Here is a 48833-nt window from a genome sequence, read left to right as displayed (position 1 = left end):
AATAACGGATATACACCCAACCCCTGCGGGCTACTTCAAATTCCCACTCAAAAACTGCTGCAACCGCTCGCTCTTCGGATTACCCAGCACATCCTCCGGCGCACCCTGTTCCTCCACCAACCCCTTGTGCAAAAACAGCACCTGGCTCGACACCTTGCGCGCAAAGCTCATCTCATGGGTCACCATGATCATCGTCCGGCCTTCCTCAGCCAAACCCTGGATCACCTTCAACACCTCACCCACCAACTCCGGGTCCAGCGCCGAAGTCGGCTCGTCAAACAGCATCACCTCCGGCTCCATCGCCAGCGCCCGGGCAATCGCCACCCGCTGTTGCTGGCCACCCGACAAAAACGCCGGATATTGACCGGCCACCCGCGCCGGCAACCCAACCTTGTCCAGATACCGGCGAGCGCGATCCTCGGCGTCCTTCTTGCTGCAACCCAGCACCCGGCGCGGCGCCATGGTGATGTTCTCCAGCACACTCATGTGGCTCCACAGGTTGAAATGCTGAAACACCATCGCCAACCGCGTACGCAGGCGCTGCAACTCAGCATCATCCGCCACGCGCATCCCATGGCGGTCACTGACCATGCGAATCTGCTGCCCATCCAGCGTCATGGCGCCGTCATTCGGTTGTTCAAGAAAATTGATACACCGCAAAAAGGTACTCTTGCCCGAGCCACTGGCGCCGATCAAGCTGATCACATCACCGGTCCTGGCCTTGAGCGAGACACCTTTGAGCACCTCATTGTCGCCATAGCTTTTATGCAGGCCTTCAACGGTCAATTTGTACATGGGGCGTGCATCCTCAAGGCGAAAGTAGGTAGCCGCTGCGATAGGCTTCAGTGCCTGCGACATGGGCAATGACCATCCCGGCAGTGGCCATGCGCCGCAGCGAACGAGCGTAAAGCAGCCCGGCATTGCGGCAATGCACTGGCGTTACGCGGTCGGAAATGGGGTCGATGATTTCGGCGATCAGTTGCCCGGCGTCCACGTATTCCCCAGGCAGCGCGCTGAATACCAGCAAGCCGCCCACGGGTGTGGCCACCGGCTCGACGCCCGCCAGCGGTGTGGCGGGGTAGGGCAATTCCGGTAGCGGTGCCGGCTCGCCGCTGATTGCGCCGAAGTGAATCAGGTAATCGATGATCGCCTGGCAGTCGAGGCTGGCCAGGCCGTGGTTGACGTCGCCCTGGCCGCGCAACTCGACGGTCACCGAAAAGCTGCCCATCGGAATCGGGAAGCGCTCGCCAAACCGTTGTTGCAATTGCCACCACACCAGCGTGAAACACTCATCGAACGACTGCCCACCGGAATCGGTAGCCAACAGGCTGGCTTCCGAACCGATATAGCGCGCCAGCGGCTCCACCTGCGGCCACGCCTCGGGGGTGGTGTACAGGTGTGCAACGGCTTCGAAGTCGCAGTGCAGGTCCAGCACCATGTCGGCATCACACGCCAGGCGTTGCAGCACCAGGCGTTGGGATTCCAGTTGTGTGACGGGCGTTTGCGCCGCCAGGGCCATGGTCAGCGCATCGCGGATCAGTTCGACGTTGTGCGCAGGATCATCTCCCAGCAGGCCTTCGACTTGATTGCCAACCTCGTCGGACAGGTCGACAAACAGGCGGTTGAAGTTCTGCCCGCTTTCCAGCTCGTAGCGGCCCAGGGGGATGTCCATCAACACCTGTTCCAGGCCGGTCGGGTTGGCGATCGGCACCAGCACGATCTCGCTGCGCAGGCGGCCGGCCGCAGCCAGCTCCGCCAGGCGCGCCTTCAAGTGCCAGGCCACCAGCATGCCCGGCAATTCGTCGGCGTGCAGTGACGACTGGATGTAGACCTTGCCTTCGGCCTGCTCCGGCCCGAAGTGGAAACTGTGGATTTGTCGCTCCGTGCCCGGCACCGGCGCCACAAGTGGATGAATCTGATGACGCATGAAGGCTCCTTAGTGGCTGGGGCCGAGAAAGGCCAGCCAGCGACGCTCCGCCAGACGAAACAGACCGACCAGGGCAAAGGTCACGGTCAGGTAGATCAGCGCAGCGATACCGAATGATTGAAAGGTCATGTAGGTGGCCGAGTTGGCGTCCCGGGCGACTTTCAGGATATCCGGGATGGTCGCGGTGAAGGCCACCGTCGTCGAGTGCAGCATCAGGATCACTTCATTACTGTAGTACGGCAGCGAGCGGCGCAGGGCCGACGGCATGATCACGTAGGCATACAGCTTCCAGCCGCTGAGGCCGTAGGCTTTCGCCGCTTCGACTTCGCCGTGGGCCATGCTGCGGATCGCCCCGGCAAAAATCTCCGTGGTGTAGGCGCAGGTGTTGAGGGCGAAGGCGAGAATCGTGCAGTTCATCGCATCACGAAAGAACGCGTCCAGCACCGGCTGCGCGCGAACCGCCGCGATGCTGTAGATCCCGGTGTAGCAAATCAGCAACTGGATATACAGCGGCGTGCCGCGAAACAGGTAGGTGTAGAACTGCACCGGCCAGCGCACCCAGCGATTGCGCGACACCCGCGCAATGGACAGCGGGATCGATACCAGGAAGCCGATGAAGATCGACGCGCTGAGCAGCCACATCGTCATGGCCAGCCCGGTGATGTGCTGGCCGTCGCTATAAAGGAAGGGGCGCCAGTATTGCTGGATAAGTTCGATCATCGCACTGCCTCCCGGGAGCCTGCGGAGTAGCGCCGTTCGAGGCGGCGCAGGACGAAGTTGGACGCGCTGGTGATCAACAGGTAGATAAACGCGGCGATCACCAGGAAATAGAACAGCTGATAAGTACTCTTGCCGGCATCCTGCGCGGCCTTGACCAGGTCGGCCAGGCCGATGATCGACACCAGGGCGGTGGCCTTGAGCATCACGCACCAGTTGTTGTTAATGCCCGGCAGGGCGAAGCGCATCATCTGCGGGAAGGTCACGAAGCGAAACCGCTGGCCACGCGTGAGCCCGTAGGCCGTGGCGGCCTCCAACTGGCCACGGGGCACGGCGAGGATCGCGCCGCGAAAGGTCTCGGTGAAATACGCACCGTAGATAAAGCCCAGGGTGATGACCCCGGCGCTGAATGGGTCGATCTCGATGTAGTCCCATTCCATAAAGTCGGTAAAGCTGGTCAGCCAGATTTGCAGGCTGTAGAAAATCAGCAGCATCAGCACCAGGTCGGGCACGCCGCGAATCAGGGTGGTGTAGATCTGCGCGGGAATCCGCAGGAACGGCAGGCTGGACAGTTTGGCAGTAGCCCCGAGCAGGCCCAGCAACACGCTGACGGCCAGGGAGAACACCGACAACTTGACGGTCATCCAGGTGCCTTGCAGCAACAGCGGGCCGAAACCCTTCAAGCTGAAGGCACTGAGCCCCAGGGTTTGCAAAAGATCTTCGAACATAAATCAGGACCTATGGCGATAAAAAAGCGCCCCTCCAGAGGAAGGGCGCCCCAGGCATTATTTGCCGCTGTACAGGTTCAGATCGCCAAAGTGTTTCTTCTGGATGGTGGCGTAGGTGCCATCATCGTGTAACGCTTTGATACCTTTATCCAACAAGGCCTTGAGGTCTTTGTTACCTTTTTTGATACCGACCGCAGTTTTGGACGGCAGCAGTGGATCGTCGATGGCCTTGCTGACTTCGTAGTCAGCACCGGCTGGCGACTTCAAAAAGCCCAGTTCGGCTTGCAGCATGTCCTGCACGGAAGCGTCCAGGCGGCCGGAAGTCAGGTCGGCGTACACCTGGTCCTGGTTGGCGTAGGCCTTGGTGGTGACACCGGCCTTGTCCAGTACGGCCTTGGCGTAGGCTTCCTGGATGGTGCCTTGCTCGTAGCCAACGCTTTTGCCCTTGAGGGACTCAGGCGTGGAGTAGTTCGCGCCCTTTTTGAACACCAGGGAAGTTGGGCCGGAGAACAGCTCGTTGGAGAAGTCGATCGCCTTTTCACGGGCTTCGGTCACGGTCATCGAGGAAATCACGCCGTCAAACTTGTTGGCGTTGAGGCCTGGAATCATGCCGTCGAAATCACTTTCGACCCACTTGCACTTGACCTTCAGCTCGGCACAGATGGCATTGCCCAGGTCGATATCGAAGCCCACCAGGCTGCCGTCAGCGGCTTTAGACTCAAACGGCGCGTAGGACGGATCGACACCAAAACGCAATTCCTTGTATTCCTTGGCCAGCGCGGAACCGGCGGCCATGCACAGAGCCAGTGCAGAAAGGGTCAGCAATGCTTTTTTCATTATGTAATCCCTGGAAACCAAGATAAGCGCTTGTGGCGCGGTTAGGACTGTTACTGAACGGTGTCAGACCGGACTCAAGTAGCAATTTCTGCACCATAGTTCCGAATGGTCGTTTTAAAAGGTGAGATTAAGGAGTTGTGCCAGTAGGAAATGCCCGAAAATGGGCATTGATAAATCTATGCATTATTTTGGGGCGTGCGAGGTTTTCAAATGTGGGAGCGGGCTTGCTCGCGAAGGCGGTGGATCAGTCGGTACATGTATTGACTGACACACCGCATTCGCGAGCAAGCCCGCTCCCACATTGATCGGTGGCGTTCGTGAGAGACGTGTCAGGCCAGTAAATCCTGCAGGGTCGCCAGGTTGTCGGCTTCCTCGACGGCCTTGTCCTGGCGCCAGCGCAACATCCTCGGGAAACGCACCGCAATTCCGCTCTTGTGCCGCTTGGACAGGGCAATCCCTTCAAAACCCAGTTCAAACACCATGCTCGGCGTGACGCTGCTCACCGGGCCGAATTTCTCCACGGTGGTCTTGCGTACGATGGCGTCGACCTTGCGCATTTCTTCATCGGTCAGCCCCGAATACGCCTTGGCGAACGGCACCAACGTACGCTCAGTACCGGGCGGGCCGTCCCACACCGCAAAGGTGTAGTCGCTGTACAGGCTGGCGCGCCGGCCATGGCCGCGCTGGGCATAGATCAGCACGGCATCGACACTGAACGGGTCGACTTTCCACTTCCACCACACGCCCATGTCCTTGGTCCGGCCCACGCCGTAGAGCCCGTCCCGGGCCTTGAGCATCATGCCTTCCACGCCCAGGCTGCGAGACGCCTCACGCTGCTCTGCCAAGTCTTGCCAGCTATCGCCGATCAGCAATGGCGACGTGCGCAATGTTGGCTGGTCGCAGTCGCTGACCACCAGCTCCAGTTGCGCCCGGCGTTCGGCCTGGGTGTGGTTGCGCCAGTCTTCGCCGTGGTGTTCCAGCAGGTCATAAGCCAGCACGGCGACCGGCGCGTCTTCGAGGATTTTCTTGCCCAGGGTCTTGCGGCCAATGCGCTGTTGCAGCAGGGCGAAGGGTTGCACCGAGTCCTTCCACACCACGATTTCGCCGTCGATCACCGTGCCATCGGGCAGGCTGTTTTCCAGGTCATGAAGCTCCGGAAAGCGCTCGGTGACCAGTTCTTCGCCCCGAGACCAGACCCACAAGCGGCCTTCGCGCTTGACCAGTTGTGCGCGGATACCGTCCCACTTCCATTCCACTTGCCAGTCAGCAGGGGAGCCGAGCAAGGCATCGAACTGTTCCACCGGCTGGGCCAGGCCATGGGCCAGGAAAAACGGATAAGGCTGCCCGCCACGCTGGGCGTGTTCGTCGGACGATTCGGCGGCAATCAGCTTCAAATAGCCTTCGGCCGTCGGACGGTTCGACAGGTCGGTGTAGCCCACCAGCCGCTGGGCCACGCGTTTGCTGTCCAGCCCGGCCATGGCGGCCAGGGCGCGGGTGACCAGCAACTTCGACACACCGACCCGGAAGCTGCCGGTGATCAGCTTGATGCAGAGCATCAGGCTCGGCTGATCCAGCTGTGCCCACAACGCGGGCAGGCGTTCTGCCAGTTCTTCTGGCTGCAGGCCACGCAAGGGCAGGAGTTTTTCTTCCAGCCACACGGCCAGACCATCGTCCGAGGTGTGGGGCGATTCCGGTAACAGCAGGGAAATGGTTTCCGCCAGGTCGCCTACCGACTGATAACTTTCTTCGAACAGCCACGGCTCAATGCTCGCGGCTTCGGTGGCCATGTCCCGCAGCAACCGGGTGGGCACCAGTTGTCGGGGCCGGCCGCCGGATAAAAAGTACACCGCCCATGCCGCATCTTCCGCGGGCGCCTGTAGGAAATAAGCCTGCAAGGCGGCGAGCTTGGCGTTGCTGGAGGTGGTGGCGTCGAGGTTGGCGTACAGCTCGGCGAAGGCTTTCATGACGTGGCCTCCTCTTCGTCATCGCCGTATTCGGTGGTGAATCCCTGGGCATCCAGGCCCTTTTCCCGCAGGTGCCTGACCAATACGCCCACAGAACCGTGGGTGACCATTACCCGCTCGGCACCGGTTTGCTCGATGGCCCATAACAGTCCGGGCCAATCGGCGTGGTCCGAGAGCACAAAGCCGCGATCCACGCCGCGCCGTCGCCGGGTGCCGCGCAGGCGCATCCAGCCGCTGGCGAAGGCGTCACTGTAGTCGCCGAAGCGGCGCATCCAAGTGCTGCCACCGGCGGAGGGCGGGGCGATGATCAGGCCCTGGCGCAACAAAGGGTCGGTCTTTTTGAAGTCGCCGGCGTAGAGGGTTTCAGGGATATAGATGCCAGCTTCGCGGTACACCCGGTTCAAGGGTTCGACCGCGCCATGGCTGAGGATCGGGCCGATGCTGGCGTCGATGCCGTGGAGAATCCGCTGGGCTTTGCCGAAGGAATAACAGAACAACACGCTGGCCTTGCCGGCGGCGATATTGGCCTGCCACCAGTCGTTGATCCCGGCAAAAATCTGCGCCTGGGGCTGCCAGCGGTAGATCGGCAGGCCGAAGGTCGATTCGGTGATAAACGTATGGCAGCGCACCGGTTCGAACGGCGCGCAGGTGCCGTCGGGCTCGACTTTATAGTCGCCGGAGGCGACCCAGACTTCACCCTGGTATTCCAGGCGCACCTGGGCGGAGCCGAGGACATGGCCGGCGGGGTGGAAACTCAAGGTGACGCCGTGGTGGCGCAGGCTTTCGCCGTAGGCCAGGGTTTGCAGGTTGATGTCCTGGCCGAGGCGCGAGCGCAGGATACCTTCGCCGGGGGCGGCGGCCAGGTAGTGTTGGTTGCCGGTGCGGGCGTGGTCGCCGTGGGCGTGGGTGATGACCGAACGTTCCACCGGGCGCCAGGGGTCGATGTAGAAATCCCCGGCGGGGCAGTAGAGGCCTTCGGGCCGGGCGATAACAAGGTCCATGGGCGTGCCGTGGAGGTGGGCTTGTTAATTATGAGGCGAGGGCGGGTGGAGAAGTTCTATCGGAATGCATGCAATCAAATGTGGGAGCGGGCTTGCTGTGGTGAGGGGGCTTGTCCCCCGTCGGGTTCACCACAGATTGATGGGGCTGCTTCGCAGCCCAACGCGGGGCAAGCCCGCTCACCACAGCAAGCCCGCTCCCACATTTTGATCCGGTTGAGTCTGGGAAACCGGGTTACTTGCCCGGCACCAGCGTCAACCGCGTCTTCCCGTACACCCCGTCAAAGTTCTGTGGCTGCATCGGGAAGCTCAGGTATTGCGCCTTCAGCCACGGGTCGATGCCATTGGCATAGTTCGGGCTGGCCGGGTTGCCGGATTGGCCGATGCCGCTTTGGCCCATCATCGGTTCCGCCAGGCCGAAGTCGACAATCATCCGCAGCGCCGGCACCTGGGTCGTGTCGAAACTCTGGCCCCAGCTATACGGTGCGCTGTTCAGCGTGTTGTGATCGCCGCCCGCGGCCAGTGGGCCGCGAATGGCCTGGCCGCTGGTGTTCTTCCAGGTGTAGCTGTGCAGTTTGCCCCACTGCCAGGCCTTGTGATCGGCGCCCAGCGCGCTGTCGCCTGCGGTGATCGCGGCGGCCAGGCTGCGGGCGAGGATCGCCGGCTTGTCGGTTTTCTGCCCGGTGCGGGCGTCATTCCAGAACGGGCTGTCTTCGCGCCCCAGCAGGTGGTCGGCCACCGCCGAGTACGACAGGTTGGCGTTACCGATGAAGGCTTTCCAGGTGGCGCTGTTTTCCGGACCGAGTTCGTCGAGGAAAATCTGCTTGGCGCTTTCCTGCAGGAACAACTCATAAATCGCCGCGTCGGCGGAGGTGGATGCCAGCCGACCGTCGAAGGCCATCAGGCGGCCCAGTGCTTCCCGCGCCTTGGCCTGGTCTGCCACCGGCAATCCATCGATCGCCTGTTTCAGCGGCTGGGCCATGCCCGGCGCCTGGAACATGCTCTTGAGCTTGGCGGCAAACGTGGTGGTCTGGTCGTACTGCATGGCAATCATGCTGCGGCTGTCATGCTTGCCGCTGCCGGCCAGTTGCGCGATACGTTCGGCGCGTTCCGGCGCGGCCCACGAGTTGGACAGTTGCATGCCGTAGCCACGGGGAATGGTGCGCTGGTTGGCCGTGCCGATCCAACCCTGGGCCGGGTCCTGATCGTAGGGGTGCAGCATCGCGTCGGCGTAGCCATCCCAGTCGAAACGCCCGTCCCAGCCCGGCGATGGCACCAGGCCTTCGCCTTCACGGCGGTTGGGGAACCGCCCGGTCACTTGCCAGCCAATGCTGCTGGCGTCGGCGAAGACCATGTTCAAGGCAATTGCGCGAATTTCCCGGGTGGCGTCAGACGCTTTACCGGCGGTTTGCGCACGGGACAGGTCGAAGAACGCGTCCAGGCTCTTGTCGTCCTTGAAATCGGCGGTTTGCAACGCCAGGCCGTAGCCGCTGGTCAGCGACTGGGCACTGTTGAGCAGCGGCCCGTGGCGGGTTTCGTACACCGCTTCGCGAATCGGCCGCTGGCCCTTGGCGAAGTAGGTTTCGTTGCGCACGATGGCGGGCAGCCATTTGCCGTTGTTCTCGTAGTACAGCGCGTTGCCCTGGCGCTTGACCTTCTCCAGGAATACGTCCTGGGTGTCACCCGAGACCTGGCTCATGCTCCAGGCCACCTTGCCGTTGAAGCCGGAAAGCAGGGTTGGCAAACCGGCGATGGACACACCGGCGGCCTGGTATTTCGGCGAGCGGATCTGCACGTAGTTCCACAGCGACGGAGCCTGCATCGAGGTCGACAGGTCATTGGCCAGCAGGCTCTTGTTGCTGCGGCTGCGCTGCGGGCCGATCGCCCAGTTGCTGGAGCTGGACGTGCCCAGGGTGTTGAGGGTGCCGAGGTGTTCGCTGAGGCTGGTCAGCGCAGCGAGGCCCGGGATCTGGCCCAGGTTGATGCCCTTGAGCTTGTCGGACTCGGCCACTGGCAGCGGTTCATCCGGGTAGCTCGGGGTCAGCCAGGCGAGTTTGTCGGCACCGACTTTTTGCGCGAGCACCAATGACGACAGCTCTTCCTGCAAGTTGGTCGACTCGCTGAAATTCAGCAGGCAGAACAGCAGCGCCGAATCTTCCGGCTTCCAGTATTCAGGCTTGTAGCCAGTCTGGGCCAGGTCTGGCGGCAGCTTGTCGCGGTAGCGGAACAGGTAGGCGTTGACCCCGCGTGCATACACTTCAAAGAAGCGCTTGAGGCGCGGCGACGAGGCGTTATACAGCTCGCCGGCGCTTTTGCGCAGGTTGACCGCCCGCATGAAACGGTCGACATCCAGCACATCCGGCCCGGACATTTCCGCCAGGCGGCCCTGGGCCAGCAGGCGCAGGGTGACCATCTGGGTGATGCGGTCGCTGGCGTGCACGTAGCCCAGGGTGAACAGCGCATCGTGGAAGGTGCTGCTTTCAATCAGCGGGATGCCCTGGCTGTTGCGGCGCACCGAAACGTTCTGCGCCAGGCCCTTGATCGGCTGTACGCCGGAAACCGGAGGCAGGGTGTCTTGGGTGCTCTGTAACTGGCAACCGGCCAGGCCCAAGGCACTGGCAATTGCCGCGGCAACGCCGAACCGGGGAAGAAAATGTGAGAGGGCTGGCGAGGCCATGGCAAAGCTCCTGCGGGGGGTAGCGTCAGTAAAGGCGCTACGTTAGTGAGCGCGGCGAAACGACGCAAGCGGGAGGCGATGCTTATTTCAGGATTTGCGTAAGGTTTCCAGTCGGGCACAAATCAGTGTGGGAGCGGGCTTGCTCGCGAAGGCGGTGTATCAGCTAAAAGAGTTGTGGCTGATCCACCGCATTCGCGAGCAAGCCCGCTCCCACATTTTGATCCCGTTGACCTTCAGGATTTTGGCGGATTGACCTTCTGCACCAGCTCATAGGCACGCACCGTCGCCGGGCGTTGCTTGATGTGGTTGAACCAGCGTTCTACATGTGGGAAGTCTTCCAGCTTCTGGCTCTGCCACTTGTGGGAAACGATCCACGGGTAGATCGCCATGTCGGCAATGCTGTATTCCTCGCCGGCCACGAACTTGCGGTCGGCCAGGCGCCGGTCCAGCACGCCATACAGGCGGGCGGTCTCATCCACATAGCGTTTGATCGCGTAGGGAATCTTTTCCGGGGCGAACTGGCTGAAGTGGTGATTCTGGCCGGCCATCGGGCCCAGGCCACCCATTTGCCAGAACAGCCATTGCAGCGCTTCCTGACGACCACGCAGGTCCTGGGGAATGAACTTGCCGGTTTTTTCCGCGAGGTACAGCAGGATCGCACCGGATTCGAACAGGGAAATCGGCGCGCCGCCGTCGGTCGGGTTCTGATCGACGATGGCCGGGATGCGGTTATTGGGGGCGATCTTCAGGAAGTCGGGCTTGAACTGATCGCCCTGGCCGATGTTGATCGGGTGTACCTCGTAAGGCAGGCCGGCTTCTTCCAGGAACAACGACACTTTGTGACCGTTGGGGGTGGTCCAGTAATACAGGTCGATCATGAAGCTCTCCAAGGGTGGTGACGCTTGAGCGAATGCCTGTTGGTATAGGTGATGTTAGGGTGACGAAAATTCAATGAAACATTTGGGTCTATCGATATGGAAATTCGTGCGGGCGCAGCGTTGATTCTGATTGACCAGCAAAAAGGCATTCACCATCCCAGGCTGGGACGGCGCAATAATCCGCACGCCGAGGCGCGCATGCTGGCGTTGCTGGCGCATTGGCGGCGCGAAGGCTGGCCGGTGATTCATGTGCAGCATCTGTCCCATTCACCGGAATCGGTGTTCTGGCCGCAGCAGTCGGGGGTGGAGTTTCAGGATGCATTTATTCCGCAGGCGGGTGAGCAGTTGATCCAGAAACGGGTGTCGGACGCATTTTGTGGGACGGGGCTGGAAGCGAGGTTGCGTGAGGCCGGGCTTCGGCAAGTGGTGCTGGTGGGCGTGGCCACCCATAACTCGGTGGAGGCCACGGCCCGCAGTGCCGGCAACCTGGGGTTTGAGACGTGGGTTATCGAAGATGCCTGCTACACCTTCGACAAGGCGGACTTTTTCGGGCAGATGCATTCGGCGCAGGCGGTACATGCCATGTCGTTGGGCAACCTGCACGGCGAGTACGCCACCGTCATCTCTTCAGAAACCCTCCTCCCGTAGGGAGGTCAGGTTACGGCGCCGTCCACCAACACCTGCAACGTTTGTTGTGAGCATCGCTCGATGCGTACCCGCACACCATAGACTTCGGCAAACAGCGCCGTATCCAGCACGTCATCCGCCGCGCCACTGGCGTACAGCCGGCCTTGGCGCAGCACCGCGATATGGTCGGCATAGCGCGCCGCGAGGTTGATGTCGTGCAGCACCACCACGGCGATCAGGTTGTGTTCCCGCACCAGGTCGCGCACGCAATCCATGACCTTCAACTGGTAGTTCAAGTCCAGCGCACTGGTGGGTTCATCCAGCAGCATCACCTGTGGCCGGCGCGCAATCAGTTGCGCCAGGCTGACCAGTTGCCGCTGGCCGCCGGATAACGTGCTCAATAGCTGATCCGCCAGATGAGCGATGCCAATCCTTTGCAACGCATCAAAGGCCTCGCGCATGCACGCGTCGCTTGAAAGCGCAATGCCCTCGACGTTCGCCACCCGCAGCGCCGCGATCACGCTTTCCATCACACTCAGGCTCAAGCCCGGCGGAAGGTTTTGCGGCATATAGGTCACACGCCGGGCGCGGTCACCGACGGACATTTTCGTCAGGTCCAGGTCACCCAATCTGACAACGCCCTGCATCTTTTCCAGCCCCGCCACCGCCCGCAGCAACGTCGACTTGCCCGCACCGTTCGGCCCGATCAACGCGGTCAGGCTGCCGTGGGCCAGGGTTGGCAAACTCAGGTCATGCACAATCTGGCGCCGGCCATAGCTGACCTGGGCGTTCTGAATCGACAGCCCGCTGCTCATAACTGCCTCCCGCGCTTGAACACCAGCAACACGAAAATCGGCACGCCCACCAGCGCGGTGACGATACCCACGGGTACGATCACCCCGGGCATGATCAGCTTGCTGGCGATGGATGACAGCGACAACAGTAACGCGCCGACAAGCGCGCTGGCCGGCAGCAGGAAGCGCTGGTCTTCACCCACCAGAATCCGCGCGATGTGCGGACCCACCAGGCCGATAAATCCGATGGTTCCCACAAACGCCACGGCGGTGGCCGACAGCAGGCTGATACGCAACAACGAGAAAAACCGCAGGCGCTTCACATCGACACCGAAGCTTTGCGCGCGGTCTTCGCCCATGCGCAACAGGGTCAGGCGTGGCGCGGCCGCGAAGGAAAAGGGCATGACCACGGCGACCACCAACGCGAGGATGCCGAGCTTGTCCCAGTTGGCCCGGGTCACGCTGCCCAGGGTCCAGAACACCAGTTGTTGCAGCACATCTTCGGTGGCGACCAGTTGCAACAGGGCGACCACCGCGTTGCAACTGAACACCAGGGCAATCCCGAACAGCACCAGGCTTTCCACCCCGGCACCGCGCAGGCGCGACATGGCTTGCAGCAAAAAGACCGAGGCGGCGGCAAACACAAAGGCCGAAATGGAAATCGCCGTATTGGCCGACACCCACAGCGTCGTCACCGGAAACACAATCACCAGGGACGCGCCCAACGCCGCCGCCGAGGAAACCCCCAGGGTGAATGGACTGGCGAGCGGGTTGTTAAGGATCGCCTGCATCTCGGCGCCCGCCAGCGACAGCGCGCAACCGACCAACACCGCCATCAAGGCGTAGGGCAGGCGCACGTTCCAGATGATCACCTGGTCGGTGGCGCTCAGGTGGGCCGGGTGCAGCAAGCCATCGAGCAGGGCGCCAAGGCCCATGCCCGACGGGCCGCTGGCCAGGTCCACGAGGATCGCGCACATCAGCGCGCCACCCAGCAGGGCCAGCAGCCAGAAGCGGCGGGCCAGCAGGCGGCGATAGCCTTGGCTGGCGGTGGCGAGGTCGAGGGTTTGAGTGGTCATTGGATTCGCAGCCTTGAAAACGACGAAAATCCCTGCCGGTACACGGTCAGTGTGGGAGCTGGCTTGCCTGCGATGGCGATGGTGAATCCAACACCGCTATCGCAGGCAAGCCAGCTCCCACAGGAACCGTGTCCAGGCAGGGAATGGGTTGTGAGCCTTAGTTACTTGGCCTTGCCATCAATCCAGTAAGCACCCTGCAGCGGCATGCCGAGGAACTGTTGGTTCATCGCTTCCATGGTCGCCTTGGGATCCAGCTTGGCGAACAATTCCGGATGCACCCACTTGGCCAGCGCTTCAATCGCCAGCAGGTTGTACGGCGAGTTGTAGAAGTCATGCCACAGACCGTGGGAATTGCCCTCACGAATCGCCCGAAGGTTCACAAACTCAGGGCGGGCCAGCACGGCGTCAAACGCGGCACGCGCGTCTTCGTTGCTCACGCCAGCACCCAGAATCAACCCGGGCTTGTGATTGCCGGTGGCCACATACACATCCGGGTCAGCTTTCAGCGCGTACTCGACACTGATATCTCCCAGCGCCCCCGGCACCACGTCGGCGGCGATGTTACGCCCGCCCACCAGCTTGATCACTTCACCCATGCCGCTCTTGCCAGTGGTGTGCCCCGGTGCCTGCCAGGCGCCGGCCAGCAATTCCAGGAACACGCTCGGGCGCGGCCCGGCCGGCAAGGTGGCGACGGCGTCGGTGATCACCTTGATGTGCTGGTCATAAAAGTCGAGGAACGCCTTGGCCTGGGTTTCCCGGCCCAGGGCCTGGCCCAGGGCGGTCATGCTGGCGTGGGTGCCTTGCACCGGGTTGATGCGGAAGTCGACGAACAACACTGCAATGCCCGCCTTGGCCAACACGTCCGCCACCGGGCTGTGTTCAGTCGGGCCATGGCCGGAAATGCTGAACACCGCCAGGTCCGGTTTCAGCGAAAGAATTTCCTCGGCGCTGACGCTTTGCTCCGACGCCTGGCCAATCAGCGGAATGTCTTTTACCGTCGGAAATTTCGCCACGTAGGCGTTATAGGTGTGGGCGTCCAACAGTTTCAAATCATTCTGCCAGCCGACAATCCGTTGGAATGGCGCGTCCTTGTCCAGCAAGGCAAAGGCCGAAATCAGCCGGCCTTCGCCGAGCACCACGCGTTGCACGTGGTCTGGCACCTCGACCTTGCGGCCCAGCACGTCGGTGACTTCATGGGCGGCGGCGGTTTCGGCGTGGCCGAGGATCAGCACGGCAAACAGCGCGCCCAGCTTGAGGAAGTTGCGGGGTTTCAGCATGGCGAGAACTCCAGGTGAAGGCGGCGCATCAGACATCGCTCCAGCGCCGCAAAAGGTTGTGATAGGCGCCGCTCAGTTGCAGCAATGCGTGGTCGTCGGCGTGTTGCGCGGTGAGGCGTTGAATCGCCACGTCCATGTCCAGCAGCAGTTGGCGCTGGCTGTCTTCTCGCACCAGGCTTTCGATCCAGAAGAAACTGGCGATGCGCTCGCCGCGGGTGACCGGGTTGATCTTGTGCAAACTGCTGCCGGGATAAATCAGCAGGTGCCCGGCGGTCAGCTTCACCGAGTGCTCGCCGAAGGTGTCGCGGATCACCAGTTCGCCGCCGTCGTAGCTGGCCGGATCAGCCAGGAACAAGGTGGCGGAGATGTCGGTGCGCACCCGTTCGCGCACGCCCTTGAGGCCGCGAATCGCATTGTCGATATGCCAGTCGAAGGCCTCGCCGCCGCTGTAGCGGTTGAACAGCGGCGGGTAGATTTTCTTCGGCAGGGCGGCGGACATGAACAGCGCGTTGTCCGACAGCCGAGACAGAATCTGCTCACCCAGGCGAATCGCTACCGGCGCGTCTTCCGACAGCTGCCGGTTGTTTTTCGCCCTGGCCGAGCGTTGCCCGACGGTGACCTTGCCGTCGACCCACGGTTGATCGAGCAGGGTGGCGACGGCCACCGCGACTTCTTCGGCACTCAACAGGCCGGGGATTTCGATCAGCACGGCTTAAAACTCATAGTCGACACTGGCGGTGAGCGTGCGCCCGGCGCCCGGAATGCCGTAGAGCTGGAAGCCGTCCAGGGACGCGCCGATCTGGCTGTAGTAGAACTTGTTAAACACGTTGTTCAGGTTGAGGTTGACCGTGGTTTGCCTGGTCACTTTGTATTGCGCAGCCACGTTGTTGAGCCAGTAGCCGGGGGCCTTTTCGTGGTCACGGGTGTAGATCGCGTACACGCCGGACGGGCCGGTGGCGTAGCTGCTGTTGTTGTTCAGGCCGCCGACGTATTTGTTGTCGCTGTAGCGGCGGCGTCCTACGTATTGCGCGCCGTAACTCAGGCTCAGGTCGTCGGTGACGGCGTAGGTGGTCCACAGGTTGGCGGTCAGGTCGGGAACGTTCTTGGCTTCCTCGCCTTTGTTGGCCCCTTTGGTCTGGGTGCTTTTCAGCGCGGAGAACCCGCTGTACACCGTCCAGCGCGGGCTGATATTGCCTTGCAGGCCCAGTTCCACACCGTCTACGCGCTTGGCGGGGAGGGCGCGTACCGGAGCGCTTTCGCCGTCCTGGTATTCCCAGGAGTTGTCCAGTTCGGTGCGGAAGATCGCGGCGGTGACGTTCAGCAGGTCGTGGGCAATGTCCCACTTGGTGCCGATCTCGTAGGTCTTCGACTTGGCCGGGGTGTAGTTGCTGGTGCTCGCGGCGCCGTAGATCTGGTTGTTGGTCGACGCACCCAGGGCTGACGGTTGTGCCGCTTCGCTGTAGGACACGTAGATGCTGCCGTTAGGCAACGGCTTGTACACCGCGCCGACCCGGCCGCTCACGGCACCGTCGGTGCTGTCGATGGACGCTTGGCCACGCTGGGTGGTTTTGGCCTGCCAGTTGTCGTAGCGCAGGGAGCCGAGCACTTGCCACTGTTCATTCAGGGTGATGGTGTCACCCAGGTAGATGCCGGCGTTGTCGATCACTGAGCGTGGCTGGCCTTCACCCTTGGTCACTTCGTTGCTGGCGAAGCTGTGGTTCGGGTCGTTCATGTCGAAGAACAGATCGCCGGCCGGCACTTCGGCGTTGCGTTTCAGGCCGCCGTAGGTCTCGTGATAGAACTCGAGCCCGCTGACCACCGCGTGTTCCAGCCCGCCGGTATTGAGCTTGAAGGCGAAGTCGGTCTGGTTGTCGAGGATGGTATAGCGCGTCGACTGGCCGAAGTCGCTCCCTCGCAAAATACCGTAGGCGGTGTTACCGCTGTTGGCGTATCCCGGGTAGGCATTTACCGTGCTGCCGGGCACTTGGCTGATCGGTCCTACGCCGGTGTAGCCCAAGGTCGCACAGCGCGTGCCGGTGCAGGTTTTTTGGCCATTGCCGTTGGCGGCGAAGAAGCGCGCGGGCGAGAGCACCGCGAAGTTGTCGGTACGCTCCCACTTGGTCTGGTTCTTCAGGGTCGCTTCGTTCCAGTCGAAATCATGCTCGAAGCGGGTGGTCAGCGAAGTGGTTTTGGTCTGCTGGGTGTACAGGTGCGAGTCGCCATACCAGTTGGAGCGCTTGACTCCCGGCATGCGGTCGCCGTCGGTGCCGCGCTGGATCGGCACACCGCCGTCCGGCGTGTTGTCGTCCTTCTGGTAGAAGGTGTCGATAAACAGGCGGGTGTCGGTGCCCAGGCCGAAGCCGAGGGAGGTCGCGATGCCCCAGCGGTCGTAGTCCACGTCGTCACGCTCGGCCACCTGGTTGTAGTGCTTCATCAGGTTGATGCGCAGGGCGGTGGTGTCATTCAGTTGTTGGTTGAAATCGCCGGTGAGGCGGCGGTAGCTGTCGGTGCCGATGCCGGCCGAGAGTTTGTTGGCATCCCCCAGATGCGCCTCTTTACTCACCAGGTTGACGCTGCCGCCTACCGCGGAAACGCCGGATTCGATCGAGCCGGTGCCCTTGAACACTTCTGCCTGTTGCAGGTTGAAGGTGTCGGTGCGGGTCGATTGGCCGGCATCGCGCACACCGTCGACGGTCAGGCTCTGCTCCGAGGAAAACCCGCGAATCGAAAACAGGTCGCCCCAGCCCAGGTTGCCTTCGCCGGACATGAAGGTGATGCCCGGCACGTTGCGCAACACTTCCTGCAAGGTCTGCGCGTTTTGCTCCTTGAGCACTTGCTGCGGGACGATGGTTACGCTTTGCGGGGCATCAAGCAGCGGCTGGCTGATTTTTGCCGAGGTCACCCGGTCGACTTTAAAGGCGGAAGTGGCTTCACCGTCGATCTTGATTTCCGGCAGGCTCAGCACTGAATCATTCGACGCCGCCACCGGCGCATCGGCCCAGGCGGTGGGAGAAACGCTGCCGGCGGCAAGCAGGCCGAACATCGGCGCAAGGGTAGATTGCAGCGACAGGGCGCGAGGGGTAGGCAATGGCATTCGGAGTGACCTAGGCTAAATTACAATTAATCTCATTTAGATTCGGTAGTCTAAAGACCGATATCGGCCGCCATGCCGTGGCTTTGTAATGTGGATGCGTGATTACCGCTTCCCACAACATTCCATTACATTTGCGCGTACTCCTGGCTGAAGTTTCGGCTATCTCCTGCCTTTTGAGTTTCGGACGAATTGCCCCATGGCCAAGCAAGACCACCTGCTGATCGTTGATGACGACCCGCAAATCCGCCAATTGCTGTGCGACTACCTGAGTGACGCCGGCTTCCAGGTGTCCACCGCCGGCGACGGCAAGGAAATGCGCCGCCGCCTGGCGCTGAATGTCATCGACCTGATCGTCCTCGACCTGATGTTGCCCGGCGAAGACGGCCTGAGTTTGTGCCGCGAATTGCGCGTCAGCTCCAACACGCCGGTGATCATGCTCACCGCCAAGGGCACGCTGATCGACCGGATCGTCGGCCTGGAAATCGGCGCCGACGATTACCTGCCCAAGCCGTTCGACCCGCGGGAGTTGCTGGTGCGGATCAAGGTGGTGCTGCGCCGGGTGCAGAGTTTTCCGGACCGGGCGCGGCTCGATGAAGCTCCGAGCATCAGCTTTGCCGGCTGGCAGCTGGACACCCGGGCCCGCCAATTGCTTTCGCCGGAAGGCGTGGTGGTCAGCCTCGGCAACTCCGATTACCGGGTGTTGCGTCTGTTGTTGCAGCATCCCAACCGGCCGCTGAGCCGCGACTTTTTGCTCAACCACGTGTTCGACAAAGACAGCACGCCGTTCGACCGCTCGATTGATGTGTGCGTCAGCCGACTGCGCTCGCAGTTGCCGGCCGGGTTGATCAAGACCGTGCGCAACGAGGGTTACATGCTCACCGCCGACGACGTGGCGCTGCAATCGTGAAACTGCTGCCGCGTTCGCTGTTCGGCCGGCTGGTGCTGATCCTGGTCAGCGGCATGCTCGCGGCCCAGGCCCTGACCAGCAGCATCTGGTACGACATGCGCCACGGCCAGGTGCTGGAAATCCCCAGCCGGCTGATCGCCACGCGGCTGGCGGACGTGGTGCGGCTGGTACACAGCGATCCGGCGCAGGCGGATGTGCTGATCAAGCTGCTCGATACGCCGCGCTTTCGCCTGACCCTGAGTGACCAGGCCAGTGATGTGACAAGCAGCATCAGCGACAGCGACCAGGCCACCGAGCGCTTGCTGAATAAAGTGCTCTCGGAGAAAACCGGCTACACCCAGAACCTGCATCTGTTGAGCCTCAAGTTGCTGGATGCCGAGGGCCAGCATGCCGGGCTGTCGACTCTGCTCAGCTCCAGGCCTGTGGTGGGGCAATTCCTGATTGACCTGCGTTTGCCGGACGGGCGCTGGCTGCAAGTGCAGGCCACCGAGGAACAAGGCTGGACCAGTACTTCCCCGATGGACTTGCTGTTCGATTACGTGATGCGCATTTATCTGCTGCGGGTATTGGTGCTGGTGATCATTGCCCTGGTGGCGGTGCGCCTGGCCATTCGCCCGCTCAACGCCCTGGCCAAGGCTGCCGAAGCCTTGGGCCGGGACATCCAGCGGCCACCGCTGGCCCTCGATGGGCCCACCGAAGTGCGCCGCGCCGCCCAGGCGTTCAATGCCATGCAGCAGCGGCTGATCGCCAATATCGCCGAGCGCACACGTTTCCTGGCGGCGATTTCCCACGACCTGCGCTCGCCCATTACGCGCCTGCGGTTACGTACAGAAATGCTCGACGACAACCGCACCAAGGAACGTTTTCGCAGCGACCTGGAAGAAATGGAGCACATGGTTTCCAGCACCCTGGACTTCGTCAGCAGCGGCGAAATCAACGAGAAGCGCCAGAACATCGACATCAACGCCTTGCTGCAAAGCTTGCAGGCGGACCTGCAGGACGTGGGCGAGACGGTGACGATAGAAGGGCGGGCCAAACAGCCATTGCCGGGGTATGCCCGCAGTCTCAAGCGTTGCGTGCAGAACCTGCTGGAGAACGCGGTGCGTTATGGCTCCGAGGTGGTGGTGCGGGTAGAGGACAAGGCGGACAGCTTGAAGATTGTCATCAGCGACCGTGGGCCGGGGATTCCCCAGGAACAACTGGAACAGGTGATGGAGCCGTTTTACCGGGTGGAAGGCTCACGCAATGTGGAAACCGGTGGTTACGGGCTGGGGCTGAGTATCGCGCATACGATCGCCAGTGCCCATGACGGGCGGTTGAGCTTGAGCAATCGGGAGGGTGGGGGGTTGGAGGTGGTGGTGTTGTTTCAACGCAAATCGCAGCCTTGAAATGCAGACTAAATGTGGGAGCGGGCTTGCTCGCGAAAGCGGTGTATCAGTAACAGAGAGGTTGACTGACACTGCGCTTTCGCGAGCAAGCCCGCTCCCACATTTGGATGTGCAGTGTTTCGAGAATCGGGTTTCTTAACTCAAGCCCCGTGGCACTTCTTGAATTTCTTCTCGCTGCCGCACGGGCAAGGATCGTTACGACCCACGTCCTTCAGCGTATTGCGCACCGGCTCCTGGTGAGCGTGGCCGCAGTTCGGGCCGTGGACATGGCCGTGGTCGTGATCATGATGATCGTGATCGTGGTTGCAGTCGGGACCATGGACATGGGGTTGCTGAGTCATCGATGTCGCTCCGGAATAAAATCGCCGGGGATTATCTCGCCATTGCGCAACACCTGCACGTCGTTCCCGATAAATAAACCGGTTTTCAACTCGCCTTCAAGACGATAGGGCACGGGATCGCGCGGATTTTTCAGCATGTCGACCACATCGCGGATCTGCGGCCACAGGTTGGTGCGCACCGATACCCGGAAAAAAGCGTGGCTGTGGGGTGGCACGGTCAGCCATTCGTTGGACTCGCCTTCGGTCAGCACCATCGTGCCGAGGCTGACCTTGTAAACCAGGCCGCGTACGGTCAGGTCGTTGTCGTCACGGTTATCCACGCGGAAATACAGCTTGAACTTCTGCTCCAGCAACTTGACCCGCACGGGGTCGACCTTGACCAGACGCACCTCGGGGGCGGGCGTATCGTCGGCGAACCACGACGCGCAGCCGGAGAGCCCCAGCATCAATGCCAGCAGAAGGCTGTAAGTCCTGAATACCCGCGCCTGAGAAACCATGCCGTTACTCCGTGTGAAGAGTCAGCATAGCAAGCGAGAGCCTGTCGGGTATCAATGAATGTCAGAGGTAGCCGGAACAGCACTTCTTGAATTTCTGCCCGCTGCCACACACGCAGGCGTCATTACGCCCGGCCTTCACGTCCACTGTCGGGTCGATAAAGTACCAGTGCTCATTGTTCTGTACGAAAGATGAGCGCTCGCGGTGGCTGTGTTCGCCGGTGCTGTCATGCCAGCGAGCGGTAAAGGTCACGAAGGCGTGTTCCGGCTGGCCGCCGAACACCTCGGAGCTTTCCACTGAAAGGCCCAGCCAGGTGCTTTGGGCGCTCCAGGCGCCGATGGCGGTGGTGTCCAGCCCGGCTTGCTGCGCAGGCAGGGTGGTTGCCACCAGGTAGTCCACCAGGCCCAGCACATAGGCGCTGTAGCGCGAACGCATCAGCGCTTCGGCGCAGGGGGCCGGGTGGCCGGCGTGATAATGACCGCAGCAGGCATCCAGCAGGTTGCCACTGCCGCAGGGGCAAATGGATGTACTCATTGGGTTACCACCAATACTTTCCAAAGTTTTGCGGGTTGGCCCAGAAGCGGGCGTTCAGCCAATCCGGCACCTGTTTATAGTCAAGCAGATCATAGGTAAACAGCGTCAAAACCTGATCGTCGCGCTGGAAACGCTCGCTGGCTTGCAGGGCCAGGGAGAAGAAATCGGTGTCTTTCCAGTGGCAGGCCTCCAGGTCCACCAGCACCGCAATGCGACTGGCATTGAGGTTGCGGATGCCCCCCAGCAGGGTCAGGCCCGCAGGTTTTGACAGGTGTTCCAGGCAACCGACCGCCAGTGCCAGGTCAAAACGCTGGGCCGCGAGGTCGGTGGGCAAGGGGCCGGGCTCGGCGAAGGACACCACGGTATCCGGGTGTGCTTCCTTAAAGGCATCCAGCGCCGGGAACTGGCTGGCGCCCAATAACAGCAGGCGTTTGGGCGCGTGAAGATCAAGCAGCGCAGCGAGCGCTTGCTGGGGTGTACGGGAAGAAATACCGGCAGTCATCGAAGATCCTCACATCAGGACCGTAGAGACTAGCCTGCCTGAGCGTGCGGGCCTAGAGCGGGCGGCGAGAATAAACCGCTCGGCCCAATGAATACTGGGGTGTGACACGCTGGCGCAGATGAAAAGAGCCGTCTTTACTCCACTCGTCGGCCCCCGCCGATCCCCTCAGGAGAAAGTCAGATGAGCATCATGCGGACAGCTCTACCCTTGGTTCTGCTAACCGGAGTATTGACAGGTTGCGCAGGCTTGCAAAAAACCGACTGGCCCACCTGTGCCGCCGTCGGCGGTGTGACAGGTGCTGCCATTGGTGCGACCCAAAGCTCGTCCTATGCAGGCTACGGCGCACTGCTGATTGGCGGCATGGCTGGCGCCTATTGCTGGGTGCATGGCGACGGTGACGAGGACGGCGATGGCGTACCGGACAGCCGCGACAAGTGCCCTGGCACGCCAAAAGGCGTGCAGGTCGACGCCAATGGCTGCCCTCCGGTGCCGGTAGCGGTGGTTCAAGAGGAAGTGGTGGTGGTCAAGGAAGAAACCATCGTGATTCGTGACGTGCACTTCGAGTTCGACTCCGCGAAGCTCACGGCTGCCGACAAAACCAAGCTCGACGTGATTGCCACCCGCCTGAAAAAAGAGGCCCCGAGTGCGCAGCTGCGCGTCAGCGGGCATACCGACAGTGTCGGTAAAGATGCCTACAACCAGAAACTCTCTGAACGACGCGCTCATTCGGTGACCGACTACCTGGTCAGTTCCGGCATCCCGCGCAGCAGTTTTGTCTCCGTGACCGGCGCCGGCGAAAGCCACCCCGTAGCCGATAACAAAACCGCTGATGGCCGCGCGCTGAACCGCCGCGTGGAAATTCAGATCAACCGCTGACCCCGCCTCAAGGCCCCTGCGGAATCCCCAGGGGCCCCTTCATCAATTTTTTAATCCTTCACTGGCACAACGCCTGTAGAAGTCGTTACTGTGCGCCCAAAGAATAATGTGCAAGGGGAGCGTGCGGGATGAAGGTGTTTTGGGGGCTGGGTAAATTCTTGACGTTGCTGTTCTGGGTCGTGGTGGTGGTCAACCTGATCACACCGCTGATCAACCCGTTCCACCTGTTGGTCAACCTGGCCGGCAGCCTGTTGTTGCTGACCCATGTTCTGGAACTGCTGTTGTTCAACGGCAGTGTGAAAACCCGTGCCCATCCCTGGCGTGACCGCTTGCAGATCCTGCTGGTGGGTATGTTCCATGTGCAGAGCTTTTCGACGCCGACACCGGCTAATGATGTAAACAAGGAGGCCAATCATGCGTAAGGTTTTTCTGTTGGCCCTGCTGGTCAGCCCCATTGCCCTGGCCCAGAGCGTCAGCGTCGAGACCAACTCGTTGATGCGCCTGCCCAACAGCAGTGGTGTGTTGCAACTGGAGCGACTGGACGTGGCGGATTACGGCACCTTGCTGATTCCCGCCAATATCACCCAGGTGACGGTGGATGAACTGCACCTGGGCCGCGACGCGCGAATCGCCATCGTGCCCGGTAGCACCACGTTGCAACTGCAGGTGCGTCAGGCGCAGCTGGAGCAGGGCAGCCAGATCACCTCACGCGGCGCTCCCGGTACCCATGAGCGCCCGGCCAAGGCGGGGCGTGACCTGGTGTTGCGGATTAACTCGCTGACGGCCGATGAGCTGTCGGTGGATGCCCGCGGTGGCGCGGGTGCCCAGGGTTATGCCGGGCTGGATGGTGCCAACGGCGAAGACCCTGGCTGCACCTGGGGTTCGGCCGGGCGCGGCGCCAATGGCGACAACGGCGGCGACGGGCTGCCGGGCGCGGCGGGCGCGCAGGTCCGTGTGGAATTGCCGCAGGACTTCCCGGGCGAGAAAATCAAGGTCTGGGTGGACGGCGGAGCCGGTGGTTTGGCGGGCACGGCGGGCAAGCCGGGTAAAGGCGGGCAGTCCAAGGGGTGCCTGGTGTACCGCGCGGATGGCGGCGAAAAGGGCCGGGCCGGGTTGGAAGGGCAGCCGGGGCCAGCGGGGCCTGCGGGTGCTGTGACCATTCAGAGGCTCTGAGGCGACTGGCCTGACGCTTTCGCGAGCAAGCCCGCTCCCACATTTGAAACGCATTCCAAATGTGGGAGCGGGCTTGCTCGCGAAAGCGGTCTACTAGGCGCTTCAGAACATCGGCCGTGCCGAAGCAATCGCCACCAGCACCAACCCCACTATCAAGTTGATCCCCACCAATTTACGAATCTGCCCCAAGGCCGCAGCCCCGGCCGACCAATCCTCAGCCGCCACCGCCACGCGCAGCTCCGGCAACTTCAGCGCCTGAATCCGGATAAACAGCGCCGTCATCACCACATACAACCCCATCATGACCTGTACATAACGCGGCGCGGTCTCAAACCCGCTGAAGCGCAGTTGCAGCAGGCCGACACCGCTGATCGGCAACACCAGCACCGCCACCCAGACCCACACGAAAAAACGTTGAAACACATTTACCCAGAGTTTCAGCCGGGCCGGCCCGTCCAGCGCGGCCATGGCGGCGGGGCGCAGGATCATCCAGGCGAAAAACATACCGCCGACCCAGATCAGGGCGGCCAGTACATGCAGGGTGTAAGCGAAGCTAAAGACGGTCATTGGGGTACTCCGTTCTGCGCGGGATTAATTAGCGGGGTATGATAGCGGCCGATCCGAACCACTGAAAATTTATCCAGCGTTTTTTGCGCCCGACTATCCATGATCAGCACTGAACTCAAAACCACGATCCAGGGCGCCTACTCGCGTTTTCTCGAAGCCAAGAGCTTGAAACCGCGGTACGGCCAGCGCCTGATGATCGCCGAAGTCGCCAAGGTCCTCGGGGATATCGACACCGACGACGAAGGTCGGCGCAGTGGCGACCCCGCCGTGGTGGCCGTCGAGGCCGGCACCGGTACCGGTAAAACCGTGGCCTACAGCCTGGCGGCGATCCCCACCGCCAAGGCCGCCGGCAAGCGCCTGGTGATTGCCACCGCCACCGTCGCCCTGCAAGAGCAGATTGTCTACAAAGACCTGCCCGACCTGATGCGCAACAGCGGACTGAACTTTACCTTCGCCCTGGCCAAGGGCCGTGGGCGCTATATGTGCCTGTCCAAGCTCGACGTGCTGTTGCAGGAAGGCCACGCGCAAACCGCCACTGCCTCGCTGTTCGAAGAAGAAGGCTTCAAGATCGAAGTCGATGAGGTCAGTCAGAAGCTGTTTACCAGCATGATCGAGAAACTGGCGGGCAATAAATGGGACGGCGACCGCGACAGCTGGCCCAATGCCCTGGAAGACGCCGACTGGGCACGCCTGACCACCGATCACAGCCAGTGCACCAACCGTCATTGCCCCAACTTCGGCCAGTGCGCCTTCTACAAGGCCCGGGAAGGCATGGGCAAGGTAGACGTTATTGTCACCAACCATGACATGGTCCTCGCCGACCTGGCCCTGGGGGGCGGCGCCGTGTTGCCCGACCCGCGCGACACACTCTACGTGTTCGACGAAGGCCATCACCTGCCCGACAAGGCCATCGGCCACTTTGCTCACTACACGCGGCTGCGCTCCACCGCCGACTGGCTGGAAACCACGGCCAAGAACCTCACCAAGTTGCTCGCCCAGCACCCGCTGCCGGGCGACCTGGGCAAGTTGATTGAGCAGGTGCCGGAGCTGGCGCGGGAGATCAAGACCCAGCAGCAATTCATGTTCAGCGCCTGCGAACAGGTGGCAGACTTCAAGCCCGGCGAAGATGTGGAAGGCCGCGAACGGCCGCGCCATCGTTTCGTTGGCGGGCTGATCCCCGAGCACATGCGCGAAATGGGCGTCGAGCTGAAAAAGGGCTTTTCGCGCCTGACCGACTTGTTCACCCGTCTCACCGATTTGCTCAAGGAAGGCATGGATGGCGAGGTCAATATCGGCATCGCCAGCAACCAGGCTGAAGAATGGTACCCGCTGTTTGGCAGCCTGCTGTCCCGTTCCCAGGGCAACTGGGAGTTGTGGACCGCCTTTACCGTCGAAGACCCGGAAGACAACCCGCCCATGGCCCGTTGGCTGACCCTGTCGGAAAGCGGTGCGCTGTTCGATATCGAGGTCAACGCCAGCCCGATCCTGGCGGCGGAAATGCTCCGACGCAATCTGTGGAACGTGGCCTACGGTGCCTTGGTCACCTCGGCTACGCTGACGGCCCTGGGCACCTTCGACCGCTTCCGCATGCGCGCCGGGCTGCCGAAGAAGGCCGTCACCGCCGTGGTGCCCAGCCCGTTCCATCACGCCGACGCCGGTGTGCTGCGGGTACCGGACCTCAAGGCCGACCCACGGGATGCGCCGGCACATACGGCGGCGATCATTCGTGACCTGCCATCATTGGTGGAGGGCTCACGGGGCACGCTGGTGTTGTTCTCGTCCCGCAAACAGATGCAGGACGTGTTCGACGGCCTCGACCGTGACTGGCGCAAGCAGGTGTTTATCCAGGGCAACCTGTCGAAACAGGAAACCCTGAACAAGCACAAGGCGCGGGTGGATGGCGGCGATTCCAGCGTGCTGTTCGGCCTCGCGAGTTTCGCCGAGGGTGTGGATTTGCCCGGTGCCTACTGCGAACACGTGGTGATCGCCAAGATCCCGTTCTCGGTGCCGGATGATCCGGTGGAAGCCGCGTTGGCCGAATGGATCGAAGCCCGGGGCGGCAATCCGTTCATGGAGATCTCGGTGCCGGACGCTTCCTTGAAACTGGTCCAGGCCTGCGGCCGCCTGCTGCGTACCGAAGAAGATCGCGGCACCATCACCTTGCTTGACCGGCGTCTGGTTACCCAGCGCTATGGGAAAGCTATCCTGAATGCTTTACCGCCGTTTCGGCGGGAAATTTCTTAAGGCCCAGTGGGCGAATTCGCCCACTTTGTGGTCTATCTCACCATCGCTTCACGTCATCAGGCCAGTCACCGGCCGTTTGGGAGAACCTTGTTCACATGATTCGCACGCTGCCCGCTGTTTTTGCCCTGTTGTTTGCCGCGCCATTGCTGGCTGCGCCTGCCGGGCAACAAACCTTGTTCAACTTTGTACGGCCCGCCGATGTGGTCAAGGTGGCGACCCAGGACGCCAGCCTGCCGCAATACAACGCCGAACAAACCGCTGAAGGCGAAGTGCTGCGCCGTATCACCTTCAACCCGGCGGCCGAACCGAGCCTGGTGCTCAGCCCGCAGACCGGCGCCTGGGACTGGTCGCAATCCGGTGCCATGAGCCTGCGTATTCAAAGTGCGATGGACTGGGCGCTGACCCTGTACGTCAAGGTGCAGAGCAATGACGGCCGAACGCTGTTCAGCCGTATCGACCTGCCAGCCGGTCCCGCGCAAACGCTGTTGATTCCGCTGCAAGCCAACTCGCCCCTGAGCCAGGGGATGAAGGCCGGCCCGCCGATGCCGATCACCGTCGATGGCCAGCGCGTGCTGCTGGCCAGCAGCGAAGGGGAGATCGACCGCAGCCAGATCGTGTCGGTGACCCTGTCGATGATCAAGCCGAACGTTGCCCAAAGCATCTTGCTCGAACGCTTTGGCGTGCAGGACATCGCGCCGGTACTCAAGGCTACCTACAGCGATCTGGTGGACGCCTATGGGCAGTCCACCCGCGCCCGGTGGCCGGAGAAAGTCAGCAGCGACGAGCAGTTGAGGGCCGCAGCGGTCAAGGAACAGCAACAGCTCAAGGGCTGGCTGGCCGAGCGCGACAAGGCCTCCCTGGACAAATTCGGCGGCTGGAACAAGGGCCCGGCCTTTGACGCCAGCGGCTTCTTCCGCACCGAGAAGCGCGACGGGCGCTGGTACCTGGTGACACCGGAAGGCCATCCGTTCTACTCCCTGGGCGTCAATACCGTCGCCCCGGACAACAGCCAGACCTACGTGGCGGGCCGCGAATGGATGTTTGCCGCGCTGCCCAAGGCCGGCGAGCCTTTCGACAAATACTACGGCAGCGGTGACAGCCGCAGCGGCAATGGTGCCGATCAGGGGCGCAGCTTTAATGTCGGCCGCTGGTACGACTTCTATGGCGCCAACCTGCAGCGTACCTATGGCCAGCCGTGCGTGCCGCCGGCACCTTGTGCTCCGGAAGGTTTCGACCAGAAACGCTGGGTCAGCCACACCCTCGACCGCCTGCGGGCCTGGGGTTTCAATACTGTCGGCAACTGGAGTGCGCCGCAGCTGGCGACCGCCGACCGCGTGCCTTACACCTTGCCACTGTCGATCGTCGGTGATTACGCGAGCATCAGCACCGGCACCGATTGGTGGGGCGGCATGCCCGACCCGTTCGACCCGCGCTTCGCCATGGCCACCGAGCGTGCGGTGGCAATTGCCGCCCGTGACCATCGCGACGACCCGTGGCTGATCGGCTTCTTTGCCGACAACGAACTGGCCTGGGCCGGTCCCGGTGATGATGCGAAATCCCGCTACGCCCTGGCCTACGGCACCCTGCGCATGACCACCGACGTGCCGGCCAAGCGCGCGTTTCTCAAGCAATTGCGCGACAAGTACCGCAACCAGGAGGGGCTTTCCAGGGCCTGGGGCATCGAGCTGCCCGCCTGGGAACTGATGGAAGACCCGGGCTTTGTGCCGCCAATGCCAAGCCCGGAGCGCCCGGAAATCGAAGCGGACTTCAAGTACTTCCAGAAGACCTTTGCCGACGCCTACTTCAAGACTATCTCCGATGCATTGAAATGGCATGCGCCCAACCAGCTGTTGCTGGGTGGCCGATACGCGGTCAGCACGCCGGAAGCGGTGGCGTCCTGCGCGCAATATTGCGATGTGCTGAGCTTCAACATGTACACCCTCAAACCTCAGGACGGCTACGACTTCGCGGCCCTGCGGACGTTGGACAAGCCGGTGCTGATCACCGAATTCAACTTCGGCTCGGCGGACCGCGGCCCGTTCTGGGGCGGCGTGACGCAGCTGGCCCGGGAAGAGGATCGTGGGGTTGCCTACGCCAACTTCCTGAAGCAGGCCATGGCCGAGCCGTCGATCGTCGGCGTGCATTGGTTCCAGTACCTGGACCAGCCGGTCACCGGCCGTTTGCTTGACGGCGAAAACGGCCACTTCGGCCTAGTCGGCATCACCGATGTGCCGTTCCAGGGGTTTGTCGACAGTGTGCGCAAAAGTAACCTGGCTGCCGTCGATCAGCTGGGCAAGGAGGCCGAAAAGGCCAAGGCTGCCGCAGCGGTCCACGCCGGTGAGGGCGGCAAGCCCGGGCGTGAAGGCAATGCAGCAGCGCCGGGTGCAGAGCATTCCGGCGGGCATTCCGGCAAAGGTCATTGATGGGGGCTGATCGACGAGAGCGGGTTCACAAATCGCTCAATGGCTGGAACAATGTCGGCCACTTTCTGTAGTACTTTTCCAAGGGGGCTTAGGTGCAGATTCAGGGTCATTACGAGCTTCAATTCGAAGCGGTGCGTGAAGCCTTCGCCGCGCTGTTCGACGACCCTCAGGAACGTGGTGCCGCGCTGTGCATCCAGATTGGCGGCGAAACCGTCGTCGACTTGTGGGCCGGTACCGCCGACAAGGACGGTGCCGAGGCCTGGCACAGCGACACCATTGCCAATCTGTTCTCCTGCACCAAGACCTTTACGGCCGTCACGGCGCTGCAACTGGTGGCCGAAGGCAAGTTGCAGCTGGATGCGCCGGTCGCCAAGTACTGGCCGGAGTTTGCTGCCGCGGGCAAGGAAGCCATCACCCTGCGTCATCTGCTCTGTCACCAGGCCGGGTTGCCGGCCCTGCGTGAAACGCTGCCCGCCGAAGCCCTGTACGACTGGCAGATGATGGTCGACGCCCTCGCCGCCGAAGCGCCATGGTGGAAGCTCGGGGAAGGGCACGGTTATGCGGCGATTACCTATGGTTGGCTGGTGGGCGAGTTGCTGCGCCGCGCCGACGGTCGTGGGCCGGGCGAGTCCATCGTGGCCCGGGTTGCACGGCCACTGGGCCTGGATTTTCATGTGGGGTTGGCAGATGAAGAGTTTTATCGAGTTGCCCATATAGCCCGAGGCAAGGGCAATGTTGGCGATGAGGCGGCACAACGTTTACTTCAAGTAACGATGCGCGAGCCGACGGCGATGACTACCCGTGCATTTACCAATCCACCGTCTATTCTGACCAGCACTAATAAACCCGAATGGCGGCGTATGCAGCAGCCAGCGGCAAATGGTCACGGTAATGCGCGAAGTCTGGCGGGTTTTTATAGTGGGCTGCTCGACGGTAGTTTGCTGGAAGCCGATATGCTCGAAGAGTTGACCCGCGAACACAGTATCGGCCCGGATAAAACCTTATTGACACAAACCCGGTTCGGGCTGGGTTGCATGTTGGATCAACCGCACGTGCCAAACGCCACGTTCGGCCTTGGCCCACGGGCCTTTGGGCATCCCGGGGCCGGTGGTTCGGTGGGGTTTGCCGATCCGGAACATGATGTAGCCTTTGGTTTCGTGACCAATACATTGGGCCCTTATGTACTTATGGACCCGCGGGCGCAAAAGTTGGTAAGAATATTGGCCGGTTGTCTGTAAATAGCTTGCTGTCTTGCGTTTTTTTGTTACAAAGGCACATACAAAAAGACGCTAGGCAAAATGTTGTAACTTTAATGTTCCAAAAGCGTCTGTTTAACGGGTCATTCAGGCCCCTGGTTTTTTCTCATTTTGTGGATATCTCATGTTATCGAACAAGTCCTTGGCACTGGCGCTATGCCTCACTATTACTGGCTGTGCACAAACCCCACAAAATGATGCCGAGGGCGGGCATTGGTGGTCATTTGGCTCCGATAAGGCTGCTACCAAGGACGCAGTGAGCCAGGCCGACACCAAGCCGGATGCCAAGCCGGCGGTAGCGGCCAAGGCGCCAGCGCCGGTAGCACCGGCTGCTGCACCTGCACCTGCACCGGTTGCGAAGGCGGATACCGGCTCTAGCTGGTGGCCGTTCTCGTCGAAAGCCGACGACGCCAAGGCAGACCTGAAGGCCGACCTCAAGGCGGCAACGCCTGCCTCCGGCGCCCCGGCTGATGCACCGGCCGCTGCACCTGCCGTTGCCAAGACGGATACCGATACCAAATGGTGGTGGCCGTTCGAAAGCAAGCCAAAGCCATTGGCCAAGGTCGACGTCGCCAACATCCCGATGCCTGATCCAAAAATCACCCAGGCCTGGTTGGACGACTACGAGCCACGCCTGCGTCTCGCGATCAAGGACAGCAACCTGCAACTGGAACGCCGCGACAACGTATTGGTGGTGATTGCTCCGGTTGACGGCTCCTACAACCCGAAACGCCCGGCGATGTTGCTGCCGGTGACCCTGGGTCCGTTCACCCGTGTTGCCAAGGCCGTTGAAGGCGATCCGAAGACCGCCGTACTGGTCCTGGGCCATGTAGATACCTCGGGTGCCGAGCCGGTGAGCCAGGCCCTGACCAAGGAACGTGCACAGTCCATCGCTTCGATCTTCAGCCTCAGCGGCCTGAAGCAGGACCGCCTGATGCTGCGTGGCATGGGTGACCTGATGCCGCGTGCCGCCAACGACAGCAACCAGGGCCGCGCCCTGAACCGTCGCATGGAAATCATGTTCACCCAGCGCACCACCATGCTGGCCCTGTTGAGCAAGTACAACTCGGCCAACCCGCCGAAGGCTGAAATGGTCGCTGTGCAGGACGTTCCTGCTCCAGCCGCTGCTCCGGTCAAAAAATCTGCCGCTCCGGCGAAAAAAACCGTCGCCAAGAAAGCTGCCGCCAAGCCGGCTGCCAAAAAGGCCCCGGCCAAGCCTGCCGCTAAAAAGCCAGCACCTGCCAAGGCCGCCGCTCCAGCTGCTACCAACGACCAGGCGAAGAACTGATTATTTGAGCAAGAAGGATAAAGCCGCATGACCCAGGCACTGGCCGATATGCGCCGTGACTACACACGGGACGGTTTGAGCGAGGCCCAGGCCCCGGATGAACCGTTTGCCTTGTTCCACCAGTGGTTCGCCGACGCGGTGAAAACCGAACAGCCACCGGTGGAGGCCAATGCCATGACCCTGGCTACGGTGGACCAGGACGGTCGCCCGCACTGCCGGATTCTGCTGCTCAAGGGCCTGGATACACAGGGCTTTACCTTCTTCACCAATTATCAGAGCGCCAAGGGCGAACAACTCGCGGCGCGACCGTTTGCCGCCATGACCTTCTTCTGGCCGACCCTGGAGCGCCAGGTGCGCATCGAAGGTCGGGTGGTCAAGGTCTCGCCCGAGGAGTCGGATGCTTACTTCCAGGTCCGTCCCCTGGGTAGCCGCCTGGGTGCCTGGGCTTCACCGCAAAGCCGGGTAATCAGGGACCGCGAAGAGTTGCAGGCGCTGCTCAAGGCCACCGAACAACGCTTCAGCGATACCCAGCCTGATTGCCCCGAACACTGGGGTGGTTACCGCCTGCTGCCGGAGCGCATCGAGTTCTGGCAAGGCCGCGCGAGTCGTTTGCACGACCGCTTGAACTTCCGCTTGCAGGGGGCCGACTGGACCCGTGAGCGCCTGGCGCCCTGAGCCCACCTTTCGTCACCTCGCCTGAATGTAGCGCTGCACGCCGAAGTCTCTAGTCAGAGGCCTTGGATGGGTAGCGCTGCGCTGCGTTATGCGGCCGTTAGCTACAATGATGACAGCGTCCATCAAGATCCTGAGGGAGGTGGGAACGCTACCGTTCGTCGAGTTTTTCGGTACAGGTTCTCTGTACTAAGGCTGAATGAAAACAATTTTCTGCCCGGCATGCCGTGACAGGCGGCAAGCCACAGCGGTTTAATGGATACCTGTCCTTTGGAGTTGATGCTATGCGTAAGTCCGTTTTACTAGTTGCCTGCTTTACCACCCTGTCGCTGCTGCTGGGTGGCTGCGCCTCGAGTCTGACCGGCGACTCGTACTCCCGTGACGAAGCTCGTCGTGTACAGACTGTTCGCATGGGCACCATCGAATCCCTGCGTCCGGTGAAAATCGAAGGCACCAAGACCCCAATCGGCGGCGCTGCGGGCGCAGTCATCGGCGGCGTTGGCGGCAGCGCCATCGGCGGCGGCCGTGGCAGCATCGTGACCGCCGTTATCGGCGCAGTCGCCGGCGGCCTGCTGGGCTCGGCCACCGAGGAAGGCCTGACCCGCACCCAGGGGGTTGAAATCACCGTCCGCGAAGATGATGGCAGCATGCGCGCCTACGTCCAGGCGGTTCAAGAGAACGAAATCTTCCGCATCGGCGACCGCGTCCGCATCATGACGGTGGACGGAACCAGCCGCGTTACTCGTTAAGGGTAAGGTTGCAGGAAAAGAAAAACCCCAACCGGGTGGCCGGTTGGGGTTTTTTGTTGGGGGAGCGATTGTTCTTAACGGTCAGGCTTGTACGAGCGCCTGCTTGCGACTGGCCATCGCCGTCACCGCATACCCGATCAGCGCCGCCAGTATCGACCCGGTCAGGATGCCCATCCGGTCCATACCCGCGTATTCACTGCTGCCCGGCACAAACGCCAGGGAGCCGACAAACAGGCTCATGGTGAAGCCGATGCCGCACAGGACCGCCACGCCCAGCACCTGGCCCCAGTTGGCGCCGGCGGGCAGTGCGGCAAGGCCGGTTTTTACCATGACCCAGGTGAAACCCAGTACGCCAACGGTCTTGCCCAGCAGCAGGCCGGCGGCGATGCCCATTGGCACGTGGTGGGTGAAGCTTTCGAGGTTGACGCCAGCCAGCGAGACGCCGGCATTGGCAAAGGCAAACAGCGGCAGGATCGCGTAGGCCACCCAGGGATGCAGGGCGTGTTCCAGGGTCAGCAGCGGCGATGGCTCGGCGTTTTTGGTGCGCAGCGGGATGCAGAACGCCAATGTAACGCCCGCGAGGGTGGCGTGTACGCCGCTCTTGAGCACGCAGACCCACAGGATCAGCCCGACAATCATGTAGGGCCCCAGCTTGACGACACCCAGCCGGTTCATCGCAATCAAGGCGATCAGGCACGCTGCTGAACCGGCCAACGAGGCGCCGGACAGGTCGGCGGAGTAGAAGAGTGCAATGACGATGATCGCGCCAAGGTCGTCGATGATGGCCAGGGTCATCAGAAACAACTTCAGCGAAACCGGCACGCGCTTGCCCAGCAGGGCCAATACGCCCAGGGCGAAGGCAATGTCGGTGGCCATGGGGATTGCCCAGCCACCCAGGGCGGCCGGGTTGTCCTTGTTCAGCGCCCAATAGATCAGCGCGGGCACGACCATGCCGCCGATGGCTGCCGCTCCCGGCAGTACCACTTGCGAAGGCTTGGACAGTTGGCCGTCGAGCAACTCGCGTTTGACCTCAAGGCCGATCAGCAGGAAGAACAGGGCCATCAGGCCGTCGTTGATCCACAGCAGCGCCGGCTTGGCGATTTTCAGGGCGCCGATTTGTGCGACCACCGGCACGTCGAGAAAACTCGCGTAGAGGTGCGACAGCGGTGAGTTGTTGATGATCAGCGCCAAAGCGGCAGCAGCGATCAGGAGCAGACCGCTGGCGGCTTCCAGCTGGAAGAAACGGGTGAAAGTGCTACGCAGAGGCAAGGGATGCTCTCCAATCAAAGTTCAATAGGTGGGTACCCTAACCCGTACCGTTAGTTGTTAAAACAAAAGTTATATTCTTATTTGTTATAAGGAATCGGTCTGATCACTTGCGCGCCAGACCCCGAAAATTGTGTGTCCAATTGAGTCATGACTGTATCTGTGTGGAGTGTAGGAAACATCCTAAGATCAGGTCTGAAATCCTTAGAGAAACCGATCATGAGCGACAACCGCCAATGGGCCCGCGAAGCCATTCGCATTATTGAAGCGGACTTCCAGCGTAGCGCCGACACCCACCTGATCCCCTTGCCAATGCAGGGTTTGCCAGGTATCGAGTTGTATTTCAAGGATGAGTCCAGCCATCCCACCGGCAGCCTGAAACATCGGTTGGCGCGTTCGTTGTTCCTCTATGCGTTGTGCAACGGCTGGCTCAAGCCCGGTGCACCGGTGATCGAAGCCTCCAGCGGTTCCACGGCGATTTCCGAGGCGTACTTCGCCAGGCTGCTGGGCTTGCCGTTTATTGCGGTGATGCCGGCCACCACTTCCCAGGAAAAGATTGCGCAGATCGCGTTCTACGGGGGCAAGAGCCATCTGGTGCAGGATCCGACGCAGATCTACGCCGAATCCGAGCGCCTGGCGCAGGAAAGCGGTGGCCATTTCATGGACCAGTTCACCTATGCCGAACGTGCCACTGACTGGCGCGCCAACAACAACATCGCTGAATCGATCTTCCAGCAACTGCGCTTTGAGCGTTATCCGGAGCCGAGTTGGCTGATTTCCAGCCCCGGCACGGGTGGCACCACGGCGACGTTGGGGCGTTATGTGCGTTATCGCCAGCACTGCACCCGAGTGTTGTGCGCGGACGCGGAGCGTTCGGTGTTTTTCGACTACTACCTGAGCGGCGACGCCAGCCTGCGCCTGGACTGTGGCTCGCGCATCGAAGGTATTGGCCGGCCACGGGTTGAGGCGTCTTTCCTGCCGAAAGTGATTGATGCGATGGTCAAGGTGCCGGATGCGCTGTCCCTGGCGGCCATGCATTACCTGGCGCAGCGCTTGGGGCGGCGAGTAGGCGGCTCAAGTGGCACCAACCTGATCGGTGCGTTGATCGCGGCGCAGCAGATGAAGGCGGCAGGGGAGTCGGGCTCGATCGTGGCGATCTTGTGTGACGGCGGTGAGCGCTATGCCACGACCTATTACGATCAGGCCTGGCTTGCAGGGCAGGGGTATGAGTTGGAGGGTTTGATTGCGGCCGTTGCGGCGAGTGTCGAGCGGGGGCAACCGTTGCCGGAAAGCATCCTGCGCGCCAATATCTAAAACACCGCGTTATCAATGTGGGAGCGGGCTTGCTCGCGAATGCGGAGTGTCAGCCAATACATGATTCGGCTGATCCACCGCATTCGCGAGCAAGCCCGCTCCCACATTTGATCTGCTGCGTTTTCAGCGCAGTGGTTAAGCCTCCAGGCCCAACATATCCCGCGCCAGCGCCTCGGCAATCCGAATCCCGTCGACACCCGCCGACAAAATCCCACCGGCATAACCGGCACCTTCGCCCGCCGGGAACAGGCCTTTCACGTTCAGGCTCTGCATCGACTCGTTACGGGTAATCCGCAGCGGCGAAGAAGTGCGGGTCTCGATCCCGGTCAGGACCGCGTCGTGCAGCGAGTAGCCCTTGATCTGCTTCTCGAACGCCGGCAACGCTTCGCGGATGGCTTCGATGGCAAACTCCGGCAACGCCAGCGCCAGGTCACCCAGGGCTACGCCGGGCTTGTAGGATGGCTCCACGGTACCGATGGCGGTGGACGGCTTGCCGGCGATGAAATCACCCACCAGCTGCGCCGGTGCTTCGTAGTTGCTGCCGCCGAGGATGAACGCGTGGGATTCCAGGCGTTCCTGCAACTCGATCCCGGCCAGCGGGCCGCCCGGGTAATCCACTTCCGGGGTGATGCCCACCACGATCCCGGAGTTGGCGTTGCGTTCGTTACGGGAGTACTGGCTCATGCCGTTGGTTACTACGCGGTTCGGCTCTGATGTCGCCGCGACCACGGTACCGCCCGGGCACATGCAGAAGCTGTACACCGAACGGCCGTTCTTGGCGTGGTGCACCAGTTTGTAATCGGCGGCCCCGAGTTTCGGGTGGCCGGCGTACTTGCCCAGGCGTGCTGCGTCGATCAGCGACTGCGGGTGTTCGATACGGAAACCCACCGAGAACGGCTTGGCTTCCATGTACACGCCACGGCCATGCAGCATGCGGAAGGTATCGCGGGCGCTGTGGCCGAGGGCCAGGATTACGTGTTTGGACAGGATCTGCTCGCCGCCATCCACCACCACGCCATTCAACTGGCCGTCTTCGATCAGCACGTCGGTGACCCGCTGCTCGAAGCGCACTTCACCGCCCAGGGCGATGATCTGCTGGCGCATGTTTTCCACGACGCCGGTCAGGCGAAACGTACCGATGTGCGGCTTGCTGACGTAGAGGATTTCATCTGGCGCACCGGCCTTGACGAACTCGTGCAGCACCTTGCGACCGTGGAATTTCGGGTCCTTGATCTGGCTGTAGAGCTTGCCGTCGGAGAAGGTCCCGGCGCCGCCTTCACCGAACTGCACGTTGGATTCCGGGTTCAGCACATTCTTGCGCCAAAGGCCCCAGGTGTCCTTGGTGCGCTGGCGCACTTCGCGGCCGCGCTCGAGGATGATCGGCTTGAAACCCATCTGTGCCAGCAACAGCCCGGCGAAGATCCCGCACGGGCCAAAACCGACGACGATCGGCCGCTCGGTCAGGCCTTCCGGCGCATGGCCCACGACCTTGTAGCTGATGTCCGGCGCCGGGTTGACGTTGCGGTCGTCGGCGAACTTGAGCAGCAGGGCCGCCTCGCCTTTGACTTCCAGGTCGATGGTGTAGATGAAGCACAGCTCCGACGATTTCTTGCGGGCGTCGTAGCTGCGTTTGAACAGGGTGAAATCGAGCAGGTCATCACTGGCGATGCCCAGGCGTTGCACAATGGCAGGCCGCAGGTCTTCTTCGGGATGGTCGATGGGCAGCTTGAGTTCGGTGATTCGTAACATGACAGGAATCCGGTAGGCGGCGGGCAAAGAGGCCGGCTGTTTTGCAAACCGGCGATTATAAGCCCCAACAGCGGTTTCCCGTCATGCTAAAACAGCGCAGGGCGCAATCAGTCGTCTCGCGAACCGCCGAACGACGCGCAACCGCGTTGCACCTGGCCGTTGACCCGAAGCTCGGCGGACATGTGCTGCAGGCTGCCGCTGGCGCTGTCGACACAGCGTTGCGGGGCCACCCACAGTTCGATGTGCTGGTTATTCGCTTCGGTCATCAGGTTGAACCGTCCGTCGCCCGATTGCTCTTCCACATACGGCACGGCCAATGGTGGCTGGCCTTCACGCTCCAGCACCATGCCCTTGGCGGTGACGTTCATCGCCCAGGCCGGTTTGTGGCCGTTGGCCCGCAGGATCATGCGCTTGAAGTCCGGGTCATCACAGGCCGAGGTCGAGCGCTCGACGCGGTACACCTGTTGCAGGTCCACCGTGCCCTGGGTGCCGCTGGCGACGCCGGAGAACTTGCCACGCAGGTCGGCAAACAGTGCGCCTTGCTGGCCGGCCAGGGAGGCGGCCTCCTGCAGGATGCTGGTGCCACCGGTGTCGTTGACCACGTAGTTGCGTTTGTCGTTGCAGGGCTGGAACAGCAGTTTGTCACCCTGGGCCGTCAACTCGCCCTGCATGCGGGTCATCCCGGCGAGAGAGGGCTTGGCCGGCTCGTTATCGAACATCTGGCAGGCGGCGAACAGGGGCAGCAGGGCAAACAAGGCTAGGGTACGGGCGGCACGCATCATCGGGTCTCCTGATAAGTGCCGCCACGTTACGCAGGCTGGCGGTGCATCACAAGCCCGGGACACAGGTTGAATAAGGTGTGCCGGGGGCGATCATCCCTGCTGGGACTTTTCCTATAGAGGGATGTGAACGGTCATGGGAACGTCTTTCTCTTTTATTCGGAAAGCCGCGATGACTATTCGATGGAATCTGTGGGGGCTGTTACTGGTGACGGGTTCTGCACTGGGCAGTGAACCGGCGCGGCTGGAGTACTCCTCTGCCACTGACTTTACCGAGATCTCGATCACCGTGAAGAGGACGCCTGACAGTAGCCCGGACTTTATTTCGGTCAATGTCACGCTGAGCCCGGAGGCCAGGGCCCGCACGGCTGCAATTACTTTACTGGCTTACAACAAGCAGGTTTCGACATACGTAGACGGCTACAACGTGAGTGATGGCGCCACTGTCATGGGTGTGCTGAACACACGAGAAATACAGTTTTCCGTCCCCCAGGACATGCTCCGTAAATGGATGCCCTGGGTTCAACGGTGACGGCTTTTCAGGCTGGTCAACCAACGATAAACGTCTGCCCGGTCTGCAAGCCTTCCACGCTTTTCGCGTAGGCCAACGCCACTTCTGCACCCGGAGCCGGTTTGTACCCACGGAAGTACGGCGCGTAGCTGCCCATGGCTTCCAGCAGGACGGTAGGGCTGACCGAGTTGATGCGCAGGCCGCGGGGCAGTTCGATCGCAGCGGCTTTCACGAATGCATCCAGCGCGCCGTTGACCAGGGCAGCCGAAGCACCGGTGCGAATCGGATCGCGGTTGAGAATGCCGCTGGTGAAGGTGAACGACGCGCCGTCATTGGCGAACTCGCGGCCAATCAGCAGCAGGTTGACCTGGCCCATCAGCTTGTCTTGCAGGCCCAGGTCAAAATCGGTTTCGCTCATGTCGCCCAGGGGCACGAAGTTGACGCTGCCGGCGGCGCAGATCAGTGCGTCGAATTTGCCGGTCTGTTCGAACAGTTTGCGGATCGAGGCGCTGTCGCTGATATCGACCTGGAAGTCGCCACTTTTGCGACCGATGCTGATCACTTCATGCCGTTGGGACAGTTCTGCCTTGACCGCCGAACCCACGGTGCCGCTTGCGCCAATCAACAGGATTTTCATCGTGCCTTCCTCCAGATGTGTAGGTGAGGTTTCAGTCTAGAGTGATTTTTTGCGCGGATAAGTGCACTAATAGGCAACCTTTGGTTTTCAATTGGAAACAATCCATGAGCGAAATGGATGACCTCGCCGCATTTGCCGTGTTGATCGAAGCCGGCAGCTTTACCTTGGCGGCCCAGCAACTGGGCTGCAGCAAAGGGCAACTGTCCAAGCGCATCAGCCAGTTGGAAGCGCAGTTTTCGGTGGTGTTGTTGCATCGCACCACCCGCCGCCTGAGCGTGACGGCGGCGGGTGCGGCGCTGTTGCCGCAAGCCCAGGCGTTGGTGGTCCAGGTGGAGCGGGCACGTCAGGCATTGGCCAGGCTCAAGGATGATCTCGTCGGCCCGGTGCGTATGACGGTTCCGGTTTCCCTGGGCGAAACCTTCTTCGATGGGTTGCTGCTGGAGTTTTCCCGGGAGTACCCACAGGTGCAGATCGAACTGGAGCTCAACAATCAGTATCGGGACCTGGCACGGGACGGTTTTGATCTGGCGGTGCGTTCGGAGGTCGCTAACGACGAGCGTCTGGTCGCCAAGCCGTTGCTCGCCTGGCACGAGATGACCTGCGCCAGCCCGGCTTACCTGGAACAGCACGGCGAGCCGCTGACGCCGGCGGAACTGGTGGGCCACAACTGCTTGCTGAACAGCCACTACAGCGGCCGTGAAGAGTGGCTGTATCACCAGCAGCATGAGCTGCTGCGGGTTCGCGTATCCGGGACCTTTGCCTCCAACCATTACAACTTGTTGAAGAAGGCTGCACTGGTGGGGGCGGGCATCGCGCGCTTGCCGTCCTACGTGCTGCACGCGGAATTGGCTGACGGTCGCCTGCGCTGGCTCCTGCGGGATTATCAGACCCGCAGCATGCCGATGTACCTGGTCCATCCGTATCAGGGCGGCCTGCCGCGCCGCACCCAGGTACTCGCAGATTATCTGGTGGGCTGGTTCAAGCGCAGCGGCGAAGCCCTCGATCGCCTTTAGCGGTAGCGCCGGGCGATCAGATGATCAATCGAGAAGCTGCCCGGCCCCTTGGCCATCAACAGCAGCAGCAATGCGATCCAGGTGCCGTGGGTCGGGTAGGCGTCCGGGTAGACGAAAAGCTGGATGGTCAGGGTCATGCCCAGCAGCGCCAGCGCCGAGAATCGCGTGGCAAACCCCACGAGGATCAGCACCGGGAAGAAATGCTCGGCGAACGCAGCCATGTGCGCCGCCACTTCCGCAGACAGCAGCGGCACGTGGTATTCGCTGCGAAACAGCGGCAGGGTGGACGGCGCCAAGTGCGGCCAGCCCAGCTGGAAGGTACCGCCGATCAGGTCCACGGCGAAGCCTTCGACCTTGGTCTGGCCGGATTTCCAGAACACCGCTGCGATAGAGAAGCGTGCGACAAAGGCGATCAGGCTGTAGGGGATTTTCTCGAAGCACTGGATGATCCGTTGGATCAGCCCGGGAGCGGTGGTGTTCATGGCGATACCTTGGGTTCTGTGTGCAAGTGGGTGATGGCGCCGTGACCGATCAGCAGGGCCAGGCATTGGTGCAGGTCAAATTCGGCGGCCGCATCGAGGGCGTAGGCCACGGCCATTTCCAACGGCCAACCGTTGTTCAGGCTGTTGATAAACGTCGCTGAGCCGCTGTCGATGTGAAATACCTGCACGTGCAGGCCATTGCGTAGCACCAGCGCGCTTTGGGCATGGAAGGGGTCGAGGGTGGCGAGGGATTCGCCGGTCTGATGCGCCGCCCATAAAGCCACCACGGCGTAGGCCGAGTTCAGGGTGGCCAGGGATGGATGCAGTTGCAGGCGCAGTTCGCCCAGGTCCGACTGTTGTTGCAGGGTGGCGATGACCTCCTGTTGATCCAGTGGCTGTGCGTCTGCCGCGTGGTAGGCCCTCACCCGCAATCGCTCCAGGCGCGCCACATCAGCCAGGTAAGGCACGCTGGCGGCGGGCGCGAAGCCCTGGATAAAGTCCGCCAGGTCGCTGCCGTACTCATTGATCAGAGGGCTTGTCGGCGGGAAACCCTGGACATACACACCGGCCATCGCCCGAAAAAACTCATCGCCCACCAGTTGCAGGGTGACCGGGTAGCCGGCGGCCAGCGCGTTGATCAGCGAGCTATGGACATTGTTGCGATACACCGCAAAACGACTGGCCGGATCGGCGCCGTTGCAGCTGAACAAGCCTTGCGGGCAGTTTTCCTCGGGGGACAGCAGGGCGCGGCTAAAGACGTCCTGGCGGCTCATGCACGCACCTCCAGCAGAAACCGGTCGGCCTCGCGTGCTTCAGCGTGCAGCACGCTGAACGCCGGCACCTGGTTGTCGCGCTCGATCAGCGTGGCGACCGGGCCGGTGCGGGTGAGCACGTGCTGGTAGAGCTGCCATACCGCGTTGTCGATGGGGGCGCCGTGATCGTCAATCAGCAAACGGTCGCCGAGGCTGTCGGTGTCTTCGGCAAACCCTGCCAGGTGAATCTCGCCCACGGCGTGCAACGGCAAGGCCTCGATGTACTTCAGCGGGTCTTGCTGATGGTTGATGCACGACACATACACATTGTTCACGTCCAGCAGCAGCCCGCAGCCGGTGCGGCGAATCGCTTCGCTGATGAAGTCGGTCTCTTCCAGGGTGGAGCACTGGAATTGCAGATAGGTCGACGGGTTCTCCAGCAGCATGGTCCGCTGCAGGCGGGTTTGTACCTGGTCGATGTGTTCGCACACCCGCTTCAGGGTTTCATCGTCATACGCCAGCGGCAGCAAATCATTGAGAAACACCGGGCCGTGGCTGGACCAGGCCAGGTGTTCGGAAAAGGAGTGGGGTTGATAGCGTTCGATCAGCGTGGCCAAGCGCGCCAGGTGCTCGTCGTTCAGCGGACCTTCGCCGCCAATGGACAGGCCTACACCGTGCAGCGACAGCGGGTACTGTTCGCGGATCAAGCCCAGGTAGTGATGGAAAGGCCCGCCGGCCACCATGTAGTTTTCGGCGTGGACTTCAAAAAAACCGATATCGGGGGACGTCTCGAGCACTTCACTGAAGTGCTCGTTCTTGAGCCCCAGCCCGGCCCGAGGGGGGAGGCCGGGCGCCTGAGCCTGGGAGATGGAGTGGGTGAATGAGAGCGTCATCGTCAGTACTCAGGCTGTGCAGGGTTTCAGGACTTGGCGGTGAAGGCAGCTTCCTGGCCGAAGCCGGTTGGCGAGGTGGTGCTTGGGGTTTTCAGGCAGGTACCGGCCGGGACCAGTTTCCAGGCGTTGGCCTGATCCTTGACCTTCGAGGTGCCCGCGCAGGAAGTGCCCGCGCCTGCGGCGCAATCGTTCTTGCCGGCTTCGGCTACACCGAAGCATTTCTGCATGTCATCGGCGGCGTGGGCGGTGGTGGTCAGGGCGGACAGGCTCAGGGCAGAACCCAGGGCCAGGACGAGGGTGGCGGCGGACAGCGAGCGGGTTTTGGTAGTCATGGTGTATCTCCAGCAGTGGGTTGAGTTGGCAAGCATGTTCGCCTGCTTACACCACTAGAGAAAGGGGGAAGGGATTCGTTACAAAGCCGGGGAAAATAATTTCAGGTTTCGCCAAAGTCTTTGGTTCACACCAAACAAATGTGGGAGCGGGCTTGCTCGCGAAGGCAGTGGGTCAGTCACCAAACAAGTTGGCTGATCCACTGCCTTCGCGAGCAAGCCCGCTCCCACAAAAGCCCGCTCATACATTGACCAGATGGGCATCAACCGCCCAAATAAGCCTCACGTACTTTCGGATCGGTCAGCAGTTGTTCGCCGCTGCCCTGCATCACCACGCGGCCGTTTTCCAGCACGTAGGCGCGGTCGGCAATCTTCAGCGCCTGGTTGGCGTTCTGCTCCACCAGGAACACTGTCACACCGTCCTTGCGCAGCTGTTCGATGATGTCGAAGATCTGCTGGATGATGATCGGCGCCAACCCCAGGGACGGTTCGTCCAGCAACAACAGCTTGGGCTTGCTCATCAGCGCGCGGCCGATGGCGAGCATTTGCTGTTCGCCGCCGGACATGGTGCCGCCGCGCTGGCTGAAGCGTTCCTTGAGCCGCGGGAACAGGTGCAGCACCTTGTCCATCTGCTCCTGGTAATCGCCCTTGTCGGTGAAGAACCCGCCCATGGCGAGGTTCTCTTCCACGGTCAGGCGGGCAAATACCCGGCGGCCTTCCGGAACCACGGCAATGCTCTTGCGCATGATCTCGGAGGAGGCCTGGCCCACCAGCTCCTCACCCATGTAGCGGATGCTGCCGCTGTGAGCCTGGGGCGAACCGCACAGGGTCATCAGCAGCGTGGATTTACCGGCACCGTTGGCGCCGATCAGGGTAACGATTTCGCCCTGGCGCACTTCCACGTTGACGCTGTGCAGCGCCTGGATCTTGCCGTAGAAAGTGGAAACGTTTTCGAATTGCAGCATTTTACGCTTCCCCCAAATAGGCTTTGATCACTTCCGGGTTGTCGCGGATCTGCTCCGGCGTACCGTCGGCCAGTGGCGTGCCCTGGTTGATCACGACGATATGGTCGGAAATGCTCATGACCAGTTTCATGTCGTGTTCGATCAGCAGCACGGTGGCGTTGTTTTCTTCACGCAGCACACTGATCAGCGCCTTGAGGTCTTCTGTTTCCTTCGGGTTCAAGCCGGCGGCCGGTTCGTCGAGCATGAGGATCCGCGGGCGGGTCATCATGCAGCGGGCGATTTCCAGGCGCCGTTGCTGACCGTAGGCCAGGGTGCCGGCAGGACGGTTGGCAAACTCGGTGAGGTTGACCTTGTCCAGCCAGTACGCTGCATATTCCATGGCCTCGCGCTCGCTCTTGCGGAACGACGGCGTCTTGAACAGGCCGGCAAAGAAGTTGGTGTTCAGGTGGCGATGCTGGGCGATCAACAGGTTCTCGACCGCCGTCATGTCCTTGAACAACCGCACGTTCTGGAAGGTGCGCACCACGCCCTTGCGGGCGATCTCGTGGCCGGCCAGGCCCTGGATCGGCTGGCCGTCCAGCAGGATGGTGCCGCCAGCCGGCTTGTAGAAGCCGGTCAGGCAGTTGAACACCGTGGTCTTGCCGGCGCCGTTGGGGCCGATCAGGGCCACGACTTGTTTCTCTTGCACGGTCAGGGCCACGCCGTTGACCGCCAGCAAACCGCCGAAGCGCATGCTCAAGTTTTCGACTTTCAGGATCTCGCGGCTCATTTGCGCAGCTCCATGTGGGGACGTTGCATGGGCAGCAGGCCTTGAGGTCGCCAGATCATCATCAGCACCATCATGGCGCCGAACATCAACATGCGGTATTCGCTGAATTCACGCATCATTTCCGGCAGCAGGATCATCACGATCGCCGCGAGGATCACGCCCAGCTGCGAGCCCATGCCGCCCAGTACCACGATGGCGAGGATGATTGCCGACTCGATGAAGGTGAACGACTCCGGCGTCACCAAACCTTGGCGAGCGGCGAAGAAGCTGCCGGCAAAACCGGCGAAGGTTGCCCCGAGGGTGAATGCCGAAAGCTTGATGACGGTCGGGTTCATGCCTAGTGCACGGCAGGCGATTTCATCTTCGCGCAACGCTTCCCACGCGCGGCCGATCGGCATGCGCAGCAGGCGGTTGATCACGAACAGCGCCGCCAGTGCCAGCAGCAGGGCCACCAGGTACAGGAACACCACTTTGCTCACCGGGTTGTAGTCGATCCCGAAGTACTCGTGGAACGTCTGCATGCCTTCGGCCGCGGTGCGGTCGAACGTCAGCCCGAAGAACGTCGGCTTGGGAATGCTGCTGATGCCGTTGGGGCCGCCGGTGATATCGGTGAGGTTACGCAGGAACAGACGGATGATTTCACCGAAGCCCAGGGTCACGATCGCCAGATAGTCACCGCGCAAGCGCAGTACCGGGAAGCCCAGCAGGAAGCCAAATGTGGCCGCCGCCATGCCGGCCAGTGGAAGGCAGATCCAGAAGCCCCAGCCCAGGTAATGCGAGAGCAGCGCGTAGGTGTAGGCACCCACCGCGTAGAAGCCCACATAGCCCAGGTCGAGCAAGCCGGCGAGACCCACCACGATGTTCAGGCCCAGGCCCAGCAACACGTAGATCAGGATCAGCGTCGCGATATCCACCGCACCACGGGAGCCGAAGAACGGCCAGATCAACGCGGCCACGATCAGGCCGATGATGATGTAGCGCTGGGTGCGCGGCAGGGTCAGGAACTGGCTGACCTTGGGCGATACCAACGGGCCACGGTTGGACTTGAGGAGTGCCCCGACCTGCTGAGTGAACAGCACGCGCAGGAACATCAACACCGAGCACAGGGCAATGATGGTCAACGTCACGGGACCGGTGCCATGCACTTCAAGGTTGATCCCGACAATGCTCAACTTGAGCCCGAGTACCGGGAAGGCCACGGCCCAGACCAGCAAGGCGCTGAAAAACGCCGATTTAAGATATCTGCTCATACTTTCTCAACCTCCGGACGGCCCAGAATGCCGGTCGGCCGGAACAACAGCACCAGAACCAATAGACCGAATGCCACCACGTCCTTGTACTGGTCACCGAATACGTCGGCGCCAAAGGCTTCAGCCACACCCAGCACCAGCCCGCCGAGCATCGCGCCCGGAATGCTGCCGATGCCGCCCAATACCGCCGCGGTGAAGGCCTTGAGGCCCACCAGGAAACCGGCGTTGGGGTTGATCACGCCGTACTGCATGCTCAGCAACACGGCAGCGATAGCCGCCAGTGCGGCACCGATGACGAAGGTCAGGGCGATGATGTTGTTGGTGTTGATGCCCAACAGGTTGGCCATCTTGATGTCTTCGGCGCAGGCCCGGCAGGCGCGCCCCAGACGGGAGCGAGAGATGAACAGGGTCAGGCCGAGCATCGCCACCAGGGTGACGACGAAGACCAGGATCTGCATATAGGAAATCAGCACTTCCTGTGCGCCGCCTGGGCCGAAGGAGATGCTCCCCGGGATCAGGTTGGGAATGGATTTGTCCTTGGAGTCCTGGGACAGCAATACGGTGTTCTGCAGGAAAATCGACATGCCGATTGCGGAGATCAGCGGGATCAAGCGGTTGCTGCCACGCAAGGGGCGGTACGCAACGCGTTCGATACTGTAGCCATAGGCACTGGTTACGACGATGGACGCCAGGAATGCAGCGGTCATCAACAGCGGCAGGGAATGGATACCCAGCATGGCCAGCCCGGCAAGGGCGATGAAGGCCACGTAGGAACCAATCATGTACACCTCGCCATGGGCGAAGTTAATCATTCCAATGATGCCGTAAACCATTGTGTAGCCAATGGCTATCAAGGCATAGGTGCTGCCAACGGTCATGCCGTTAACCAGCGTTTGGAAAAAATGATAGATCTCAGGCATTACAGCGCTCCTAAAAACCCGATACGCATTTCACTGGTGGAGTCAATTTCCGGCTCGGTGCCCTGTTCTGTGATCAGGTTGCACAAAGCGTTTGCCAGCGAACCGCTGGTGACGGTTTTAAGATTTTCAGGTGAGCCAGCGCCCGGATCGCGGGTGACAGGCCCATAAACCTCGTAAAACAAAGCCCACTGCTTGCACAGTGGGCTTGTTGACCAGTAACGCCTGGCTTACTGAGGGGAAACTTCGGTTTTTGGTTTGCCGAAGTGCCATTCGTAGACCACGAACTTGAAGTCCTTCAGGTCGCCCTTGGCGTCGAAGCTCAGGTCGCCGGTCGGGGTCTTGAAGGTACCGGCGTGGATGGCCGCTGCCACCTTGGCGGTGTCTTCGCTCTTCGCGGCAGCGATACCGCCGGCGATCACTTCAACAGCCGAGTAGGCCGGGAACACGAACGGACCGGTTGGGTCCTGCTTGTTCTTGGTGAACTCTTCAACGATTGCCTTGTTGGCAGGATCGGTGTCGAAGGATTTCGGCAGGGTAACCAGCAGGCCTTCGGAAGCGCCCTGGGCGATTTGCGAGATGGAGTCGTTGCCGACGCCTTCAGGGCCCATGAACTTGGCGTTCACGCCTTTTTCCTTGGCTTGGCGCAGGATCAGGCCCAGCTCAGGGTGGTAGCCGCCGTAGTAGACGAAGTCGACGTTGGCTTGCTTGAGCTTCTGGATCAGCGAACCGAAGTCTTTGTCGCCAGCGTTGATGCCTTCGAAGAGGGCAACTTTCACGCCTTTCTTCTCGAGGGTTTGTTTGACGGCGGTGGCGATGCCTTCACCGTATTGCTGTTTGTCGTGAATAACGGCTACGACTTTCGGCTTCACGTGGTCGGCGATGTAGTTACCGGCGGCTGGGCCCTGGGCGCTGTCCAGGCCGATGGTGCGGAAGACCAGCTTGTAGCCACGGGACGTGATTTCCGGGCTGGTGGCAGCCGGGGTGATCATGATCACGCCTTCGTCTTCGTAGATGTCGGATGCTGGCTGAGTGGAGCTGGAGCAAAGGTGACCGACCACGAACTTGACGCCGTCGTTGACCACTTTGTTGGCTACGGCCACGGCTTGTTTTGGATCGCAAGCGTCGTCGTATTCCTTGGCTTCGAGCATTTTGCCATCTACGCCGCCCTTGGCGTTGATGTCGGCGATGGCCTGCTTGGCACCCATGAACTGCATGTCGCCGTACTGGGTCACAGGGCCGGTTTTAGGGCCGGCAATACCGATCTTGATGGTGTCAGCTGCGAACGAATGGCTGGCAACCCCGGCCAGGACCATAGCGGCAAACAGTTTGGAAATCTGCTTAGTAGCCTTATTCATAGTGCTCCACTCTTACTGTTGTATTTTTTATAGTTCTAGCGGCCTTGTGAGCTGCAGAACCGGATCAGATATCTCGGATATCCCCCGGCAGCGGCCTGGCAACTGTACCGGTACAGTGTAGAGCGCCGGTTGATCGCTTGAAAAGCTGGCTGCTGGGGGCAAAACCCGGGTATGTCGCTTAAATGAAAGAAAAAGACAGAATTGCGGCGGGGTGATGCCAGAGTTTCGGGCAATCCTTGGCTTTCCTGACACTTTCGTTCGGTGCCTCATTTGCAACTGGGTTTTTCTGCCTGGGGCTCGACGGTATGATTGCGCCGATTTTTTCTTCAGGTGAACTCCCATGACGCAAGAACCTAGCACCCTCTATGCCAAGCTGCTTGGTGAAACTGCCGAAATTTCCTGGAAGGAGCTTGAGCCGTTCTTTGCCAAGGGTGCCCTATTGTGGGTCGACGCCGGGCTGGATTTGATCGAGGCCGCCGAGGGCATGGCTGAGGACAACCGTGAGAAAGTCGCTGCCTGGCTGGCTGCGGGGAGTCTTGGCGAGGTGTCTGCGACGCGGGCATTGGACCTGGTTGAGCGGGAGCCGAGTTTGTGGGCGGTGGTGGTTTCGCCGTGGATTCTGATCCAGGAAAGGGCAGTGTAGGAAATGCATGCGCGAAAAAGGTGCGTGATTTTTCCGAGTTTAAGTGTGTAGGCGGGTAACTGCATTTGCGGTGATGGCACCTTGCCGTAGAGAAAGGTCACAGGCGGGGGTTACGTGCGCGTCATGGGAACAGTTTTGGTAGCGGCGGAGTGCGGGGGGAATTGTTTCTGGGTATGTGTACATATCCGTTATTTAGG

At 61.4% G+C, this 48833-nt stretch carries 49 protein-coding genes; 16 read left to right on the top strand and 33 right to left on the bottom strand.

Annotation, left to right across the window (positions count from 1 at the left end; genetic code table 11):
• Positions 1-30 precede the first annotated feature (30 nt).
• The 9 genes from HX869_RS04100 to HX869_RS04060 all read right to left on the bottom strand — a co-directional run bounded on the left by HX869_RS04100 (position 31) and on the right by HX869_RS04060 (position 10726).
• A complete protein-coding gene (locus HX869_RS04100; protein ID WP_008432141.1) occupies positions 31-795 on the bottom strand; it encodes an ABC transporter ATP-binding protein in 765 nt (254 codons plus the stop codon).
• Positions 796-808: 13 nt separating this feature from the next.
• Positions 809-1927: a succinylglutamate desuccinylase/aspartoacylase family protein gene (locus tag HX869_RS04095; protein ID WP_003209530.1), complete on the bottom strand. Its 1119-nt coding sequence runs from the start codon at positions 1925-1927 to the stop codon at positions 809-811.
• A 9-nt stretch (positions 1928-1936) separates the two neighbouring features.
• Positions 1937-2647, bottom strand: coding sequence for an ABC transporter permease (locus tag HX869_RS04090; RefSeq protein ID WP_003209532.1), 711 nt, complete (start codon positions 2645-2647; stop codon positions 1937-1939).
• Positions 2644-3372: an ABC transporter permease gene (locus tag HX869_RS04085; protein WP_134325837.1), complete on the bottom strand. Its 729-nt coding sequence runs from the start codon at positions 3370-3372 to the stop codon at positions 2644-2646. The genes HX869_RS04090 and HX869_RS04085 overlap by 4 nt, the downstream gene beginning before the upstream one ends.
• A 57-nt stretch (positions 3373-3429) precedes the next feature.
• Positions 3430-4209 carry a transporter substrate-binding domain-containing protein gene (locus tag HX869_RS04080; RefSeq protein ID WP_003213667.1) on the bottom strand — a complete coding sequence of 260 codons (780 nt, stop codon included), beginning with the start codon at positions 4207-4209 and terminating at the stop codon, positions 3430-3432.
• A gap of 329 nt (positions 4210-4538) precedes the next feature.
• Entirely contained in the window at positions 4539-6173 is a 1635-nt protein-coding gene (locus tag HX869_RS04075; RefSeq protein ID WP_178902772.1) for an ATP-dependent DNA ligase, read from the bottom strand.
• Positions 6170-7174 carry a ligase-associated DNA damage response exonuclease gene (locus HX869_RS04070; protein ID WP_178902771.1) on the bottom strand — a complete coding sequence of 335 codons (1005 nt, stop codon included), beginning with the start codon at positions 7172-7174 and terminating at the stop codon, positions 6170-6172. The genes HX869_RS04075 and HX869_RS04070 overlap by 4 nt, the downstream gene beginning before the upstream one ends.
• A gap of 232 nt (positions 7175-7406) precedes the next feature.
• The gene (locus HX869_RS04065) at positions 7407-9848 is read right to left on the bottom strand and encodes a penicillin acylase family protein (protein WP_003213673.1); all 2442 of its coding nucleotides are present in this window, start codon (positions 9846-9848) and stop codon (positions 7407-7409) included.
• Positions 9849-10081: 233 nt separating this feature from the next.
• On the bottom strand, positions 10082-10726 hold the full coding sequence (locus HX869_RS04060; protein WP_177042066.1) for a glutathione binding-like protein: 645 nt from the start codon (positions 10724-10726) through the stop codon (positions 10082-10084).
• Between the two features lie 96 nt (positions 10727-10822).
• On the opposite strand from HX869_RS04060, the gene HX869_RS04055 reads away from it, so the two are divergent.
• On the top strand, positions 10823-11374 hold the full coding sequence (locus tag HX869_RS04055) for a cysteine hydrolase family protein (protein WP_178902770.1): 552 nt from the start codon (positions 10823-10825) through the stop codon (positions 11372-11374).
• Between the two features lie 5 nt (positions 11375-11379).
• Here the strand turns inward: HX869_RS04055 and HX869_RS04050 are convergent, their stop codons facing one another.
• The 5 genes from HX869_RS04050 to HX869_RS04030 all read right to left on the bottom strand — a co-directional run bounded on the left by HX869_RS04050 (position 11380) and on the right by HX869_RS04030 (position 17594).
• Positions 11380-12168: an ABC transporter ATP-binding protein gene (locus HX869_RS04050; protein ID WP_177009883.1), complete on the bottom strand. Its 789-nt coding sequence runs from the start codon at positions 12166-12168 to the stop codon at positions 11380-11382.
• Entirely contained in the window at positions 12165-13223 is a 1059-nt protein-coding gene (locus HX869_RS04045) for an iron ABC transporter permease (protein ID WP_008432118.1), read from the bottom strand. Before HX869_RS04045 ends, HX869_RS04050 begins: the two co-directional genes overlap by 4 nt.
• Positions 13224-13384: 161 nt before the next feature.
• Complete coding sequence (locus HX869_RS04040; protein WP_102606220.1) at positions 13385-14500, bottom strand: ABC transporter substrate-binding protein; 1116 nt, start codon at positions 14498-14500, stop codon at positions 13385-13387.
• 28 nt (positions 14501-14528) lie between these two features.
• Positions 14529-15209 carry a Fe2+-dependent dioxygenase gene (locus HX869_RS04035; RefSeq protein ID WP_178902769.1) on the bottom strand — a complete coding sequence of 227 codons (681 nt, stop codon included), beginning with the start codon at positions 15207-15209 and terminating at the stop codon, positions 14529-14531.
• Positions 15210-15212: 3 nt separating this feature from the next.
• On the bottom strand, positions 15213-17594 hold the full coding sequence (locus tag HX869_RS04030; RefSeq protein WP_178902768.1) for a TonB-dependent siderophore receptor: 2382 nt from the start codon (positions 17592-17594) through the stop codon (positions 15213-15215).
• A 196-nt stretch (positions 17595-17790) separates the two neighbouring features.
• Here HX869_RS04030 and HX869_RS04025 point away from each other — a divergent pair, with 196 nt between their 5' ends.
• Positions 17791-18501: a response regulator gene (locus HX869_RS04025; RefSeq protein ID WP_003213692.1), complete on the top strand. Its 711-nt coding sequence runs from the start codon at positions 17791-17793 to the stop codon at positions 18499-18501.
• A complete protein-coding gene (locus HX869_RS04020) occupies positions 18498-19889 on the top strand; it encodes an ATP-binding protein (RefSeq protein WP_102606217.1) in 1392 nt (463 codons plus the stop codon). Before HX869_RS04025 ends, HX869_RS04020 begins: the two co-directional genes overlap by 4 nt.
• Positions 19890-20029: 140 nt before the next feature.
• Here HX869_RS04020 and HX869_RS04015 read toward each other — a convergent pair whose 3' ends face one another.
• From HX869_RS04015 to HX869_RS04000, 4 genes are all read right to left on the bottom strand, one after another.
• Entirely contained in the window at positions 20030-20230 is a 201-nt protein-coding gene (locus HX869_RS04015) for an SEC-C metal-binding domain-containing protein (protein ID WP_003213695.1), read from the bottom strand.
• Positions 20227-20727: an LEA type 2 family protein gene (locus HX869_RS04010; RefSeq protein WP_003213697.1), complete on the bottom strand. Its 501-nt coding sequence runs from the start codon at positions 20725-20727 to the stop codon at positions 20227-20229. Before HX869_RS04010 ends, HX869_RS04015 begins: the two co-directional genes overlap by 4 nt.
• 61 nt (positions 20728-20788) lie before the next feature.
• Positions 20789-21259: a YchJ family protein gene (locus HX869_RS04005; RefSeq protein WP_177009888.1), complete on the bottom strand. Its 471-nt coding sequence runs from the start codon at positions 21257-21259 to the stop codon at positions 20789-20791.
• Between the two features lie 4 nt (positions 21260-21263).
• Positions 21264-21761: a DUF6231 family protein gene (locus HX869_RS04000; RefSeq protein ID WP_008432105.1), complete on the bottom strand. Its 498-nt coding sequence runs from the start codon at positions 21759-21761 to the stop codon at positions 21264-21266.
• A gap of 180 nt (positions 21762-21941) precedes the next feature.
• Between HX869_RS04000 and HX869_RS03995 the strand changes: the two genes are divergently transcribed.
• The 3 genes from HX869_RS03995 (at position 21942) to HX869_RS03985 (ending at position 23810) form a co-directional block, all read left to right on the top strand.
• Positions 21942-22637 carry an OmpA family protein gene (locus HX869_RS03995; RefSeq protein WP_008432103.1) on the top strand — a complete coding sequence of 232 codons (696 nt, stop codon included), beginning with the start codon at positions 21942-21944 and terminating at the stop codon, positions 22635-22637.
• Positions 22638-22765: 128 nt separating this feature from the next.
• Positions 22766-23059, top strand: a complete 294-nt coding sequence (locus HX869_RS03990; protein ID WP_087694264.1) for a DUF1145 domain-containing protein — start codon at positions 22766-22768, stop codon at positions 23057-23059.
• Positions 23052-23810, top strand: coding sequence for a hypothetical protein (locus tag HX869_RS03985; protein WP_003213707.1), 759 nt, complete (start codon positions 23052-23054; stop codon positions 23808-23810). Before HX869_RS03990 ends, HX869_RS03985 begins: the two co-directional genes overlap by 8 nt.
• A gap of 102 nt (positions 23811-23912) precedes the next feature.
• Here the strand turns inward: HX869_RS03985 and HX869_RS03980 are convergent, their stop codons facing one another.
• The gene (locus HX869_RS03980; RefSeq protein WP_178902767.1) at positions 23913-24377 is read right to left on the bottom strand and encodes a CopD family protein; all 465 of its coding nucleotides are present in this window, start codon (positions 24375-24377) and stop codon (positions 23913-23915) included.
• Positions 24378-24476: 99 nt separating this feature from the next.
• Between HX869_RS03980 and dinG the strand changes: the two genes are divergently transcribed.
• The 6 genes from dinG to HX869_RS03950 all read left to right on the top strand — a co-directional run bounded on the left by dinG (position 24477) and on the right by HX869_RS03950 (position 33009).
• Positions 24477-26621 (top strand): ATP-dependent DNA helicase DinG, encoded by a 2145-nt coding sequence (gene dinG, locus HX869_RS03975; protein WP_008432096.1) that lies wholly within the window; start codon positions 24477-24479, stop codon positions 26619-26621.
• 95 nt (positions 26622-26716) lie between these two features.
• Complete coding sequence (locus HX869_RS03970) at positions 26717-29044, top strand: beta-galactosidase (RefSeq protein ID WP_178902766.1); 2328 nt, start codon at positions 26717-26719, stop codon at positions 29042-29044.
• A gap of 92 nt (positions 29045-29136) precedes the next feature.
• Positions 29137-30282: an EstA family serine hydrolase gene (locus HX869_RS03965; RefSeq protein ID WP_003211696.1), complete on the top strand. Its 1146-nt coding sequence runs from the start codon at positions 29137-29139 to the stop codon at positions 30280-30282.
• Between the two features lie 142 nt (positions 30283-30424).
• The gene (locus HX869_RS03960; RefSeq protein WP_178902765.1) at positions 30425-31588 is read left to right on the top strand and encodes an OmpA family protein; all 1164 of its coding nucleotides are present in this window, start codon (positions 30425-30427) and stop codon (positions 31586-31588) included.
• Positions 31589-31615: 27 nt separating this feature from the next.
• Positions 31616-32263, top strand: coding sequence for a pyridoxamine 5'-phosphate oxidase (gene pdxH, locus HX869_RS03955; protein WP_003211693.1), 648 nt, complete (start codon positions 31616-31618; stop codon positions 32261-32263).
• A gap of 281 nt (positions 32264-32544) precedes the next feature.
• Positions 32545-33009 (top strand): glycine zipper 2TM domain-containing protein, encoded by a 465-nt coding sequence (locus HX869_RS03950; protein ID WP_003189251.1) that lies wholly within the window; start codon positions 32545-32547, stop codon positions 33007-33009.
• Positions 33010-33090: 81 nt separating this feature from the next.
• On the opposite strand, the gene nhaA is transcribed toward HX869_RS03950, so the two are convergent.
• Positions 33091-34278 (bottom strand): Na+/H+ antiporter NhaA, encoded by a 1188-nt coding sequence (nhaA, locus tag HX869_RS03945; RefSeq protein ID WP_178902764.1) that lies wholly within the window; start codon positions 34276-34278, stop codon positions 33091-33093.
• A 213-nt stretch (positions 34279-34491) separates the two neighbouring features.
• Between nhaA and HX869_RS03940 the strand changes: the two genes are divergently transcribed.
• Complete coding sequence (locus HX869_RS03940; RefSeq protein WP_173406096.1) at positions 34492-35589, top strand: PLP-dependent cysteine synthase family protein; 1098 nt, start codon at positions 34492-34494, stop codon at positions 35587-35589.
• Positions 35590-35724: 135 nt separating this feature from the next.
• Here HX869_RS03940 and HX869_RS03935 read toward each other — a convergent pair whose 3' ends face one another.
• Together HX869_RS03935 and HX869_RS03930 are read right to left on the bottom strand one after the other, a co-directional pair.
• Positions 35725-37338: an NAD(P)/FAD-dependent oxidoreductase gene (locus HX869_RS03935; RefSeq protein ID WP_102368251.1), complete on the bottom strand. Its 1614-nt coding sequence runs from the start codon at positions 37336-37338 to the stop codon at positions 35725-35727.
• A 107-nt stretch (positions 37339-37445) separates the two neighbouring features.
• Positions 37446-38117, bottom strand: a complete 672-nt coding sequence (locus HX869_RS03930; protein ID WP_003211681.1) for a COG3650 family protein — start codon at positions 38115-38117, stop codon at positions 37446-37448.
• Positions 38118-38253: 136 nt separating this feature from the next.
• Here HX869_RS03930 and HX869_RS03925 point away from each other — a divergent pair, with 136 nt between their 5' ends.
• The gene (locus tag HX869_RS03925) at positions 38254-38649 is read left to right on the top strand and encodes a hypothetical protein (RefSeq protein ID WP_008432073.1); all 396 of its coding nucleotides are present in this window, start codon (positions 38254-38256) and stop codon (positions 38647-38649) included.
• A 16-nt stretch (positions 38650-38665) separates the two neighbouring features.
• Here HX869_RS03925 and HX869_RS03920 read toward each other — a convergent pair whose 3' ends face one another.
• A complete protein-coding gene (locus HX869_RS03920; protein WP_003211677.1) occupies positions 38666-39265 on the bottom strand; it encodes a short chain dehydrogenase in 600 nt (199 codons plus the stop codon).
• Positions 39266-39369: 104 nt separating this feature from the next.
• Here HX869_RS03920 and HX869_RS03915 point away from each other — a divergent pair, with 104 nt between their 5' ends.
• Entirely contained in the window at positions 39370-40278 is a 909-nt protein-coding gene (locus tag HX869_RS03915) for a LysR family transcriptional regulator (protein ID WP_178902763.1), read from the top strand.
• On the opposite strand, the gene HX869_RS03910 is transcribed toward HX869_RS03915, so the two are convergent.
• The 10 genes from HX869_RS03910 to HX869_RS03865 form a co-directional block, all read right to left on the bottom strand.
• Positions 40275-40760 (bottom strand): DoxX family protein, encoded by a 486-nt coding sequence (locus HX869_RS03910; protein ID WP_008432068.1) that lies wholly within the window; start codon positions 40758-40760, stop codon positions 40275-40277. The genes HX869_RS03915 and HX869_RS03910 overlap by 4 nt on opposite strands.
• Positions 40757-41533: a DUF2063 domain-containing protein gene (locus HX869_RS03905; RefSeq protein WP_087693196.1), complete on the bottom strand. Its 777-nt coding sequence runs from the start codon at positions 41531-41533 to the stop codon at positions 40757-40759. Before HX869_RS03905 ends, HX869_RS03910 begins: the two co-directional genes overlap by 4 nt.
• Positions 41530-42405 (bottom strand): DUF692 domain-containing protein, encoded by an 876-nt coding sequence (locus HX869_RS03900; RefSeq protein ID WP_178902762.1) that lies wholly within the window; start codon positions 42403-42405, stop codon positions 41530-41532. The genes HX869_RS03905 and HX869_RS03900 overlap by 4 nt, the downstream gene beginning before the upstream one ends.
• A gap of 26 nt (positions 42406-42431) precedes the next feature.
• Positions 42432-42737, bottom strand: a complete 306-nt coding sequence (locus tag HX869_RS03895) for a DUF2282 domain-containing protein (protein WP_003211666.1) — start codon at positions 42735-42737, stop codon at positions 42432-42434.
• A gap of 260 nt (positions 42738-42997) precedes the next feature.
• On the bottom strand, positions 42998-43699 hold the full coding sequence (locus HX869_RS03890) for an ABC transporter ATP-binding protein (RefSeq protein ID WP_003211664.1): 702 nt from the start codon (positions 43697-43699) through the stop codon (positions 42998-43000).
• Position 43700: 1 nt separating this feature from the next.
• On the bottom strand, positions 43701-44468 hold the full coding sequence (livG, locus tag HX869_RS03885; protein WP_003211663.1) for a high-affinity branched-chain amino acid ABC transporter ATP-binding protein LivG: 768 nt from the start codon (positions 44466-44468) through the stop codon (positions 43701-43703).
• Positions 44465-45718 (bottom strand): high-affinity branched-chain amino acid ABC transporter permease LivM, encoded by a 1254-nt coding sequence (locus HX869_RS03880; RefSeq protein ID WP_003211661.1) that lies wholly within the window; start codon positions 45716-45718, stop codon positions 44465-44467. The genes livG and HX869_RS03880 overlap by 4 nt, the downstream gene beginning before the upstream one ends.
• On the bottom strand, positions 45715-46638 hold the full coding sequence (livH, locus tag HX869_RS03875; RefSeq protein WP_003211659.1) for a high-affinity branched-chain amino acid ABC transporter permease LivH: 924 nt from the start codon (positions 46636-46638) through the stop codon (positions 45715-45717). The genes HX869_RS03880 and livH overlap by 4 nt, the downstream gene beginning before the upstream one ends.
• Positions 46638-46820, bottom strand: a complete 183-nt coding sequence (locus HX869_RS03870) for a hypothetical protein (protein ID WP_003211657.1) — start codon at positions 46818-46820, stop codon at positions 46638-46640. The genes livH and HX869_RS03870 overlap by 1 nt, the downstream gene beginning before the upstream one ends.
• Positions 46821-46865: 45 nt before the next feature.
• Positions 46866-47993, bottom strand: a complete 1128-nt coding sequence (locus tag HX869_RS03865; protein ID WP_003211654.1) for a branched-chain amino acid ABC transporter substrate-binding protein — start codon at positions 47991-47993, stop codon at positions 46866-46868.
• Between the two features lie 340 nt (positions 47994-48333).
• On the opposite strand from HX869_RS03865, the gene HX869_RS03860 reads away from it, so the two are divergent.
• Positions 48334-48636: a DUF2288 domain-containing protein gene (locus tag HX869_RS03860; protein ID WP_177029455.1), complete on the top strand. Its 303-nt coding sequence runs from the start codon at positions 48334-48336 to the stop codon at positions 48634-48636.
• Positions 48637-48833: the final 197 nt, after the last annotated feature.

It is taken from the genome of Pseudomonas sp. P7779 (assembly GCF_013386315.1).
GTDB lineage: Bacteria > Pseudomonadota > Gammaproteobacteria > Pseudomonadales > Pseudomonadaceae > Aquipseudomonas.
The sequence above is the reverse complement of the archived record's forward strand: the minus strand, read 5'-3'. Positions and strand labels throughout refer to the sequence as shown.

Excerpts from the sequence above, each read along its gene's own strand:
- HX869_RS03910 (WP_008432068.1), bottom strand. The coding sequence starts at position 40,760 with ATGAACACCACCGCTCCCGGGCTGATCCAACGGATCATCCAGTGCTTC.
- HX869_RS03950 (WP_003189251.1), top strand. The coding sequence starts at position 32,545 with ATGCGTAAGTCCGTTTTACTAGTTGCCTGCTTTACCACCCTGTCGCTG.
- HX869_RS03920 (WP_003211677.1), bottom strand. The coding sequence starts at position 39,265 with ATGAAAATCCTGTTGATTGGCGCAAGCGGCACCGTGGGTTCGGCGGTC.
- HX869_RS04010 (WP_003213697.1), bottom strand. The coding sequence starts at position 20,727 with ATGGTTTCTCAGGCGCGGGTATTCAGGACTTACAGCCTTCTGCTGGCA.
- HX869_RS03995 (WP_008432103.1), top strand. The coding sequence starts at position 21,942 with ATGAGCATCATGCGGACAGCTCTACCCTTGGTTCTGCTAACCGGAGTA.
- HX869_RS04085 (WP_134325837.1), bottom strand. The coding sequence starts at position 3,372 with ATGTTCGAAGATCTTTTGCAAACCCTGGGGCTCAGTGCCTTCAGCTTG.
- HX869_RS03890 (WP_003211664.1), bottom strand. The coding sequence starts at position 43,699 with ATGCTGCAATTCGAAAACGTTTCCACTTTCTACGGCAAGATCCAGGCG.
- HX869_RS04080 (WP_003213667.1), bottom strand. The coding sequence starts at position 4,209 with ATGAAAAAAGCATTGCTGACCCTTTCTGCACTGGCTCTGTGCATGGCC.
- HX869_RS04045 (WP_008432118.1), bottom strand. The coding sequence starts at position 13,223 with ATGACCACTCAAACCCTCGACCTCGCCACCGCCAGCCAAGGCTATCGC.
- HX869_RS03960 (WP_178902765.1), top strand. The coding sequence starts at position 30,425 with ATGTTATCGAACAAGTCCTTGGCACTGGCGCTATGCCTCACTATTACT.
- HX869_RS04015 (WP_003213695.1), bottom strand. The coding sequence starts at position 20,230 with ATGACTCAGCAACCCCATGTCCATGGTCCCGACTGCAACCACGATCAC.
- HX869_RS03990 (WP_087694264.1), top strand. The coding sequence starts at position 22,766 with ATGAAGGTGTTTTGGGGGCTGGGTAAATTCTTGACGTTGCTGTTCTGG.
- HX869_RS04040 (WP_102606220.1), bottom strand. The coding sequence starts at position 14,500 with ATGCTGAAACCCCGCAACTTCCTCAAGCTGGGCGCGCTGTTTGCCGTG.
- HX869_RS03970 (WP_178902766.1), top strand. The coding sequence starts at position 26,717 with ATGATTCGCACGCTGCCCGCTGTTTTTGCCCTGTTGTTTGCCGCGCCA.
- HX869_RS04025 (WP_003213692.1), top strand. The coding sequence starts at position 17,791 with ATGGCCAAGCAAGACCACCTGCTGATCGTTGATGACGACCCGCAAATC.
- pdxH (WP_003211693.1), top strand. The coding sequence starts at position 31,616 with ATGACCCAGGCACTGGCCGATATGCGCCGTGACTACACACGGGACGGT.
- HX869_RS04005 (WP_177009888.1), bottom strand. The coding sequence starts at position 21,259 with ATGAGTACATCCATTTGCCCCTGCGGCAGTGGCAACCTGCTGGATGCC.
- livH (WP_003211659.1), bottom strand. The coding sequence starts at position 46,638 with ATGCCTGAGATCTATCATTTTTTCCAAACGCTGGTTAACGGCATGACC.
- HX869_RS04050 (WP_177009883.1), bottom strand. The coding sequence starts at position 12,168 with ATGAGCAGCGGGCTGTCGATTCAGAACGCCCAGGTCAGCTATGGCCGG.
- HX869_RS04065 (WP_003213673.1), bottom strand. The coding sequence starts at position 9,848 with ATGGCCTCGCCAGCCCTCTCACATTTTCTTCCCCGGTTCGGCGTTGCC.
- HX869_RS03900 (WP_178902762.1), bottom strand. The coding sequence starts at position 42,405 with ATGACGCTCTCATTCACCCACTCCATCTCCCAGGCTCAGGCGCCCGGC.
- HX869_RS04100 (WP_008432141.1), bottom strand. The coding sequence starts at position 795 with ATGTACAAATTGACCGTTGAAGGCCTGCATAAAAGCTATGGCGACAAT.
- HX869_RS03985 (WP_003213707.1), top strand. The coding sequence starts at position 23,052 with ATGCGTAAGGTTTTTCTGTTGGCCCTGCTGGTCAGCCCCATTGCCCTG.
- HX869_RS03930 (WP_003211681.1), bottom strand. The coding sequence starts at position 38,117 with ATGCGTGCCGCCCGTACCCTAGCCTTGTTTGCCCTGCTGCCCCTGTTC.
- HX869_RS03860 (WP_177029455.1), top strand. The coding sequence starts at position 48,334 with ATGACGCAAGAACCTAGCACCCTCTATGCCAAGCTGCTTGGTGAAACT.
- HX869_RS04000 (WP_008432105.1), bottom strand. The coding sequence starts at position 21,761 with ATGACTGCCGGTATTTCTTCCCGTACACCCCAGCAAGCGCTCGCTGCG.
- HX869_RS04090 (WP_003209532.1), bottom strand. The coding sequence starts at position 2,647 with ATGATCGAACTTATCCAGCAATACTGGCGCCCCTTCCTTTATAGCGAC.
- HX869_RS03880 (WP_003211661.1), bottom strand. The coding sequence starts at position 45,718 with ATGAGCAGATATCTTAAATCGGCGTTTTTCAGCGCCTTGCTGGTCTGG.
- HX869_RS03905 (WP_087693196.1), bottom strand. The coding sequence starts at position 41,533 with ATGAGCCGCCAGGACGTCTTTAGCCGCGCCCTGCTGTCCCCCGAGGAA.
- HX869_RS04060 (WP_177042066.1), bottom strand. The coding sequence starts at position 10,726 with ATGATCGACCTGTATTACTGGACCACCCCCAACGGTCACAAAGTGTCG.
- HX869_RS04075 (WP_178902772.1), bottom strand. The coding sequence starts at position 6,173 with ATGAAAGCCTTCGCCGAGCTGTACGCCAACCTCGACGCCACCACCTCC.
- HX869_RS03915 (WP_178902763.1), top strand. The coding sequence starts at position 39,370 with ATGAGCGAAATGGATGACCTCGCCGCATTTGCCGTGTTGATCGAAGCC.
- HX869_RS03925 (WP_008432073.1), top strand. The coding sequence starts at position 38,254 with ATGGGAACGTCTTTCTCTTTTATTCGGAAAGCCGCGATGACTATTCGA.
- livG (WP_003211663.1), bottom strand. The coding sequence starts at position 44,468 with ATGAGCCGCGAGATCCTGAAAGTCGAAAACTTGAGCATGCGCTTCGGC.
- HX869_RS04070 (WP_178902771.1), bottom strand. The coding sequence starts at position 7,174 with ATGGACCTTGTTATCGCCCGGCCCGAAGGCCTCTACTGCCCCGCCGGG.
- HX869_RS03865 (WP_003211654.1), bottom strand. The coding sequence starts at position 47,993 with ATGAATAAGGCTACTAAGCAGATTTCCAAACTGTTTGCCGCTATGGTC.
- dinG (WP_008432096.1), top strand. The coding sequence starts at position 24,477 with ATGATCAGCACTGAACTCAAAACCACGATCCAGGGCGCCTACTCGCGT.
- HX869_RS03980 (WP_178902767.1), bottom strand. The coding sequence starts at position 24,377 with ATGACCGTCTTTAGCTTCGCTTACACCCTGCATGTACTGGCCGCCCTG.
- HX869_RS04095 (WP_003209530.1), bottom strand. The coding sequence starts at position 1,927 with ATGCGTCATCAGATTCATCCACTTGTGGCGCCGGTGCCGGGCACGGAG.
- HX869_RS03895 (WP_003211666.1), bottom strand. The coding sequence starts at position 42,737 with ATGACTACCAAAACCCGCTCGCTGTCCGCCGCCACCCTCGTCCTGGCC.
- HX869_RS04030 (WP_178902768.1), bottom strand. The coding sequence starts at position 17,594 with ATGCCATTGCCTACCCCTCGCGCCCTGTCGCTGCAATCTACCCTTGCG.
- HX869_RS04055 (WP_178902770.1), top strand. The coding sequence starts at position 10,823 with ATGGAAATTCGTGCGGGCGCAGCGTTGATTCTGATTGACCAGCAAAAA.
- HX869_RS03935 (WP_102368251.1), bottom strand. The coding sequence starts at position 37,338 with ATGTTACGAATCACCGAACTCAAGCTGCCCATCGACCATCCCGAAGAA.